Annotated in this window: 55 protein-coding genes, 2 tRNA genes, 1 other RNA gene and 1 pseudogene (2 of these 59 cut by a window edge); 31 read left to right on the top strand and 28 right to left on the bottom strand. The window is 71.9% G+C overall.

Annotation, left to right across the window (positions count from 1 at the left end; all coding sequences use genetic code 11):
• Positions 1-301, bottom strand: the start of a protein-coding gene (locus tag IE295_RS13610) for a helix-turn-helix domain-containing protein (RefSeq protein ID WP_190063853.1). Its footprint begins 521 nt before the window's first position; only the first 301 of its 822 coding nucleotides appear in the window; its start codon is at positions 299-301; its stop codon lies off the left edge, out of view.
• A 186-nt stretch (positions 302-487) separates the two neighbouring features.
• Here IE295_RS13610 and IE295_RS13605 point away from each other — a divergent pair, with 186 nt between their 5' ends.
• Entirely contained in the window at positions 488-676 is a 189-nt protein-coding gene (locus IE295_RS13605) for a hypothetical protein (protein WP_190063852.1), read from the top strand.
• 54 nt (positions 677-730) lie between these two features.
• Here IE295_RS13605 and IE295_RS13600 read toward each other — a convergent pair whose 3' ends face one another.
• The 5 genes from IE295_RS13600 to ffs form a co-directional block, all read right to left on the bottom strand.
• Entirely contained in the window at positions 731-1,399 is a 669-nt protein-coding gene (locus tag IE295_RS13600; protein ID WP_190063851.1) for a DUF5063 domain-containing protein, read from the bottom strand.
• Positions 1,392-1,991: a recombination mediator RecR gene (recR, locus tag IE295_RS13595; protein ID WP_190063850.1), complete on the bottom strand. Its 600-nt coding sequence runs from the start codon at positions 1,989-1,991 to the stop codon at positions 1,392-1,394. The genes IE295_RS13600 and recR overlap by 8 nt, the downstream gene beginning before the upstream one ends.
• A gap of 55 nt (positions 1,992-2,046) precedes the next feature.
• On the bottom strand, positions 2,047-2,391 hold the full coding sequence (locus IE295_RS13590; protein ID WP_190063849.1) for a YbaB/EbfC family nucleoid-associated protein: 345 nt from the start codon (positions 2,389-2,391) through the stop codon (positions 2,047-2,049).
• A 144-nt stretch (positions 2,392-2,535) separates the two neighbouring features.
• Entirely contained in the window at positions 2,536-4,773 is a 2,238-nt protein-coding gene (locus tag IE295_RS13585) for a DNA polymerase III subunit gamma and tau (protein ID WP_190063848.1), read from the bottom strand.
• An 85-nt stretch (positions 4,774-4,858) separates the two neighbouring features.
• Positions 4,859-4,953: signal recognition particle sRNA small type (gene ffs / locus IE295_RS13580), an RNA gene on the bottom strand.
• A gap of 110 nt (positions 4,954-5,063) precedes the next feature.
• On the opposite strand from ffs, the gene IE295_RS13575 reads away from it, so the two are divergent.
• The 5 genes from IE295_RS13575 (at position 5,064) to IE295_RS13555 (ending at position 9,176) form a co-directional block, all read left to right on the top strand.
• Positions 5,064-5,151: transfer RNA gene (locus IE295_RS13575), tRNA-Ser, on the top strand.
• A gap of 172 nt (positions 5,152-5,323) precedes the next feature.
• Positions 5,324-5,809: a MarR family winged helix-turn-helix transcriptional regulator gene (locus IE295_RS13570; RefSeq protein ID WP_190063847.1), complete on the top strand. Its 486-nt coding sequence runs from the start codon at positions 5,324-5,326 to the stop codon at positions 5,807-5,809.
• Between the two features lie 122 nt (positions 5,810-5,931).
• Positions 5,932-7,422: an MFS transporter gene (locus IE295_RS13565; RefSeq protein ID WP_224323008.1), complete on the top strand. Its 1,491-nt coding sequence runs from the start codon at positions 5,932-5,934 to the stop codon at positions 7,420-7,422.
• A gap of 152 nt (positions 7,423-7,574) precedes the next feature.
• Positions 7,575-8,384 (top strand): alpha/beta fold hydrolase, encoded by an 810-nt coding sequence (locus IE295_RS13560; RefSeq protein WP_224323007.1) that lies wholly within the window; start codon positions 7,575-7,577, stop codon positions 8,382-8,384.
• Positions 8,385-8,546: 162 nt separating this feature from the next.
• The gene (locus IE295_RS13555; RefSeq protein ID WP_190063844.1) at positions 8,547-9,176 is read left to right on the top strand and encodes a hypothetical protein; all 630 of its coding nucleotides are present in this window, start codon (positions 8,547-8,549) and stop codon (positions 9,174-9,176) included.
• A gap of 24 nt (positions 9,177-9,200) precedes the next feature.
• On the opposite strand, the gene IE295_RS13550 is transcribed toward IE295_RS13555, so the two are convergent.
• A complete protein-coding gene (locus tag IE295_RS13550) occupies positions 9,201-9,410 on the bottom strand; it encodes a hypothetical protein (protein WP_190063843.1) in 210 nt (69 codons plus the stop codon).
• A 170-nt stretch (positions 9,411-9,580) separates the two neighbouring features.
• Positions 9,581-10,234, bottom strand: a complete 654-nt coding sequence (locus tag IE295_RS13545) for a restriction endonuclease (protein WP_224323006.1) — start codon at positions 10,232-10,234, stop codon at positions 9,581-9,583.
• A gap of 896 nt (positions 10,235-11,130) precedes the next feature.
• Here IE295_RS13545 and IE295_RS13540 point away from each other — a divergent pair.
• Positions 11,131-11,424 (top strand): heavy-metal-associated domain-containing protein, encoded by a 294-nt coding sequence (locus tag IE295_RS13540; protein WP_190063842.1) that lies wholly within the window; start codon positions 11,131-11,133, stop codon positions 11,422-11,424.
• Between the two features lie 94 nt (positions 11,425-11,518).
• The gene (locus IE295_RS13535) at positions 11,519-13,798 is read left to right on the top strand and encodes a heavy metal translocating P-type ATPase (protein ID WP_190063841.1); all 2,280 of its coding nucleotides are present in this window, start codon (positions 11,519-11,521) and stop codon (positions 13,796-13,798) included.
• Between the two features lie 88 nt (positions 13,799-13,886).
• On the opposite strand, the gene IE295_RS13530 is transcribed toward IE295_RS13535, so the two are convergent.
• The 3 genes from IE295_RS13530 to IE295_RS13520 form a co-directional block, all read right to left on the bottom strand.
• A complete protein-coding gene (locus tag IE295_RS13530) occupies positions 13,887-14,558 on the bottom strand; it encodes a response regulator transcription factor (RefSeq protein WP_190063840.1) in 672 nt (223 codons plus the stop codon).
• Positions 14,555-15,799 (bottom strand): sensor histidine kinase, encoded by a 1,245-nt coding sequence (locus tag IE295_RS13525; RefSeq protein WP_224323005.1) that lies wholly within the window; start codon positions 15,797-15,799, stop codon positions 14,555-14,557. Before IE295_RS13525 ends, IE295_RS13530 begins: the two co-directional genes overlap by 4 nt.
• An 87-nt stretch (positions 15,800-15,886) precedes the next feature.
• The gene (locus tag IE295_RS13520; RefSeq protein ID WP_190063839.1) at positions 15,887-16,831 is read right to left on the bottom strand and encodes a beta-ketoacyl-ACP synthase III; all 945 of its coding nucleotides are present in this window, start codon (positions 16,829-16,831) and stop codon (positions 15,887-15,889) included.
• Between the two features lie 132 nt (positions 16,832-16,963).
• Between IE295_RS13520 and IE295_RS13515 the strand changes: the two genes are divergently transcribed.
• Entirely contained in the window at positions 16,964-17,572 is a 609-nt protein-coding gene (locus tag IE295_RS13515; protein WP_190063838.1) for a TetR/AcrR family transcriptional regulator, read from the top strand.
• A gap of 42 nt (positions 17,573-17,614) precedes the next feature.
• Here the strand turns inward: IE295_RS13515 and IE295_RS13510 are convergent, their stop codons facing one another.
• Positions 17,615-18,109: a DUF6083 domain-containing protein gene (locus IE295_RS13510; protein WP_224323004.1), complete on the bottom strand. Its 495-nt coding sequence runs from the start codon at positions 18,107-18,109 to the stop codon at positions 17,615-17,617.
• A gap of 129 nt (positions 18,110-18,238) precedes the next feature.
• A complete protein-coding gene (locus IE295_RS13505; protein WP_190063837.1) occupies positions 18,239-19,093 on the bottom strand; it encodes a helix-turn-helix transcriptional regulator in 855 nt (284 codons plus the stop codon).
• Positions 19,094-19,288: 195 nt separating this feature from the next.
• Here IE295_RS13505 and IE295_RS13500 point away from each other — a divergent pair, with 195 nt between their 5' ends.
• The gene (locus IE295_RS13500) at positions 19,289-20,149 is read left to right on the top strand and encodes an alpha/beta fold hydrolase (protein WP_190063836.1); all 861 of its coding nucleotides are present in this window, start codon (positions 19,289-19,291) and stop codon (positions 20,147-20,149) included.
• A gap of 16 nt (positions 20,150-20,165) precedes the next feature.
• Here the strand turns inward: IE295_RS13500 and IE295_RS13495 are convergent, their stop codons facing one another.
• The 9 genes from IE295_RS13495 to IE295_RS13455 are packed head-to-tail and all read right to left on the bottom strand — an operon-like array spanning position 20,166 to position 29,051.
• Positions 20,166-21,449: an MFS transporter gene (locus tag IE295_RS13495; protein ID WP_190063835.1), complete on the bottom strand. Its 1,284-nt coding sequence runs from the start codon at positions 21,447-21,449 to the stop codon at positions 20,166-20,168.
• A gap of 26 nt (positions 21,450-21,475) precedes the next feature.
• The gene (locus tag IE295_RS13490; protein ID WP_190063834.1) at positions 21,476-22,144 is read right to left on the bottom strand and encodes an SAM-dependent methyltransferase; all 669 of its coding nucleotides are present in this window, start codon (positions 22,142-22,144) and stop codon (positions 21,476-21,478) included.
• On the bottom strand, positions 22,141-22,764 hold the full coding sequence (epsC, locus tag IE295_RS13485) for a serine O-acetyltransferase EpsC (protein WP_224323003.1): 624 nt from the start codon (positions 22,762-22,764) through the stop codon (positions 22,141-22,143). The genes IE295_RS13490 and epsC overlap by 4 nt, the downstream gene beginning before the upstream one ends.
• Positions 22,761-23,342, bottom strand: a complete 582-nt coding sequence (locus IE295_RS13480; protein WP_190063833.1) for an NADPH-dependent FMN reductase — start codon at positions 23,340-23,342, stop codon at positions 22,761-22,763. Before IE295_RS13480 ends, epsC begins: the two co-directional genes overlap by 4 nt.
• Complete coding sequence (locus IE295_RS13475; protein ID WP_190063832.1) at positions 23,342-24,625, bottom strand: ATP-grasp domain-containing protein; 1,284 nt, start codon at positions 24,623-24,625, stop codon at positions 23,342-23,344. Before IE295_RS13475 ends, IE295_RS13480 begins: the two co-directional genes overlap by 1 nt.
• Position 24,626: 1 nt before the next feature.
• A complete protein-coding gene (locus tag IE295_RS13470; RefSeq protein WP_190063831.1) occupies positions 24,627-25,712 on the bottom strand; it encodes a pyridoxal-phosphate dependent enzyme in 1,086 nt (361 codons plus the stop codon).
• Positions 25,709-26,710, bottom strand: coding sequence for a formylglycine-generating enzyme family protein (locus IE295_RS13465; RefSeq protein ID WP_308013104.1), 1,002 nt, complete (start codon positions 26,708-26,710; stop codon positions 25,709-25,711). The genes IE295_RS13470 and IE295_RS13465 overlap by 4 nt, the downstream gene beginning before the upstream one ends.
• A complete protein-coding gene (locus IE295_RS13460) occupies positions 26,707-28,392 on the bottom strand; it encodes a WD40 repeat domain-containing protein (protein ID WP_190063830.1) in 1,686 nt (561 codons plus the stop codon). The genes IE295_RS13465 and IE295_RS13460 overlap by 4 nt, the downstream gene beginning before the upstream one ends.
• On the bottom strand, positions 28,389-29,051 hold the full coding sequence (locus tag IE295_RS13455) for a GTP cyclohydrolase II (RefSeq protein ID WP_372478806.1): 663 nt from the start codon (positions 29,049-29,051) through the stop codon (positions 28,389-28,391). Before IE295_RS13455 ends, IE295_RS13460 begins: the two co-directional genes overlap by 4 nt.
• Before the next feature lie 329 nt (positions 29,052-29,380).
• Here IE295_RS13455 and IE295_RS33415 point away from each other — a divergent pair.
• From IE295_RS33415 to IE295_RS13425, 5 genes and pseudogenes are all read left to right on the top strand, one after another.
• Positions 29,381-30,507, top strand: a pseudogene (locus tag IE295_RS33415) (dihydrofolate reductase family protein).
• A 104-nt stretch (positions 30,508-30,611) separates the two neighbouring features.
• Positions 30,612-31,217: an HhH-GPD-type base excision DNA repair protein gene (locus IE295_RS13440; RefSeq protein ID WP_190063826.1), complete on the top strand. Its 606-nt coding sequence runs from the start codon at positions 30,612-30,614 to the stop codon at positions 31,215-31,217.
• Positions 31,218-31,269: 52 nt separating this feature from the next.
• Positions 31,270-31,476, top strand: coding sequence for a DUF5988 family protein (locus IE295_RS13435; RefSeq protein ID WP_190063825.1), 207 nt, complete (start codon positions 31,270-31,272; stop codon positions 31,474-31,476).
• 361 nt (positions 31,477-31,837) lie between these two features.
• Complete coding sequence (locus IE295_RS13430) at positions 31,838-32,134, top strand: type II toxin-antitoxin system VapB family antitoxin (RefSeq protein ID WP_004943146.1); 297 nt, start codon at positions 31,838-31,840, stop codon at positions 32,132-32,134.
• A 210-nt stretch (positions 32,135-32,344) separates the two neighbouring features.
• The gene (locus IE295_RS13425; protein ID WP_190063824.1) at positions 32,345-33,004 is read left to right on the top strand and encodes a LytR C-terminal domain-containing protein; all 660 of its coding nucleotides are present in this window, start codon (positions 32,345-32,347) and stop codon (positions 33,002-33,004) included.
• Between the two features lie 39 nt (positions 33,005-33,043).
• Here IE295_RS13425 and upp read toward each other — a convergent pair whose 3' ends face one another.
• Positions 33,044-33,679 carry a uracil phosphoribosyltransferase gene (gene upp, locus IE295_RS13420; RefSeq protein ID WP_190063823.1) on the bottom strand — a complete coding sequence of 212 codons (636 nt, stop codon included), beginning with the start codon at positions 33,677-33,679 and terminating at the stop codon, positions 33,044-33,046.
• 169 nt (positions 33,680-33,848) lie between these two features.
• Here upp and IE295_RS13415 point away from each other — a divergent pair, with 169 nt between their 5' ends.
• The 10 genes from IE295_RS13415 to gap all read left to right on the top strand — a co-directional run bounded on the left by IE295_RS13415 (position 33,849) and on the right by gap (position 44,763).
• Complete coding sequence (locus IE295_RS13415) at positions 33,849-34,088, top strand: hypothetical protein (protein ID WP_190063822.1); 240 nt, start codon at positions 33,849-33,851, stop codon at positions 34,086-34,088.
• A gap of 199 nt (positions 34,089-34,287) precedes the next feature.
• The gene (locus tag IE295_RS13410; RefSeq protein WP_190063821.1) at positions 34,288-34,815 is read left to right on the top strand and encodes a tRNA adenosine deaminase-associated protein; all 528 of its coding nucleotides are present in this window, start codon (positions 34,288-34,290) and stop codon (positions 34,813-34,815) included.
• A gap of 34 nt (positions 34,816-34,849) precedes the next feature.
• Positions 34,850-35,338, top strand: a complete 489-nt coding sequence (gene tadA / locus IE295_RS13405) for a tRNA adenosine(34) deaminase TadA (protein ID WP_190063820.1) — start codon at positions 34,850-34,852, stop codon at positions 35,336-35,338.
• A gap of 91 nt (positions 35,339-35,429) precedes the next feature.
• Positions 35,430-35,516: transfer RNA gene (locus IE295_RS13400), tRNA-Ser, on the top strand.
• Positions 35,517-35,785: 269 nt separating this feature from the next.
• Positions 35,786-36,736 (top strand): adhesin, encoded by a 951-nt coding sequence (locus IE295_RS13395; protein WP_190063819.1) that lies wholly within the window; start codon positions 35,786-35,788, stop codon positions 36,734-36,736.
• A 4-nt stretch (positions 36,737-36,740) separates the two neighbouring features.
• Positions 36,741-39,560: an ATP-binding protein gene (locus IE295_RS13390; RefSeq protein WP_190063818.1), complete on the top strand. Its 2,820-nt coding sequence runs from the start codon at positions 36,741-36,743 to the stop codon at positions 39,558-39,560.
• Complete coding sequence (locus tag IE295_RS13385) at positions 39,557-41,677, top strand: midas domain-containing protein (protein WP_190063817.1); 2,121 nt, start codon at positions 39,557-39,559, stop codon at positions 41,675-41,677. Before IE295_RS13390 ends, IE295_RS13385 begins: the two co-directional genes overlap by 4 nt.
• Positions 41,670-42,542, top strand: coding sequence for a hypothetical protein (locus tag IE295_RS13380; RefSeq protein WP_190063816.1), 873 nt, complete (start codon positions 41,670-41,672; stop codon positions 42,540-42,542). The genes IE295_RS13385 and IE295_RS13380 overlap by 8 nt, the downstream gene beginning before the upstream one ends.
• A 204-nt stretch (positions 42,543-42,746) precedes the next feature.
• Complete coding sequence (locus IE295_RS13375; protein WP_190063815.1) at positions 42,747-43,538, top strand: AfsR/SARP family transcriptional regulator; 792 nt, start codon at positions 42,747-42,749, stop codon at positions 43,536-43,538.
• A gap of 211 nt (positions 43,539-43,749) precedes the next feature.
• A complete protein-coding gene (gap, locus tag IE295_RS13370; RefSeq protein ID WP_190063814.1) occupies positions 43,750-44,763 on the top strand; it encodes a type I glyceraldehyde-3-phosphate dehydrogenase in 1,014 nt (337 codons plus the stop codon).
• A gap of 55 nt (positions 44,764-44,818) precedes the next feature.
• Here gap and IE295_RS13365 read toward each other — a convergent pair whose 3' ends face one another.
• Complete coding sequence (locus tag IE295_RS13365; RefSeq protein WP_190063813.1) at positions 44,819-45,394, bottom strand: TetR/AcrR family transcriptional regulator; 576 nt, start codon at positions 45,392-45,394, stop codon at positions 44,819-44,821.
• Between the two features lie 275 nt (positions 45,395-45,669).
• Between IE295_RS13365 and IE295_RS13360 the strand changes: the two genes are divergently transcribed.
• The 3 genes from IE295_RS13360 (at position 45,670) to IE295_RS13350 (ending at position 48,615) form a co-directional block, all read left to right on the top strand.
• A complete protein-coding gene (locus tag IE295_RS13360; protein ID WP_190063812.1) occupies positions 45,670-46,680 on the top strand; it encodes a TauD/TfdA family dioxygenase in 1,011 nt (336 codons plus the stop codon).
• Positions 46,681-46,832: 152 nt separating this feature from the next.
• Positions 46,833-47,222, top strand: a complete 390-nt coding sequence (locus tag IE295_RS13355; RefSeq protein ID WP_190063811.1) for a cupin domain-containing protein — start codon at positions 46,833-46,835, stop codon at positions 47,220-47,222.
• Positions 47,223-47,349: 127 nt separating this feature from the next.
• The gene (locus IE295_RS13350; protein ID WP_190063810.1) at positions 47,350-48,615 is read left to right on the top strand and encodes an MFS transporter; all 1,266 of its coding nucleotides are present in this window, start codon (positions 47,350-47,352) and stop codon (positions 48,613-48,615) included.
• Between the two features lie 34 nt (positions 48,616-48,649).
• Here IE295_RS13350 and IE295_RS13345 read toward each other — a convergent pair whose 3' ends face one another.
• On the bottom strand, positions 48,650-49,369 hold the full coding sequence (locus IE295_RS13345) for a response regulator transcription factor (RefSeq protein WP_190063809.1): 720 nt from the start codon (positions 49,367-49,369) through the stop codon (positions 48,650-48,652).
• 335 nt (positions 49,370-49,704) lie between these two features.
• On the opposite strand from IE295_RS13345, the gene IE295_RS13340 reads away from it, so the two are divergent.
• Positions 49,705-50,385, top strand: coding sequence for an IclR family transcriptional regulator (locus IE295_RS13340; RefSeq protein ID WP_190063808.1), 681 nt, complete (start codon positions 49,705-49,707; stop codon positions 50,383-50,385).
• A gap of 87 nt (positions 50,386-50,472) precedes the next feature.
• On the opposite strand, the gene IE295_RS13335 is transcribed toward IE295_RS13340, so the two are convergent.
• The 3 genes from IE295_RS13335 to IE295_RS13325 form a co-directional block, all read right to left on the bottom strand.
• Positions 50,473-51,636, bottom strand: coding sequence for a LeuA family protein (locus IE295_RS13335; RefSeq protein ID WP_224323002.1), 1,164 nt, complete (start codon positions 51,634-51,636; stop codon positions 50,473-50,475).
• Positions 51,637-51,895: 259 nt separating this feature from the next.
• Positions 51,896-53,077, bottom strand: coding sequence for a pyridoxal phosphate-dependent aminotransferase (locus IE295_RS13330; protein WP_190063806.1), 1,182 nt, complete (start codon positions 53,075-53,077; stop codon positions 51,896-51,898).
• Entirely contained in the window at positions 53,074-53,664 is a 591-nt protein-coding gene (locus IE295_RS13325; RefSeq protein ID WP_190063805.1) for a cysteine hydrolase family protein, read from the bottom strand. Before IE295_RS13325 ends, IE295_RS13330 begins: the two co-directional genes overlap by 4 nt.
• Positions 53,665-54,064: 400 nt before the next feature.
• Here IE295_RS13325 and IE295_RS13320 point away from each other — a divergent pair, with 400 nt between their 5' ends.
• Complete coding sequence (locus IE295_RS13320; RefSeq protein WP_190063804.1) at positions 54,065-56,053, top strand: FAD/NAD(P)-binding protein; 1,989 nt, start codon at positions 54,065-54,067, stop codon at positions 56,051-56,053.
• 68 nt (positions 56,054-56,121) lie between these two features.
• Positions 56,122-56,641, top strand: partial view of a 3-isopropylmalate dehydratase large subunit gene (gene leuC, locus IE295_RS13315; RefSeq protein WP_190063803.1) — the start only. 881 nt of this gene lie beyond the right edge of the window; the window shows 520 of its 1,401 coding nt (coding positions 1-520); it begins with the start codon at positions 56,122-56,124; its stop codon lies beyond the right edge, outside the window.

The following is a 56,641-nucleotide window of genomic DNA, read 5'->3' as shown; positions in this document are numbered from 1 at the left end:
CGCATTCCCTCTCGTACCGCGCGTACTCCTCGAACCAGTCCGGGAACTTGCTCTGCACAATGTGCTCGGCCGCATCCCGCAACAGCCCACCCGCGTTGCACAACAACTCGGCAGCGTCGACAAGTTGGAACGACGGGCTCCGCCGCCCCTGTTCCACCGACTTCACCAGCTCCACCGAGTACCCGGCCTCCTGGGCCAGTTGCTCCCGGCTCACCCCCGCCCGCTTGCGCCAGCCCATCAGCTGGCTCCCGAACATCCGCATGGTTGCCGACCGGGTCTGCGCTTGCCTGTCGCCCGACATGTTTCTCCCCTCCCGGCCTTCCCCGCCGACCGCGTCTCACACGCAGGTTAGACACGATCACGCATCGTGTTCGCCGTAATCCGACGAATCACCCCGTGCTCCGGGCGTGTGCGTCCGCACGCCGTCGCGCGTTCCGCGCCGGACACTGACAGTAGGTAGAAGGAGGGGTGGCTCTGGGAGGCAGCGATGAAGTTCGACCACAAGGCCGAGGCAGACATGCGGCTGTATTCGGAGAAGAGGGCGGCGGAACTGGCGCAGAAGCGTCGCGAGGCGGCCGAAGAGGCCCGGTCCCGAGCCGACGGCGAGGCGGCTGCCGAAGCCCCGGAAGCGGAAGCGGACACGGACGCCGAGGTCGACAGCGGCGAAACGCGCTAATTCACCTGGCGGGCCGCAGGGGCTCGGGGCCCCTGCGGCCTCAAAACCTCCGGTTCAGGACTCCAGGGGAGCCCGGGACCGCAGTCCCAGCGGGCCGGCGATCTCCGCCTGCATGACGCGTCCGGCCTCCTCGGCCAGCTGCTCGTCGGCCACCGCGTCCGTGTCGAGGCCGTCGAGCTCGTCCAGCGGCTGGTCGAGCCGTACGTGCGCGACGAGCGACTGCAGGGCGCGCAGGCACGCCGAGGCGGTGGGGCCCCAGTTGGAGAGGTAGGAGAACTGCCACCACCACAGCGCCTCGCTGACGCGGCCGTCGCGGTAGTGGGCCATGCCGTGCCGCAGGTCGGTGATGATGTCGGCGAGGTCGTCGGAGATGCGCGACGCGACGGGCGCGCTGCGCGGTACGTAGGGGTCGAAGACCTCGGAGTAGACGTCCACCGGGTCGAGCATGGCCGCGAACCGCTCGCGCAGTTCGTCGACGTCCGGCTCGGGGCCGACGTCCGGCTCGTAGCGCTCGTCCGGGAAGAAGTCCTCGTGCGCGCCCAGCCTGCCGCCGGTGAGGAGGAGCTGCGAGACCTCCAGCAGCAGGAAGGGAACCGCGCTGTCGGGCTCGTCGCCGCGAGACACCTCGGCGACGGCCACGATGAAGCTCTCGATCGAGTCGGCGACCGAAACGACGAAGTCGTCGGGATCGCGCTTGGAGTCGTGCAGCGTTGCGTCAGACATCGAGCAGTCTTCTCCCTTCGAAGGCACGCCCGAGCGTGACCTCGTCGGCATATTCAAGATCCCCACCCACGGGTAGGCCACTGGCCAGCCGTGTGACCTTCATCCCCATGGGCTTCACCATGCGCGCGAGGTACGTGGCCGTGGCCTCGCCCTCGAGGTTGGGGTCGGTGGCCAGGATCAGCTCGGTGACCGTGCCGTCCGCGAGCCGCGCGAGCAGCTCACGGATGCGCAGGTCGTCCGGGCCGACGCCTTCGATGGGGCTGATCGCCCCGCCGAGTACGTGGTAGCGGCCGCGGAACTCTCGCGTCCGCTCGATCGCGACGACGTCCTTGGGCTCCTCCACGACGCAGATGACGGCGAGGTCGCGGCGCGGGTCCTGGCAGACCCGGCACCGCTCCTCCTGCGCCACGTTGCCGCACACCGCGCAGAAGCGGACCTTCGCCTTGACCTCGGTCAGCGCGTGCGCGAGCCGGCGGACGTCGGCCGGCTCCGCCTGGAGGATGTGGAAGGCGATCCGCTGGGCGCTCTTGGGACCGACACCGGGCAGCCTGCCCAGCTCGTCGATCAGGTCCTGGACCACGCCTTCATACACGGATCAGGTTCTCCTTCTGCGATTTTTCCGTACGAACGTCACGTACGGGTACGGGTCAGAACGGCAGGCCGGGGATGCCGCTGCCGCCGCCGAGGCCCTGGGCGAGCGGGCCGAGCTTCTGCTCCTGCAGCTGCTGGGCGCTCGCGTTGGCGTCGCGCACGGCGGCGAGGACCAGGTCCGCGAGGGTCTCGGTGTCCTCGGGATCCACGGCCTTGGGGTCGATGACCAGGCCCTGGAGCTCGCCGGCACCGGTGACGGTGGCCTTCACCAGGCCGCCGCCGGCCGATCCCTCGACGAGCGTGTGCGCCAGCTGCTCCTGGGCCGCGGCGAGATCCTGCTGCATCTTCTGGGCCTGCTTGAGCAGCTGCTGCATGTTGGGCTGGCCACCACCGGGGATCACGGATTCGCTCCTGGCTGTAGACGACTGAATGCTTCGGTAGCCCGAGCCTACGTGCTCACCGCGCCGCGCGCCCTACGCCGTGGGAAGGAGACGGGAGGGACGGGGGGAGCGCCCGGAAGCACGGGCTCCGGGCGCCCCCGCGCCTCACTCGTTGGCGATCTCCTCGATGACCGTCGCGCCCAGTTCGCGCACGATCAGGTCGTGGCCGCTCAGCGCGGTGTCGTCGAGGTCGGGGTCGTCCTCGGCGGGCACGTCGTCCTCGATCGCGACGGAGGGCGGCTCCGGCTCCCGGTACGGCGCGGCGGGCGCGCTGGGGGGCGCGGGCGGGCCGGACGGGGCCTGGCGGTACTCCTGCGCGGGGGCGGCCGGGGCGGCGACCGGCTGGGGGGCCGCGGCGGGCGCGGCGGCTGGGGCGTAGGCCTGGGGCCGGGCCTGCGTCTGGGGGCCGGCGTAGGAGGTCGCGCCTCCGCCGAAGCCGCCGCCGCCGGGCGCGGCGGCACCCGCGCCGCCGGAGGGGTCGACGAGCAGCTCGGTCTTCCACTGCAGGCCGAGGTCGCCGAGGGCCTGCCGGAGGACGTCCTCGCTGCCGCTGTTGGCAAAGCTGTCGCGCGCTCCGGCGTTGGAGAAGCCGACCTGGAGCGTGGTGCCGTCACAGCCGGCGACCTGGGCGTTCTGGCTCAGCAGGATCCACGTGAAACGTCGGCGGTTCTTGACCGCCTCCAGGATGTTCGGCCAGAGCTGGCGCGCCTGGGAGGCGTCGCCGTGGGGCTGGGCGGCGCCACCGCCGGCCGGGGCGGCGGCGGGCGCGGGGGCGGCGGGGGCCGCGACGCCCTGCGGGGGTGTGGCGGCGGTCGGCCAGGCACCGGCCTTCGGCGCCGCGGCCGGGGCGGCGGCGGGCGTGGGAGCCGTAGCGGCGGGCGCGGGCGGGGCGGCGGCGGTGGGCCAGGCCCCTACGCCCTGGGCCGGGGCGGCAGCGGGTGCGGCGGCGACCGGAGCGGGGGCCGGAGCCGGGGCCGGGGCCTGCTGAGGCTGCTGGGGCTGTACGGGCGCGGGGGCGGGGGCTGCCGGGGCGGGCGAGGCCACGGGGGCGGCGGGAGCAGCGGCGGGGCCGCTGACGGCGGCGCGGGCCGCGGCGGGCCCGGAGAGCCCGGCGCCGGCCGGAGCGTGCCCCTCCGGCCCCGGTACGTACCCGACGGGAGCGCCGCCGGGGGGCGCGGCCACGATGCCGCCCCGCTCGAGCCGGTCGAGGCGGGCCCGTACCGAACGCTCGTCGTCGAAGGCGGCCGGAAGCAGCACCCGGGCGCAGATCAGCTCCAGCTGCAGCCGCGGCGAGGTGGCGCCGCGCATCTCGGTCAGGCCCTCGTTGACGATGTCCGCGGCCCGGCTGAGCTCCCCGGCGCCGAAGACGGAGGCCTGGGCCTGCATGCGCTCCACGACGTCCACGGGGGCGTCGATGAGGCCCTTCTCGGCGGCGTCCGGCACCGCGGCGAGGATGACGAGGTCGCGCAGCCGCTCGAGCAGGTCGGCCACGAAGCGCCGGGGGTCGTTGCCGCCCTCGATGACGCGGTCGACGACCTCGAAGGCGGCGGCGCCGTCGGCCGCGGCGAAGGCGTCGACGACGGCGTCGAGCAGCGAACCGTCCGTGTACCCGAGGAGGGACGTCGCCATGGCGTATGTCACACCGTCCTCGGCGGCGCCGGCCAGCAGCTGGTCCATGACGGACATCGAGTCACGCACGGACCCGGCGCCGGCGCGCACGACGAGCGGCAGCACGCCGTCCGCGACGGGGATGGCCTCGCGCTCACACACCTCGCCCAGATACTCACGCAGGGTGCCCGGCGGGACGAGCCGGAAGGGGTAGTGGTGCGTACGGGAGCGGATCGTCCCGATGACCTTCTCGGGCTCCGTGGTGGCGAAGATGAACTTCAGGTGCTCCGGCGGCTCCTCGACCACCTTCAGCAGGGCGTTGAAGCCCGCCGAGGTGACCATGTGGGCCTCGTCGATGATGTAGATCTTGTACCGGCTGGAGGCGGGGCCGAAGAAGGCCTTCTCGCGCAGCTCACGGGCGTCGTCCACACCACCGTGGGAGGCGGCGTCGATCTCGATGACGTCGATCGAGCCGCGGCCGTTGCGCGCGAGGTCCTGGCAGGACTGGCACTCCCCGCAGGGAGTGGGCGTCGGGCCCTTCTCGCAGTTCAGGCAGCGCGCGAGGATGCGCGCGCTGGTCGTCTTGCCGCAGCCGCGCGGCCCGCTGAACAGGTACGCGTGATTGACCCTGTTGTTGCGCAGCGCCTGCTGCAACGGGGTGGTGACATGCTCCTGCCCGATGACCTCGGCGAAGGACTCGGGGCGGTAGCGGCGGTAAAGCGCGAGGGACGACACACCTACGACGATATCGGGCCCCACTGACAAGTGGCCTCGCTCACACTTTCCAAGGCCCCACGGCCCCCGGAGCGCCCCCGGAAACACAAGGGCCCCCCACGTACCCGCCAGAGCCCACTTACCCTTGCTGCCTTCCGGCCCTGGGGGAGTTGGGTGAGATAGCGCCACGTGAGGGGCTTACCCCCACCCTAGCCGATCCCGGGGGGTGCGCGGGCACGCTCACCCCCTCCGAGACCCCCGTCTTGGATCAGGTTCGCGAGCACTGCTCAGAGTCTTGTATTGTTTGCCCCGGAGGATTCGCCTAGAGGCCTAGGGCGCACGCTTGGAAAGCGTGTTGGGGGCAACCCCTCACGAGTTCGAATCTCGTATCCTCCGCCAGTGCCTCACCGGGCACGAACCGAAGGCCCCGACCGGGAAACCGGCCGGGGCCTTCGGCGTTCCGTGGGCGCGGTTGCCGGGCGAACGAACATCCAACCCTGGCCCACCCCCACCCCGGGTCGTCCGCTTGCCGATAATCCGTGACGGATCGATTCTCGTTACCCTGGCGGGCATGACCGCCATGGCACCCACCCGCACCGAACCGGACCTGTCCTTCCTCCTGGACCACACCAGTCATGTGCTGCGGACGCAGATGGCTGCGCGACTCGGCGAGATCGGGCTGACCCCGCGCATGCACTGCGTCCTCGTGCACGCCTTGGAGGAGGAGCGCACCCAGGCGCAGCTCGCCGAGATCGGGGACATGGACAAGACCACGATGGTGGTGACCGTCGACGCCCTGGAGAAGGCCGGCCTCGCCGAGCGGCGGCCGTCCAGCACGGACCGGAGGGCGCGGATCATCGCAGTGACGGAGGAGGGGGCGAAGGTCGCCCGGAAGAGCCAGAAGATCGTCGACGGCGTCCACGAGAGCGCCCTCGGCGCCCTGCCCGACGACGAGCGCGATGCGCTGCTCCGGGCGCTGAACCGCCTGGTCACGGGCCACCTGGAGACGCCCGTGGAGGGGTCTCGGCCGGCTCGGCGGGCGCGCCAGAAGGGCTGACCGGGAAGGCCCGCGAACGGCCGAATGCAGCCCTCACCAGACCCTGATCCGCAACAGATAGTCTGCAACGAAACTATCTGTTACGGTCTCTCCTGTTGCCTCCATCGACAGGAGAGACCGCTGTGCCCACTACCTCCGCACCCTCCCCCACCGCCGACCCGGCGCCGCCCCGCTCCCGTTGGCTCGCCCTCGGCGTCCTGGCCACCGGGATGCTGATGACGATCCTCGACGGCAGCATCGTGACCGTCGCCATGCCGGCCATCCATAGCGACCTCGGCTTCACCCCGGCCGGGCTGAGCTGGGTCGTCAACGCCTACCTCATCGCGTTCGGCTCGCTGCTCCTGCTCGCCGGCCGCCTCGGCGACATGATCGGCCGCAAGCGGATGTTCCTGGCGGGTACGGGGGTGTTCACCGCCGCCTCGCTGCTGGCCGGTGTCGCCGCCTCCCCCGGGGTCCTGATCGCCGCCCGCTTCCTCCAGGGCGTCGGCAGCGCGATGGCCTCCGCCGTCAGCCTCGGCATCCTCGTCACGCTCTTCACCGAACCGCGCGAACGGGCCAAGGCCATCGCCGTGTTCAGCTTCACCGGCGCGGCCGGCGCGTCGATCGGACAGGTGCTGGGCGGCATCCTCACCGACGCGCTCACCTGGAACTGGATCTTCTTCATCAACCTGCCCATCGGCATCGCGGCCCTTCTCGTCGCCCTCCCCGCCCTGCCTGGTGACCGCGGCCTCGGCCTGAAGGCAGGCGCGGACGCCCTCGGCGCGCTGCTCGTCACCTCCGGCCTGATGCTCGGGATCTACGCGGTGGTCAAGGTCGAGGAGTACGGGGCGGCTTCGGCCCACACGCTCGGTTTCGGCGCACTGGCGCTCGCCCTGCTCGCCGGATTCCTCGTCCGCCAGGCCACGGCGAAGAACCCGCTCATGCCGCTGCGGATCTTCCGGTCGCGCAGCGTCTCCGGCGCGAACCTGGTCCAGATGCTGATGGTCGCCGCGCTCTTCTCCTTCCAGATCCTCGTCGCGCTCTACATGCAGAACGTGCTCGGCTACGGCGCCGCCAAGACCGGTCTCGCGATGCTGCCGGCAGCCGCTGTCATCGGCGCGGTGTCCCTCGGCACCTCCGCCCGCCTCAACGCCCGCTTCGGCGAGCGCAACGTCCTCCTGGCCGGCCTGGTGCTCCTGGTCGGTGTGCTCGGCCTACTGACCCGGATACCCGGTCAGGCCGACCGGGCGAACTACCTCACCGACCTTCTTCCCGTGATGCTCCTCGCCGCCGGATTCGGCCTCGCGCTCCCCGCGCTGACCTCGCTGGCCATGTCCGGCGCGAAGGAGGAGGACGCAGGCCTCGCCTCCGGCCTCTTCAACACGACCCAGCAGATCGGCATGGCCCTCGGCATCGCCGTCCTCTCCACCTTGGCCGCCTCCCGCACCGAGTCCCTCACCAGGGCGGGCCGCCCCGCCACCGAGGCCCTGACCAGCGGCTACCACCTGGCCTTCGCGGTCGGCGCCGGCCTCCTCGTCACCGCCCTGGTCATCGCCTTCACCGTCCTCCGCTGCCCGAAGCAGACCCGGCAGAACACCCCGGCCGAGGGGGAAGCCCGCCTCGCCACCCTGTGACCAGCCGGGGCGGCTTGATCCGTTCCGGGGTACGGGGCGTCCGGAAGCGCGCATTCGGCCTACCTCAGTTGCACCGGCCGGGCGTACGGTGCCTCATTGGTTCCAGCGGCCGCCGCCAGCCGGTAAGGAGACCAGGTATGCCACGGGTCGGAGTGAACGGCGTCGAACTCTTCTTCGAGGTGGGCGGGGACGGCGATCCGCTGGTGCTGGTACACGGTTCCTGGAGCGACCACGACAGCTGGACCCCGGTGCTGCACGCCCTCGCGCTGAGGTTTCGGGTGCTCATCTACGACCGGCGGGGGCACAGTCAGAGCGAACGTCCGCCAGGGCAGGGATCCCGGTTCGAGGACGAGGAAGACCTGGCCGCGCTGATCGAGACCCTCGGGTTCGCGCCGGCGTACGTCGCGGGCAGCTCCTTCGGCGCTTCGACCGCACTCGGTCTGGCGGCCCGGCGGCCCGAGCTCTTCCGGGGCCTCGTCGCCCACGAGCCCCCACTCATGGGCATCGTGGCAGATGATCCCGAGCTGCTGCCGCTGATGACAGCCACCGGAGAGAAATTCGAATCCGTCCTCGCCCACCTGCGCGCGGACGAGACCCTCGCGGGAGCGCGCCAGTTCGCGGAGGAGATCGCCCTGGGGCCCGGGGCCTGGGACCAACTGCCGGAACAGCGCCGCGAAACGTTCATCACCAATGCCCCCACCTTCATGGATGAGCAGTCCGACCCGGGTTGGGCAGATCTCGATCTCGGCCGCCTCTCCGGCTACACCGGTCCGGCCCTGCTGACGAAGGGGACGGAGAGCCCGCCCTGGTTTTCCACGATCACCACCCGACTCTCTCGAGCTCTGCCCCAGGCAGAGACGCACACCTTCGAGGGAGCCGGGCACATCCCCCACATCAGCCACCCGGACGCTTACGCGGAGCGCGTGACCAGCTTCATCGAAGGGAACAACCGGCGTTCATAGTCCCTGCGGCACCTGCCACCCCAGCAGAGGGACACTCCGCAGGATGGTCTGCGGGCGGGGGCCCGTCGGGCGTGCCCAACGGCAAGGCCGACAGAGGCAGAGGAACACGCGCCGAGCAGCACCCGTGTCCTGCTGACGCTGCGGCGCTATATCGGCGTCCCGTTGCCCGGAACGGAACTGTACGTCCGAGGACTGCGCCCAGCCGGGAACAGCATCCGCCTCCGCCTGGGCGACTCGCAGTCCGGTTCGCTCCTCGTCGATCTGCCGACACGCCGCGCGGAGAGCGATGAGTGGATCGCCACCTGGTGGTACGTCGGCGCCTTGCGGGACATTACCCGGTGGGCCACCGACCCTCAGACCACCGCGGGCGCCTACGCCGAGCCCGAGGTGATCGACGCTGCCACGCCGGCCGAAGCAGGTGTCCTGCCCCATGACGCCGAAGTGACGGGCGCCGACTCCCTGGACTACGTGCTCGGGGACCTGGCCGACGACCCTCTGTGGCACGGCGCGGCAGGATCGGCGGCACCCGATCTCTACCGCATGGTCGGCTTCGACGCGCACAGCCCAGGCATCGTGCGCGTCTACCTGGTGGGCGACGGCCGTACGATCGGCGTGGACCTGGCGACGCGCGACACCAAAACCGCGGAACCACGCAGCGTCGGATGGTGGGCCTCAACGAAACTGATCGCCCTGCTCAACCCCGACGACGAACAGACACTCGCCGCCCACCACAGGGACGACACAGACGATCCGTGCTGCGAGGCGGTCTACGACCTGGCCGAATGGGCCTGAACATCACAAAGTTTCCGGCGCCTCTCAGAACCCGCTGTTCTGCGAGATGCTCCGTGCGAGCTGCCCCACAACGTTGAGTATCCCTTGCCCGAAGCTGGTCGGAGCGATCAGCACTCCGAACACCAGCACAATGACCACGGTGAGCTTTTCGTCGAACCGGCTCCGGGCTTCTGTGCGCCGGCGCAGTCGCACGACGATGATGATGGCCAGCAAGAGCGCCACGTTGATGGTCACCCGACGAGTCCCCTCCCCCAGCACTTGCCTTCCCCTCCTTCCTGCATAACCCGAAGTGGGCACCGCGGCGGCCCCATCAGCAGCGGATGGCGACAGAGCGCCGGTCCAGTGGCTGGATTTACGGCACGCCCGCGCTGCATCCCACCGCATCCGTCATCCCACCCCGCGAGTCAGGACAGGGCAGTCGGGCGACGTGCGGGCGGGATACGGTCCAGCAGATCCCACAGGGGACGGGAGCCTGCCGCCCACTCGCCAAGCAAGCGGCGATCAACGAGGTGGATCCGGTGTTCCTGCCCCCAGGGGACGGCCTTGGAGGTGAAGCGGCCGTTGGTGAGGACGACCGCGATGTCCGCCCCGTGGATTTGCCGAGCGGTGCCATTGACCTGCTGCAGCACCCCGACACCGACGGCAGAGCCGCGTTCCCCGTCCCGCCGGTGTTTGCACTGGATCGCCCAGACACGACCGGCCGGGTCGACAGCACGCACGTCGCAAGCGTTGTCTCCCGCACCGCCGAGCCGCTCTGCCCGGCATCCATCCCGCCGCATCAAGTCGCGTATGGCGAACTCGAAGGCGCGGTGATCCAGCGCGTCGAGCTCGGCGATGCGCAGCTGCAGAGCCTGCGTCCGGACACGTTCCCACTCGGCCCGCTGCCGCACCTGCCACAGCCAGAAGCCACTGGCGACGGCGGCGCCCACGGCCGCGAGAAAGAGGATCCACCAGTGCGCGAGCAGCCACTGCACAACTGCAGCCACCAGCCCGACCGCCACAACCACGGCCACCAGCAGGCCAACCTGCTCGTCCTTCTTCCTGGCCCGGCGAGACACACGCCGCCGGGTCGTACGCCGTACCGGTCGGCGGCTCACCGAACGCCGTCCGGGTGAAGGGGGGCACCGCCCCATCCGTGCGCCTTCACCTGTAACGCCATGAATAAACTCCCCCACCAGTTACGATCGTTGGCACGTCACCGCGCAGGTTGCATGAGAGCACACACCAGCGACAATCTGTCCGGACGCGATCACCGGCAGTAGTGGGTTTTCGGTCACTGAAACCCGTAGTCCCATATGGACGACCACCGGCTACCAGCGCATTCACTTGGCCGCCCCATCGGCTTCAGCCGTTTCCCGACGCGCGGCTGTAGCCACGCGACAGAGATTCGCGCAGCCCAAGGCGGCAACGTCGTGGTTGCAGTTTTGGTTGCATTCAGCTCTGTCCAGCACAGTCCATGAGCCGCAGGTGATGAGCAACGCCGCAGGTCAGGACGGCATCGCACCCACCCGAACACCCGGACGAACAGTTGGAAAGCGTGTTGGGGGCAACCCCTCACGAGTTTGAATCTCGAATCCTCCGCCAGTGCCTCACCGGGCACGAACCGAAGGCCCCGACCGGGAAACCGGCCGGGGCCTTCGGCGTTGTCCGGCGACAGTCACGGTCGCGGCCCCCACCGGCCCCCACCGGCCCCCACCGGCCCCCGCCGGCCCCTGCCGACCTCCAAAGCCTCCGCCTCGCCCTCCCCGCCCTCCCCGGTCGGCATGAACCACGACCATGGTTCGGCGCCCGGCGCGACTTACAGGCGCATCCCTCTCATCGACATGGCCGCACACCCACCCTTCTCATATACCCCCTGGGGGTATATGTTTCTGCTCGTGGGAAGGAGACGCCCGGCACCATCTCGGACTTCTCCCCCCGCAGGCACCGCACCAGCGTCCCGAAGGAAGCAGCCATGACCTCCCAGACGAACCCCACCTCCTGCTGCACCCCGGCCGGCACCTGCGGCACCGACGCCCGGGCCGACGTCCAGGGCGGCATCACCACGGTCTACAAGGTGACCGGCATGACCTGCGGCCACTGCGAGGGCGGGATCTCGCAGGAGGTCTCCGCGATACCCGGCGTGACGTCCGTGAAGGCCGTGGCCGCCACCGGCCTGCTGACCATCACGTCCACCGGCGCGCTGGACGACGAGGCCGTCCGCGCCGCCGTCGACGAGGCGGGCTACCAGCTCGCCGGCCGCGCCTGAGACACCCGATACCCCTCCCCCGTATTTCGATGCCGGGCCGCGCCGCTCCACTGATATGGACGCCGCGCGGTCCGGCCCTCCCCAGGAGTACGCGATGACCAGCATGGCCCCCGAGAAGACGGTGACGCCCGCCCTGCGCGCCGCCGAATTCGAGCTCTCCATAGGCGGCATGACGTGCGCCTCGTGCGCCGCCCGCATCGAGAAGAAGCTCAACCGGATGGACGGCGTCACGGCGACGGTCAACTTCGCGACCGAGAAGGCCAAGGTCGCCTACGGGCCGGGTGTGGAGGTCGCCGATCTGATCGCCACCGTCGAGAAGACCGGCTACACCGCTCAGGAACCGCCCAAGGCGACCGCCCGCGCGGAAGCGGAGACGCCGCAGGGACAGGAGCCCGGCCACGGTGGCGGAGAAATCGGCGCACTGCGGCAACGGCTACTGGTCTCGCTGGTGCTCGCGGTGCCGGTCGTGCTGATGGCGATGGTGCCGACGCTGCAGTTCGACAACTGGCAGTGGCTGTCCCTGACACTGGCCGCGCCGGTCGTGGTGTGGGGCGCGCTGCCGTTCCACCGGGCGGCGTGGACCAACGCCCGGCACGGGGCGGCGACGATGGACACGCTGGTGTCGATCGGTACGCTCGCGGCCCTCGGCTGGTCGCTGTGGGCCCTGTTCTTCGGCCACGCCGGCATGCCGGGCATGCGGCACGGCTTCGACTTCTCGGTCTCGCGGGCGGACGGCTCGTCCTCCATCTACCTGGAGGCCGCCGCCGGCGTCACCGCCTTCATCCTTGCCGGGCGTTACCTGGAGGCCAAGTCCAAGCGCAAGGCCGGCGCGGCCCTGCGGGCGCTGCTGGAGCTGGGCGCCAAGGACGTGGCCGTCCTGCGCGACGGGCGCGAGGTGCGCATCCCGACCGCCGAGCTGATGGCCGGCGACCGGTTCGTCGTACGGCCCGGCGAGAAGATCGCCACCGACGGCACGGTGGTCGAGGGCAGTTCGGCCGTCGACGCCTCAATGCTCACCGGCGAGTCCGTCCCCGTCGACGTGACCGTGGGCGACGCCGTCACCGGCGCCACCGTCAACGCCTCCGGCCGTCTGGTCGTCGAGGCCACCCGGGTCGGCTCGGACACCCAGCTGTCCCGCATGGCCAAGCTGGTCGAGGACGCCCAGAACGGCAAGGCCGCCGTCCAGCGCCTGGCCGACCGCATCTCCAGCGTCTTCGTCCCCGTCGTCCTTCTCATCGCCCTCGGCACCCTGCTCACCTGGCTCGCGGTCACCGGTGACGCCACCGCCGCCTTCACCGCCGCCGTCGCCGTACTGATCATCGCCTGCCCGTGCGCCCTGGGACTCGCCACCCCGACCGCCCTCATGGTCGGCACCGGCCGCGGCGCCCAGCTGGGCATCCTCATCAAGGGCCCCGAGGTCCTGGAGTCCACGCGCCGCGTCGACACCGTCGTCCTGGACAAGACCGGCACCGTCACCACCGGCAAGATGGCCCTGCACGAGGTCGTCACCGCCCCCGGCGTGACCGAGCAGGAGCTGCTGCGGCTGGCCGGCGCGCTGGAGCACGCCTCCGAGCACCCCATCGCCCGCGCCATCGCCGAGGGCGCCACCGCTCGCACCGGCGTCCTGCCCGTTCCCGAGAGCTTCGAGAACATCGCCGGCCTCGGCGTCCAGGGCGTCGTCGACGGACACGCCGTCCTCGTGGGCCGCGAGAAGCTGCTGGCCGACTGGGTCATCGAACTGCCGGTCGAACTCGCCGCGGCGAAGGCCGCCGCGGAGGCCGAGGGCCGCACCGCCGTGGCCGTGGCCTGGGACGGCGAGGCCCGGGGCGTCCTCACCGTCGCCGACGCCGTCAAGGACACCAGCGGCCGCGCCGTCGCCGAACTGCGCCGCCTCGGGCTGACCCCCGTCCTGCTGACCGGCGACAACAAGGCCGTCGCCGAGGCCGTCGCCCGCGAGGTGGGCATCGACGAGGTCATCGCCGAGGTCCTCCCCCAGGACAAGGTCGACGTCGTCAAGCGCCTCCAGGCCGAGGGCCGTACCGTCGCCATGGTCGGCGACGGCGTCAACGACGCGGCCGCCCTCGCCACCGCCGACCTCGGCCTGGCCATGGGTACCGGCACCGACGCGGCCATCGAGGCCGGCGACCTCACCCTCGTCCGCGGCGACCTGCTCGTGGCGGCGGACGCCATCCGGCTCTCCCGCCGCACCCTCGGCACCATCAAGGGCAACCTCTTCTGGGCCTTCGGCTACAACATCGCCGCCCTTCCCCTCGCGGCAGCCGGCCTGCTCAACCCGATGATCGCCGGTGCGGCCATGGCCTTCTCCTCCGTCTTCGTCGTCACCAACAGCCTCCGGCTCCGCCGCTTCCGGTAAGGAGTCCGTACCCGGCCGTCGGCCGCATCCGGGGATTCCCGGATGCGGCCGACGGCCTTTGTCCGGTGTCAGGCCCCCGGCGGGCGGCTCAGGCCGGCCGGGCCGGGACGTGGCCGCCGCCCGCGATGACGAAGCCGTATTCGTAGGCCAGGATCACGGCCTGGGTGCGGTTGCGGGCGGAGAGTTTGGCCAGGAGGTTGCTCACGTGGGTCTTGACCGTCTCCAGGCTGACGACCAGGGCGTGGGCGATGTCCGGGTTGGACAGGCCGCGGGCCATGAGGCGGAGGATCTCCAGTTCGCGGTGGGTGAGGGCGGGGGTGCCCGCGGGGGGTCCGGGGGCGGGGCGGGCGGCGGCGAGGTTGCGGACGGCGTCGGGGAAGAGGACGGAGTCGGTGGTGGCGACGAGGCGGATGGCGTGGGCGATCTGTTCCGAGGGGGAGCGCTTGAGGACGAAGCCGGCGGCGCCGGCGCGGAGGGCGTCGTAGACGTACTCGTCGTTCTCGAAGGTTGTGATCACCACCACTTTCGGCGGCCGGGGGGAGGCGGTCTGCAGGCGCCGGGTGGCCTCGATGCCGTCGATTCCGGGCATGCGCACGTCCATCAGCACGACGTCGGGGCGGAGTTCGGCGGCGCGGGTCAGGGCCTGGTGGCCGTCGGCGGCCTCGCCGACGACGGTGAGGCCCTCCCTGGCCGAGAGCAGGGTTCGCAGGCCGGTGCGGGTGAGTTCCTCGTCGTCGGCGATCAGCACGGTCACGGTCATGCCGCCGACCGTAGGGGGATGCGCGCGGTGAGCAGCCAGCCGGTGCCCTCGGGGTCCGGGCCCGCGAAGGCCTCGCCCCGCAGGAGCTGGACGCGCTCCACGACGCCGTCGACGCCCTGACCCCGGCGGGAACGCCGTGCGATCCGGGCGCGGGCGGTGACCGCGTTGGCGATCTCCAGCTCGAGGCGGGCCGCCGTGACCGTCACCCGCAGGCCGATCCGCGACCGGTCGCCGTGCCGCAGGACGTTGGTCAGGCCTTCCTGGACGATGCGGTACGCCTCGCGGGAGACGGTGGCCGGCACGGCGGCCAGGTCGCCGCTGATGTCGGCGCGTACGTCCGCACCGGCGTGCCGGACGCGGTCCACGAGCGCCGGGAGGTCGGTGAGGGCGTACGGCGGGGCGGTCGCGGCCCGCTCCTGGCGGAGGATGCCGAGGACGTGGTCGAGGTCGTCCATGGCGGCCCGGGAGGCCTCCTCGAGGCCGGTCAGGGCGCGGCGGGCGGCCGCCGGGTCGGTGTCCATCAGTTCTCGCGCCACCGCCGCCTGGATGGTGGAGGCCGTCAGCGTGTGACCGATGGAGTCGTGCAACTCCTGTGCCAGGCGGTTGCGTTGCGTCAGGTGGCGCATCTGCGTCTCGAGCGCGGCGAGGCGTTCGGCGGGGCGGTGGCCCAGCAGGGCGGGCGCGAGGCGCCTCAGGAGCGCCGTCGTGGCGGCGGCGGCGTAACAGGCCAGGGCGAGGAGCGCGGCGGCCACCGGCAGCGTCCACGCCCCTGCCGGCCCGCCGGGCACGTCGACGGGCACGAGCATCGTGATCCGCTCGCCGCCCTTCAGCCAGATGGCGACCAAGGGGACGGCTGCCACCAGGGCGAAGGCCGTCACGACCGCCGTCACCCATCCCGCCAGCGTGTGCAGCACCAGCCAGGCCGCCGTGCGCGCCCGGTGCGGCACGCGCGCGTGCTCCGCCGCCGGGGCCGGGGCCGGAAGGGCCGTGCCGAGCAGGCGGTTGGCCAGTCGTACGGAGGCGCGGCGGGCGGGGCGCGGGCAGCCGGCGGCGGCCGTGAGCGCGGCCCAGGCGGCCAGGAGGACCGTCGTGCGCACCGGCTGCGGCCAGTCCCGCGGGGTCGCGGCGGTGAGCAGCGTCGCCACGGGAAGGGTCAGGAGGCCGGTGGCCGCGCCGAGCAGTGCGTACAGCCAGCCTCGGTAGGTGTCCGCGCGCAAAAGCGGACGTATCAGCGTGAGCACGCCGGGAGTATCGCAGTCGCCTCGCGCCCGGCACCTCCCCCGCGCGAGCCAGATCACGGGCGGCGCCTGGAGATTGCTGCGGCCTCGTCAGGGGCAGGTGACGACCTGGCCCGCCCAGGACAGGCCGCCGCCGAAGGCCAGCAGCAGCACCGGGCCGCCCGGCGGGAGTTCGCCGCTCTCGGTCAGCCGGGACAGGGCGAGGGGCACGGACGCGGCGGAGGTGTTGCCGGAGTCGACGACGTCCTTGGCGATCACCACGTGCTCCGGCAGGCCGAGCCGGCGCGTCACGGCCTCGATGATGCGGAGGTTGGCCTGGTGGGTGACCACGCCGGCGAGGTCGGCCGGGGTGATGCCGGCGCGGCGGCAGGCCTCGCGGGCGATGCCGGGGAGTTCGCCGGTGGCCCAGCGGAAGACGGTCTGGCCTTCCTGGGCGAAGCGCGGGTGCCAGTCGTCGACGAGGCGTACGGCGTCGGCGCGCGTGGGGTCGGAGCCCCAGACGACGGGGCCTATGCCGTCCTGTTCGGCGGCGCTGAGGACGGCGGCGCCCGCGCCGTCGCCGAGCAGGACGCAGGTGCCGCGGTCGCTCCAGTCGGTGACGGCCGACATCTTTTCGGCACCGATGACCAGGGCGTGGCGGGCCGCGCCGGCGCGGAGGGAGTGGTCGGCGGCGGCGAGGGCGGTGCAGAAGCCGGCGCAGCCGTTGTTCAGGTCGTAGGCCACGGCCGCGGGGATGCCGAGGCGGCCGGCGACCTGGGCGGCGGTCGAGGGGCAGCGGTCGACCGCGGTGCAGGTCGCCACGGTGACCATGCCGATGTCGGACGGCCGCAGGCCGGACGCGGCCAGGGCCTCGGCCGCGGCGGCGGCCGCCATGTCGGTGACCGATTCGGTGTCGGCGGCGATGCGGCGGGTGGCGATGCCGGTCCGCCGGCGGATCCATTCGTCGCTGGTGTCGACCATGCCCGCCAGGTCGTCGTTGGTCAGGACGCGCGACGGCTGGTAGCGGCCCAGGGCGGTGATGCGGGATCCCGGCACGGCTGATCTCCTCGGCTCGGTGGCAGGGCGGTGTGCGGCGCGGGCGGTGTGCCCGGGCCGCAGGGGGTGCCGGGGAATATAGCAACCGATCGGTCGGAAGCTAAAAGGGAGTCAGGTGGCTAGGATGGCCGCATGAGCCCACGCAAGTCCGTTGCCGAAGCCCGCAGGACGCGGGAGCGGATCGTCGAACGCGGTGTCGCGATCGCCTCGGTCGAGGGGCTGGAGGGGCTGACGATCGGGCGCCTCGCGACGGACCTGGGCATGAGCAAGGCCGGCATCCTCGGCCACTTCGGCACCAAGGAGGCCCTCCAGCTCGCCGCGCTCGACGAGGCGTCGGCGGTCTTCCAGCGCGTGGTCTGGCAGCCCGCCGCCCACGAGACGCCGGGCCTGCCGCGGCTGCGGGCCGTCTGCGAGGCCTGGATCACCTACCTCGAGCGCGAACGCGAGATCTTCCCCGGCGGCTGCCTCTTCACCACCGCCTCCGTGGAGTTCGACGCACGCGGCGGCCGCGTACGGGACGCGGTGGCCCGCCTCTACCGGCTGTGGCGGCACCGGCTCGTGGGCGAGCTGCGGCTCGCCGTCACGGCGGGCGACCTTCCGCCCGGCACCGACCCCGAGCAGGTCGCGTACGAACTCGTCGGCCTCTACCTGGCCCTCAACCAGGCCATCCAGCTCTTCGCCGACCCGCTCGCCCCCGACCGCACCCGGCGCGCGCTCGACCGCCTGCTGACGCGGGCCTGATCCCCGGCCGGCCCGGCGGCCCCGGCAGCTGCCACCCCACCGTCATAACGCCGCCCGGCGGGCGTTGCGGTGCCACAGGGCGAGCAGCGACGGCGCGTCGTACGGGGCCGGGCGCGCCGGGCACACGTCGGCATGACCGACCCTGCACGTGTCGGACGGGGCGGCGGCCGCCCCGAGGCGGACGGCGGTGCCGTCGCCCGCGATCCGCCAGCGTCTGCCGGCGGGAACGGCCGCCACGGGCCATTCGCCGGCCTGGATCAGGACCCAGCGGCCGCGCACGGTGCGATGCCACACGGCGCGTCCGCCGCAGGCCCGGCACACCGCCCCGCCACCGCCGGCGCCCCATGGGTCCGGAACGCCGGCGCCCGTACGGCTCGAGAGCCTCAGCACGTCGGCCGTGGCCCCCAGCACCTCGCCCACGAGCACCGGCTCGCGGCTGCGCCGCCCGGCGCCGACCCGCTCGCACGGGACACAGAGAGCCGTGCCGCGACCGACGACCCACCTGGCGTACGGACTGTCGCACGCTTCGCAGACCATGTCCTGCCCCCTCCCTCGCGATCCCCGCCGGAATCCCAAGTTCCGTCATCGGCGGGCGACTTCACGGAAATCGTCGCACCCACCACTGACAATCGGGCGGGAGTACGAGGTCGCGGCAGGGCCTGCGCGTCACTCCGTCGCGGGCGCGAACTGGTCCGTACCCACGACGCGCAGGAGTGCCAGCCGGTCCGCGGTGTCGGTGCCCGGGGGCGGGGTGTAGAGGACCAGACGCTGGTCGCCCTCCGGGGCCAGGAGGATCTGGCAGTCGAGGTCGACCGGGCCGACCACGGGGTGCAGGACGCGCATGCGGGTGTGGCGGCGGACGGCCACCTCGTGGAGGTCCCACAGGGCGCGGAATTCGGGGCTCGCCTCCCGGAGACGGTCCACCAGGCGGGCGGCCGCCGGGTCGTTCGCGCGGCGGGTGACGGCCGCGCGCAGGTCGGCGGTGTGCAGGCGGTTGTAGTGGTCGTGCTCCTCGGGCGGGTACGCGGCACGGACGGCGGGGTCGGTGAACCAGCGCCAGACGACGTTGCGGCCGTGTTCGGAGACCGTGCACACGCCCCCGAGCAGGGACTGGGCCATGGCGTTCTGGGCGAGGACGTCACCGAGGGCGCCGAGGATCTGCGCGGGGGTGGTGGGGAGCTGGTCGAGGAGGTGGAGCAGGCCGGGCGCGACGTGGTCGCCGGAGGCACGCGCCACGGGCGGGCGGTGGCCGGCCAGCAGGTGGAGGTGGTCCCGCTCGTCGGCGCTCAAGCGCAGGGCGCGGGCGAGCGCCGCGAGCATCTGGGGCGAGGGCTGCGGTCCGCGGGCCTGCTCGAGCCGGGTGTAGTAGTCGGCCGACATCCCGGCGAGCTGGGCGACCTCCTCGCGGCGCAGGCCGGGCGTACGGCGGCGCGGCCCGGCGGGCAGGCCCGCGTCCTGGGGGCGTACGCGTTCGCGCGCGCGGCGGAGGAAGTCGGCGAGGCCGGGGCGGTCGATCGTCATACGGATGATCTTCGCCGACGCCTCGTCCCGTGAGCCAGGGACCGGCGATCCCAGGGTCGGCGGGGCTCTCCCGGCCGCGCGTCCCCCGCGCCACTGTTGGTCACGTCACCGGGTGCGAAGCCCGGCGGCCGCCTCTCAGACCCACACCCCCTGGGGCCTTGCCCCCGCCGGGCCCTCACCACTCGGGAGTTCCGCATGCCCACCGTCACCGTCGCCGACGCCCAGGTCCACTACGAGCGCACCGGCACCGACAACCCCACGCGCCCCGCCCTCGTCCTCGTCCACGGCACCGGATCCACCGGCGCCGGCCTCACCTGGGGACAGATCGCCCCGCGCTTCGCCCACGACCGCACCGTCATCACCCCCGACCTCTCCGGCACCGACAACACCGTCGACGACGGCGGCCCGCTGACCGTCGAGGGGCTGGCCGCCCAGGTCATCGCCGTCATCGAGGACGCCGGCACCGGGCCCGTGGACCTGCTGGGCTTCTCCATGGGCTCCCCCGTGGTCACGGCGGTCGCCGCCCTGCGCCCCGACCTGGTCCGCCGCCTCGTCCTCGTCGCCGGCTGGGCGCACACCGAGGGCGACGAGTTCCTCCGCAACACCTTCGCCCTGTGGAAGCGGCTGGGCGAGACGGACGCCGGGGCCTTCGGCAGGTTCGTCACCATGACCGGCTTCAGCCGCGGCTTCCTCAACGCCATCGGCCGCGACCAGGTCGAGGCCATGACGCAGAACATGCCCGCCACCGCCGGCACCCTGCGCCACGTCGACCTCGACGCACGCGTCGACATCCGCCCGCTGCTGCCCCTGGTGCGGGCGAAGGCCCTGGTCATCGGCTGCGCCCAGGACGCCACCGTCCCCGTGGAGCACAGCCGGGCGCTGCACGCCGCGCTGCCCGGCAGCTCCTACGCCGAGGTCGACACGGGGCACGTCGCCTTCTTCGAGCAGCCGGACGCGTTCGTCGAGCTCGTCGACGGCTTCACCCACGCGCCCGACTCCGCCGACGGCTTCACGCTCGCGCCGGACGCCGCCGATGCCTTCGCCCTCGCGCGGTGACGGGCGCACATCCTCCTCACGCGCTGACGGGACGCACCCTGCGCCGCGTCAGCACCAGGCCGAACACCCCGGCGGCCAGGGCCGCCACGGCGCCGCAGGCGAGGATGCCGGCCCTGGCTCCGTAGTGTTCGACCACCCAGCCGACCACCGGGCCGCCGACCGGGGTGCCGCCCGTGTAGACGAGCATGTACAGGCCCATGACCCGCCCGCGCATCGCGGGATCGGTCGCCAATTGCACCAGCGAATTGGCCATGGTGCTGAAGACGACGCTCAGCAGGCCGACCAGCACCAGCACCAGTCCGAAGACCCACAGCCGGGGCGCCAGCGAACTCACCATCTCCAGGGCGCCGAAACCGGCCGCGGTGGCGACGAGGAGCCAGGGCCGGCCGCTGCGCCGGCGGGCCGACAGCAGTGCGCCGCCCAGGGCGCCGACGCCGACCGCGGTGGTCAGCCAGCCGTATTCCTTGGCGCCGCCGTGGAAGACGTTGTAGGTGAAGCCCGACAGCAGGGTCGGGAAATTGAAGCCGAAGGTGCAGACGAATCCGACGAGCACGATGGGCCACAGCAGCTTCGGGTGCTCGCGGACGTGGCGCAGGCCCGCCCGGATCTGCCCCTTCTCGCGCGGCTGCGGGCGGGAGGGAAGCAGTTCGGCGGCGCGGACGGCCAGCAGGGAGACGATCACGGCGACGTACGACAGGGCGTTGACCGCGAAGGCCCAGCCGCTGCCGATCACCGCGATCAGCGGGCCGGCCACGGCGGGGCCGAGCAGCCGGGCGCTCTGGAAATTCACCGCGCCCAGGCTGACGGCGTTGCCCACCCGCTCCGGGCCGACCATTTCCACGACGAACGTCTGGATCGCGGGATTGGTGAAGGTGTTCATCAGGCCCAGCAGGAACGCGAAGCCGTAGACGTGGCCGACGGTGACGGCGTCGGTCAGCGTCAGCACCGCCAGCAGCGCGGCGAACAGGCCCATCGCGCTCTGGGTGGTGAGCAGGATCCGCCGCTTGGGGTAGCGGTCGGCTACCACCCCGCCGAAGAGGCCGAAGAGCAGCACCGGAAGGAATTGCAGGGCCGTGGTGACGCCGACCGCGAACGTGCTGCCGGTCAGGTCGAAGACCAGCCAGTCCTGCGCGACGAACTGCATCCACGTGCCGGAGTTGGAGAGGAACTGCCCGATGAAGAAATAGCGGTAGTTCCGCACCCGCAGCGAGGCGAACATCCCGTCGCCCCCGGCCTTGCCGCCGGGCGCGGGCGGGGATTCGGCCGTGGTGGTCCGGTTTCCCTTCGGTGCATCATTCATGCGCTGTGCCAACCCTCAGACATCGATCAGACATCGATACGCCGGGCCAGCACCAACAGATAGGCCAGTCCCGGAAGTTCCCTGCGCACCAGGCGCGTCGCCGTCACCTCGAAGCCGGCGCCGGACAGCAGCTCGGCCGCCTCCCGCTCGTTGAACCAGCGCGACAGACGGCCGTCGTCGGCGCGGTTCAGCACGCCTTCGGTGAGTTCCTCGGCGGTGGTGAACAGGCTGATGGCCAGCGTTCCGCCGGGGCGCAGGCGGCGGCGTACGCCCGCGAGGTACGCGGAATAGTCGGCCGGGTCCTGGTGGTGCAGGACGCCGTTGTCCACCGCGGCGTCGAATCCGGTGTGACCGTCGAGCTCGGTGAAGTTCCCGACCGCGAATTCGACCTGGTCGCCCCAGCGTTCGGCGAGATCGTCCCAGTCGGGGAGGCGCACCAGGTCGACGACGGTGACCCGGTGTCCCGCGGCGAGCAGCGCCTCGGCGTCCCGGCCGCGGCCGGCGCCGATGTCGATCACGCGGCTGCCCGGCGCGAGCCCGTCGGTGAGCATCGGCACCAGCAGCCGCATGGCGGGTTCCTCGCTCCACGAGTCGGCGCCGTCCTCGTAGCGCCGGCTGAAGGAGTCCCGCAGGACCCGGCGGTAGCCGGGGGCCACGGCCGCGTCGCCGCCGGCGTCTGTGCTGCTGCTCGTCACGCGCTTCTCTTCTCCGTTGTCGCTTCGGCTCCCGTCGGCACGACGACGGGTCTCTCCTTCTGCTGGATCCGGCTCTTGGGGGCCCAGACCCGGCCCCCGTCCGGCACGTCGCTGGTGACCAGGGAGTGGGCGCCGACCAGACTGTCGTCGCCGACGCGCACGGGCCCCAGGACGGAGGCGTTGGCGCCGACCACGACGCGGTCGCCGATCGTCGGGTGCCGCCGCTCCCCCGGCCGCCTGCGCCGGTCCCGCCACCAGCCCAGGGCACCGATGGTGACCTGGTGGTACAGCGTCACGTCGTCGCCGATGACGGCGTCCTCGCCGATCACGACGGCCGCGCCGTGGTCGATGAACAGCCGCCGCCCGACCCGGGCGCCGGGGTGGATGTCGACGCCGCCGGAGAGGAACCTGCCGACCAGCGACAGCACCCTGGCCGTCACCCGGTGGCCGCGCCGGTAGAGGCCGGAGGCGATCCGGTGCAGCCACAGCGCCGGCAGGTGCGGGGCGAGCAGGGCCTCGCCCCGGCTGCGTACGGCCGGATCGCGCTCGATGACGACGCGCAGGTCTTCCCTCATGCGGGCGGCCGTGGCACCCGGCCCGCGGCGCGGGGAGGCGCTCACGCGACCGCCCCCTCGGTCCCCTTGCGCATGGCCCGGGTGAAGGTGGCCAGCTGGTCCGCCATGCCGGCGCACCGGTCGTGCAGGGGGCCGCTCACGTCCAGCGCGGGCCGTGCGTCGGCGCCCGGGGCGAAGTCGGAGGCGACCGTGCTGACCTGCGCCGGTACGGGCCAGCCGCCCAGCGCCTTGACCACCTGCCGCAGTTGCTCGCACGCGCCGGCGCTGCCGCGCGGCCCGCCGGCGTTGGCGGCCAGGCCGACGGCCTTGCCGTCGAAGGCGTCGTACGGCAGCAGGTCCAGGGCGTTCTTCAGCAGCCCCGAGTAGCCCGCGTGGTACACGGGCGTGCCGAGCACCACCGCGTCGCAGTCGCGCGCGGCCGCCACGAAGTCGCGGGCCTGGGGCACGGGATGCGGCAGGCCGCTCCAGTAGTGCTCGGGGTGGCTGAGCGGGAGGTCCAGCTCGGCCAGGTCGGCCAGCGTGATCGTGAAGCCGCGCCGCTCCAGCAGGGCGGCGATGTGCTGCACCAGGGCCCTGGTGTGGGAGTCCGGGCTGGGGCTGCCGACGACACACAGTGCGCGCATCACGCCACCACCCCTTCCGGCGCCTCCGACTCCTGCCCCTCGCCCTCCCGCGTCACGCGCACCTCCACCCGGTCGTGCGCCGCCTCGGCGGCCGCGCGGGCGCCCGGCGCGTCGGCGCCCGTGGTGATGAGGAAGCCGAGCCGGTCGAAGTTGTCCCGGGCGGGCCGCACCCGCCGGCCGGGGCGGGCGTGCAGCATGACCTCGGCGACGCCGGGGGCGCGCCGGGCGGCGTCGGCGTCGATGCCGGCGAGCACGCCGGTCACCGGGGCGGTGAGGGCGCGGATGCAGCCCACGCCGTTCGTCGCCGAGGGGCGGGGGCTGCCGCCCAGGGCGAGGTCGATGACGTCGTGGTAGACGTTCCGGCCGAGGACGTGATTCATCATCGTGGGCACGTAGCCGCCGATGAGCCGGCCGTTGATCTCGATGATCTGCGGCCCGTCGGGGCCCAGCACCACTTCGGTGTGGGTGTGCCCCCGCCGCACGCCGACGGCGTCCAGCGCCCGGACGCAGACGTCCACGACCGCGTCCCGTACGTCGTCGGGGAGTTCGGCGGGGAAGCAGCCGCCCAGCTCCACGGGGTACGGCGGCGGGCTGAGCATCTTGTCCACACAGCCGTACGGGTGGTGGGCGCCGTCGGCGGTGAGCACCTCGCAGCTGACCACGGGCCCGGGCACGTAGGCCTCGAGCAGCACCACGCCGATGCCGGTGATGCCGCGGCCGTAGACGCGGGTGCCGAGGACGGCCTCGGCGAGCTCGGCCACCTCGCCGGGGCCCTCGGCCACGCCGACCCGGACGGAGCCGAAGCCGTCGGCCGGCTTGACCACCACCGGGTAGCCCAGCTCCTCGGCGGCCGTCACGGCCTCCTCGGCGGTCAGCGCCTGCCGGAACGCGGGCTGGGGAACGCCGGCCCGGTCGAGGAGGAGCCGCACCTCGTGCTTGTTGCGCAGCCGCTTGGTCGTCGCCGGCGTCTCGAAGGGCAGGCCGAGGGCGTGGGCGGCCTCCGCGATCGCGGGGAGGTGGCCCTCGCTGAGGGCGAGCAGTCCGTGCACGGGGTGCTCGCGGTGGAGACGCCCGAGCGCGTCGAGGAGCGCGCCTGCGTCGGCGGTGGCGATCCCGGTGAGGACCCGGGTGGGCGTCCTCACCGCCTCCTCGCCTCCCTCGGCCGCGAGGTAGGGCTCGAGGGACTCGGCCACGAAGGTCACCTCGTGGCCGAGCGCGACGGCCTCCTGGACGATCCTGAAGCCGGCGGTGGGGGTGGTCTCGACGAGAACCAGATGCGCCATGTCACTCACCCCTGCCTATCCGCTCCCACTCCTCGGGCGTCCCGGCGTCGGGGAGGACGGTGACGACCGTGGCGGACGGCGGCAGCGTCGCCGCCACGGCCCTGGCCGTCAGCCAGTTGGCGGCCGCCGAGCTGCCGATGCGGACGCCGGTGAGGCCGTGGAACTCCGCCATGCCCTCGAGGGCGCGGGGGTAGGAGACGGTCCGGTGCTCGATCTCGTCGTCGTGCAGCGTGACGAAGGGCTGCCGGATGCCGTGCCCCATGCCGCCGGAACCGCCGTACTTCGGCAGCCCGTTGGGCGGCTGCGCGCTGCCGTAGGGCAGCTCTTCCGGGGTGACGCCGACGGCCCGCACCCCGGGGAAGGCGCCGCGCAGCGCGCGCAGGACGCCCACGAGCGTCCCGCCGGTGCCGATGGAGGCGACCCAGGCGTCCGGCCGGGGCGCGCCGGGGCGCTCGCCGAGCTGCCGGACGATCTCCGCGCCGGTGGTCTGCTCCTGCAGCAGGAGGTTGGCCACGTTGCGGTGCTGGTAGAGCAGGGTCCAGCCGCTGTCCTGGGCGGCGATGTCCAGTGCCGTGCGGACGACGTCGAGGAAGCCGCGCTCCTTGTCGACGAGGTCGACCTGGGCGCCGCGCTCGGCGAGGGTGTCCAGGAGGCTGCGCGGGCTGGCCGAGGACAGCACGAAGCGCGCGGTGATGCCCAGTTCCGCGCAGAGGTGGGACAGGGCCTTGGCGAGGTTGCCGCCGGAGTACTCGAGGACGCGCAGCTCCTCGAGCGGACGGTCGCCGTGCCGGTGCAGGGCGCTGCCCAGCAGGGCGTAGGCGACCCGGTCCTTGATCGAGCCGACGGGGTTCTCCCACTCGCACTTGGCGAGTACGGTCGCGCCGCCGTCCGGGCCGGGCACCGGGATCAGCGGGGTGCCGCCCAGGCGGGCGGCGAACCGCCCGTACGCCGGGTGGCGCCGCTCCAGGGCCGCGTAGTCCACGGCGTCCGCGGGGTGCGCGCCGTCCCCGGTCCGGCCGTCGAGGGAGAAGGGTGCCTCGAGGGCCTCCGGACCGGGGGTGACGGTGGGACCGGGGGTGGGGGTCATGGTGTCTCCGCGAGTCGGAAGCCCATGGCGTAGATGGGCTTGCGGTACCAGCCGTGGCGGCGCCGGCAGCGGGCCAGGTCCCCGAAGCGGGTGAAGCTGCCGCCGCGGGCGACCCGGTAGGGGCCCTCGGCCACCAGCAGGTCGTCGTCGATGCTCTCGCCGCCGGGGTAGGGCCCGTAGGCGTCGGCGACGTACTCCTCGACGTTGCCCGCCATGTCGTCGTTGCCGAAGGGGGCCCGGCCGCCGGGGTAGACGCCGACCGGGGTGGTGGTCAGCGGTCCCTGTTCGACGGTGTTGGACAGCTCGGGGCGGAACTCCTCGCCCCAGGGGTAGGCGCGGCCGTCGCCGCCGGAGGCCGCGTACTCCCACTCGGCCTCGGTGGGCAGCCGGAAGGCGCGGCCGGTGCGCTCGGAGAGCCACTGGGCGTAGGCGTCCGCGGCCTCGGGGGGCACGGTCCACACCGGGTGGTTGGCGAGGTGGCCGGGGTAGGCGCCGAACTGCCAGGAGGTGGGCAGCCAGTGGGTGCCGGTCTCCTCCGCGAAGACGCGGTACTCCGCGTTGGTCACGGGGTAGCGGGCGATGCGGAAGGCCGCGATCTCCGCCTCGTAGCGCGGGGTCTCCTTGGCGATCCACTCGGGCAGGACGCCGACGTGGCGCCAGGCCGCGGTCACGGCCTCGACGTGCTCCTCGGCGAGGCCGAGCAGGATCCGGCCCGCCGGGACGTCGGTCATGGCCGGGTCGAGGGGGCGGATGCGGGGGTCGCCGAGCAGGGCCAGCAGGCTGCCGGCGGCGTAGCGCTCGGCGAACGGCCGCTCCGGGGACTCGGCGGCGGCCGCCAGCTCGTCGGGGCCGCGCCCGGCCAGCGCCCGGTGGGCGTCGGCGAGCGCGGACCGGTCGAGCCGGGAGACGAAGGAACGGGGAAGTCCCATCGCCTCCCGGTCGTCCAGGGTGTTGGGGTTGGCCGTCAGCGCGACCGGGGGCGTCTCCTGGGTGGTCACGCCTGCCCCGGGGTGATGCGGTGGACGTCGCCGTCGTAGGAGCTGGCGAGGAAGACCCGCCCGGCGGCGTCGTAGTGCAGGGAGGAGATGCCGGCCGTGGTGGGGCGCAGCACGGTGGTCCAGGCCGCGGCCTCGCGGTCGTAGACGGCGACGAGGCCGTTGTACGCGCCGGTGGCGATGAAGCGGCCGTCCGTGGAGGCGCTCACGCTCTTGATCGAGTGGTCGTGCGGGGTGTCCAGCACCTGGGCCTCGGTACCGGTCCAGATGCGCAGCTTCAGGTCGCGGCTGATGCTCGCGAACTCGCCGTCGGCGAAGCCGACGCAGCCGTTGGCGATGCGGTCGTGCGCCTCGGCGACGCGCGCGACCTCGGTGAGGGTGGTGGTGGAGAACCAGGCGGCCTCGGCGTCGGCGCACACGGAGAAGATGAGGTCGCCGGAGACGGCGACGCCCTTGACCGCGTTGGAGTGCAGCGGCAGCGTCGCCTCGTGGCGGAACTCGCCCGCCTCGGTCAGGGAGAAGACCAGGCCCTCGCCGGTGTAGGTGCCGACGACCACGTGCGGGCGGCCGTCGCGGACGAAGGCGGCGCCGCAGTTGAGCGGGGAGCGGTGCTGGTGCAGGACGTCACCGGTGAAGGCGTCGAAGACGGTGCCCATCTGGCCGCCGGTGACGACGCGGTCGCCCACGGGGGTCAGGAAGTTGCACAGGCTGCCGGTGCGGGCGCGCTCGGCGCCGTCCTGCCACAGGATGCCGGCGTCGCCGATGGTCAGGGTGGTGTCCTGGTGCGTGATCACGGCGTTGGCGCCCTGGGTCGGCTCCACGCCCTGCAGGTCCCACTTCTCGTCCTCGATGCGGTACGTGGCGTAGGACGAGCCGAAGGTGGCGAAGACGAGCGTGGTGTCGTCGAGGAAGGCGCAGGAGCGCGGCCAGACGTCGCTGGGCAGCGAGGAGGAGGCCACGGGGGCGAGCCCGGCGGCGGTGTCCCACACGCGCAGGGTGCGGTCGTAGCTGAGGCTCACCAGCAGTTCGCGGGCGCCGTTGTAGACCAGGCGCTTGATGCCGGCGTCGTGGGCGGGGCGGGTGCCGGTGCCGTCGGCGGTGACGATGACGATCTCGCCGTCGTCGTTGCCCGCGTAGACGGTGCCGTTCGAGGCCAGGGCCACGGTGTCGGTCTCCACGCCGCCCAGGTCGATGTCGGCGACCATGGAACCGGAGGCCAGGGACCAGCGCTTGATGGTGCCGTCGTCGCTGGAGGAGACGATCTCGTCGTCGCCGGCCCACACGACGGAGATGACGTCGGCGGTGTGGCCCTCGAACGTGGTGCGCAGGGCGCCGTCGAAGCCGTAGACCCGCACCTTGTGGTCGCGCGAGGCGGTGGCGATCAGGGGCTGGGTGGGGTGGAAGACCGACATCTCCACGTCGTCCTCGTGGTCCGCGAGGACGGCGAGGAGCTTGAGGTCGGGCAGCGACCACAGCCGGGCGGTGTAGTCGCTGGAGGAGGTGACCAGGAACTTGCCGTCGGGGCTGAAGGTCACCTGGTTGGCGAGGTGGTCGTGCTGGCTGCGGGCGAGGGGGCGCTTGTCCGCGGCGTTCCACAGGATGACCTGGTTGTCGTAGCCGGCCGTGGCCACATAGGTGTGGGGCAGGGCGGCGATGCCGCTGATGGGCCCGCGATGGCGGATCACAGGGTCACCCTTCCAAGATCAATGGCGTGGTTCGTCTCGGAGACCTTGGCCTCCAGATACCGGTAATTGCTGGGATTCACATGCGCGCCCGTGGAAATGCTGTCCCGCACCCGGATGCCGAGCGCGGTGAGCTGCGCGGCCTTGTCCGGGTTGTTGGAGAGCAGATCGATTTCCTCGGCGTTCACACAACGCAGCATCTGGGCGGCCGAGAGGTAATTCCGCTCATCGGCACCGCGGCCCAGCCGGATATTCGCCTGGTAAGTATCGTAGCCCTCGTCCTGCAAACGATAAGCGTCGAGCTTGTTGTACAGGCCGATTCCGCGCCCTTCTTGACGCAAATACAGCAGGTAGCCGCCGCGCTCGTGGATGCGTGCGAGGGCCTCGCGGAGCTGCGGGCCGCAGTCGCACCGGAGCGAACCCAGGGCATCGCCGGTCAGGCACTCGGAGTGCAGCCGCACCAGCGGCACGCCGGAGTCCGCTTCGCCCAGCCGGATCGCGAGGTGCTCGCGCCCGTCGGCCAGGCCGTCGAAGGTGATGATTTCCGATTCCACCGGCGCCTCGAGCCCGATATCCAGCGGAACCCGGGTACTGCTGCGAACGGTGACCAGAGCGGAGGCCGGATACTCCTGCTCTCTTTCGCTGACCTTATTCACTGTCAGTCTCCCACTAATTGCACAGGTCCGACCAACCCAAACCCCGGTGTACACGGCGGGGTTATGTAGGCATGATCACCATAGGTGGCTTCACCAATTGACAATGCAATTTGTGACCTGCATCACAGCACCGGAGCAACTATGGCTGATTCCCATTGCATTTCCGGCCGACCGCGGCGGCCGGAAGCCGCCCGGCGCCGGGCCCGAACGACCGATTCGCCAGCTGACCGGAGGTCGGACACATGAACATTCAGTCGCAGTCCGATGAGTTCAAGCCAGCTCCGGCTACGCGCCCGTACGGCCGTCCGCACGTGCTACTGAGCGTCGCGGTCTCCATGGACGGCTACATCGACGACGCCTCGCCGGAGCGGCTGATGCTGTCCGGGCCCGAGGACCTGGACCGGGTGGACGGGGTGCGCGCCGCGTCGGACGCCGTCCTCGTCGGCGGCGGAACGCTGCGCGCCGACAACCCCCGGCTGCTCGTCAACAGCCCCCGGCGGCGCGCGGACCGCGTCGCCGCGGGCCGGCCCGAGTACCCCCTGAAGGTCGCCGTCACCGCCGGCGGCGACCTGGACCCCGCGCTGAGGTTCTGGCACTGCGGGGGAGCCAAGGTCGTCTACAGCACGGACGCGGGCGCCGTGCGGGCCCGCGAGCGGCTCGGCGGCCTCGCCGACGTGGTGGGCCTCGGCCCCGGGCTGGACTTCGGCGCCCTGCTCGACGACCTCGCGGCGCGCGGCGTCCGGCGGCTGATGGTCGAGGGCGGCGGCGGCATCCACACCCGCTTCCTCGCCCAGGACCTGGCCGACGAGCTCCACCTCGCCCTCGCCCCCCAGCTCGTCGGCCAGCCGGCCGCCCCCCGCTTCCTGGGCCCCGCCGACTACCCCGGCGGCCCCGCCCGGCGCCTGACCCTGCTGGGTGCCGAAACAGTCGGCGACATCGTGCTTCTGCGCTACGCGACCAAGGAGACCCCCGCATGACCACCGCACCGCACGGCCACGACACCCCCGGCGCCCGCCGCGAGGGCGACCGCGCCTGGCTCGAGCTCGCCATCGAGGTGGCCCGCGACTGCCCGCCGTCCTCCACCGCCTACTCCGTCGGCGCCGTGATCGTCGCGGCCGACGGCACGGAGCTCGCCCGCGGCCACAGCCGCGAGGACCACCCCCTCTCGCACGCCGAGGAGGCCGCCCTCGCCAAGCTCTCCCCCGACGACCCCCGGCTGGCCGGCGCCACCCTCTACAGCTCCCTCGAGCCGTGCTCCGTGCGCAGCTCGCGCCCCCGCGCGTGCGCCCACCTCGTGCTCGGCACCGGCATCCCCCGCGTCGTGCTCGCCTGGCGCGAGCCCTCGCTGTTCGTCGCCGACTGCACGGGCGTCGAACTGCTCGAACAGGCCGGCGTCGAGGTCGTCGAGATCCCCGAACTCGCCGACGCCGCCCGGGCGGTCAACGCCCACCTGGGCGTCTGACGGCCCGCGACGGGAACGGACGACCGCCGTCCCGCGCCGCGCGCCGACACGCCCGGCCGGGGCGGCGGCGTGCGGCACGGGCGGCCCGGAGGGACCATCGGCACATGGACCACCCTCTTCGGCTCGCCCAGCAGCCCGAGGCCGACGCGCTGCTCTCGCGCAGCCCGCTGGCCGCCCTGACCGGAATGCTGCTGGACCAGCAGATCCCCATGGAGTGGGCGTTCACCGGCCCGTACACCATCGCCGAGCGCCTGGGCGGGGACGACCTGGACGCCCACGAGATCGCGGCGTACGACCCCGAGGCGTTCGTGGAACTGTGCGCGCGCAAGCCGGCGGTGCACCGCTACCCCGGTTCCATGGCCAAGCGGGTGCAGCAGCTGTGCCAGTACCTCGTGGAGCACTACGACGGCGACGCGAGCGCGGTCTGGCGCGACGCGGCCAGTGGCGGTGAACTGCTCGGCCGCCTCACCGCGTTGCCCGGCTTCGGCAAGCAGAAGGCGCAGATCTTCCTGGCGCTGCTGGGCAAGCGGCTGGAGGTGCGGCCCGAGGGCTGGCGCGAGGCGGCGGGCGCGTACGGGGAGGAGGGTTCGTACCGCTCGGTGGCCGACATCACCGGCCCCGAGACGCTGGAGAAGGTGCGCGCGCACAAGCAGGAGGCGAAGCGCGCGGCCAAGGCCGCCAAAGCGGCCAAAACCTCCGAGAAGCGCTGAAGTCGGCGCGTCGTGGGGCCACCGGCGGGCGGGCGCCGCGAAACTGTCCCCCATGAGCAGCAGCGCCAAAGCTTTCCTCCGAGGTGGCCCCGACGACATGCCCGAGCGGATCGTGCCGATCACTCCGCCCGGCAATGAACTGAAGATCAAGTTCCGGGGCGGGTACGAGCACTTCAAGGCCACGGCACGGCACGAGGACACGGTCGAGGGCCGGCTGCCCGTCTACGAGTGGTGGGAGCGCACCGAGATCGCCGAATAGGCGCCCCCGTCCGAATAGGCACCCCCGTCACGTCAGCGCCGCCGCCGCGCCCCAGGTCCGGGCCCGGTCGTTTGCGGCGCCGTCAATTTCTCGTACACCGATTCGCGGTCCACAGGCTGTGCATAACGTTCGTACGGTCCGGACACCCGTACGGCCGCGCCGGCGCCGTCGCGTCGGACGCCGCGCGCGGAGAGCTGTTCGGCCATCCGGGCGCGGGGGCGGGAGGGTGGTTTCCGGTCCCGGGGGAGAAGAATTGTCGCTCGTCGGCCCCATGCATCACTCCCGGTATGCGGCTGATTGTCACCTTCGCACTCCCGCGCCATGGCTGCGCTCGGAGCCACCGGCCCGGTAGGCTTTCCGTGTGATCTTCAAGCGCATCGGAAACGGGCGGCCGTACCCCGACCACGGCCGGGAGAGCACCCGGCAGTGGGCGGACGTCGCCCCCCGCCCGGTGCGTCTGGACCAGCTGGTGACCACGAAGCAGCAGCTCGACCTCGAGACGCTGCTCGCGGAGGACTCGACGTTCTACGGCGACCTGTTCGCCCACGTCGTGAAGTGGCAGGGCGACCTGTACCTGGAGGACGGGCTGCACCGCGCCGTGCGCGCCGCCCTGCAGCAGCGCCAGGTCCTGCACGCCCGCGTGCTCGAGCTGGACTGAGCCCCGCCCCCGCCGGAGCTCCGGACACCGCTCCCGCCCGGACTCGGGCACCGCTCCCGCCCGGAGCCGGACACCACTCCCGCGCCGCACCCCCGTCCGGGGCCCCGGCAGGCGCTCGTACGCGCGGCTATTGACCCTTTTGGGTTGGCGTCCGCGCAACCCATTGATCATCTAGTAGGCAGCGGCTCCCCCCAGCACTACGCTGCGCCCATGAGCATGCTCACCCCTCCCGGCATGGGTGGTAAGTACCGCATCACGGGCAATCGGTACCCGCACATGCGCCGCCCCCGCAACCGCCGCAGGATCGTGCTCGCCGTGGTCGCCACGGCCGCCGTACTCGGGCTGGCCGGGTGGGGGACGCTCCAGCTCGTCGACGTCTTCTCCGGCGACCGGCACAAGCAGACCCAGGCGGCCGCGCAGCAGAAGAAGGGCGCCGGGGACTGCAAGGGCGGCGCCGGGGCCCACACGACCGGACGAGCGGCCCCCAGGGAGCTGCCCAAGCCCGGCGACATCACCGTCAACGTCTACAACGCCACCCCGCGCGGCGGCCTCGCCAAGGTGACGGCCGACGAGCTGGAACGGCGCGGCTTCCGGATCGGCAAGGTGGGCAACGCCGAGGCGGAGTACGACAAGAAGGTGCCCGGCACCGCACTGCTGGTGGGCCCTCAGGCGTCCGTCGAGGGAGCGCTGAAGGTGCTGGCCACCCAGGTGGCCGGCGCGGAGGCCAAGGGCGACCAGCGGGAGGGACAGGACGTCGACCTCGTCCTGGGCGACGCGTACAAGGAGCTGAAGCCCAAGGAGGAGGCCGACAAGGCGCTGGCCGGGCTGGCGCAACAGCCCAAGCCGCAGCCTTCCGCCGCGAAGTGTTAGCCCGCCGGTGACACCTGGCCCCCGGCGGGCCGGACGGGCTCAGCCCGCGGTGCCGTACATCCGGTCGCCGGCGTCGCCCAGGCCCGGGACGATGTAGCCGTTCTCGTTGAGGCGCTCGTCCACCGAGGCGGTCACGACGGTCACCGGCGCGCCCTCGAGCTCGCGCTCCATGACCTCGACGCCCTCCGGCGCGGCCAGCAGGCACAGCGCGGTCACGTCGTCGGCGCCACGGGCGATCAGCTCGTTGATCGCGGCGACGAGCGTGCCGCCGGTGGCGAGCATCGGGTCCAGGACGTAGACCTGGCGGCCCGAGAGGTCGTCCGGCATGCGGGTCGCGTAGGTCTCCGCCTTGAGGGTCTCCTCGTTGCGGATCATGCCCAGGAAGCCGACCTCGGCCGTGGGCAGCAGCCGGACCATGCCGTCGAGCATGCCCAGGCCGGCGCGCAGGATCGGCACCACCAGCGGGCGCGGGTGCGAGAGCCGGACGCCCGTGGTCGCGGTGACCGGGGACTCGATGCTGACCTGCTCGGTGCGCACGTCGCGCGTGGCCTCGTAGGCGAGCAGGGTCACCAGCTCGTCGGCGAGGCGCCGGAAGGTGGGGGAATCGGTGCGCTTGTCGCGCAGCGTGGTGAGCTTGTGAGCCACCAGGGGGTGGTCGACGACGTGGATCCGCATGACATCGACATTAACCGAGCTTTAACGGCCGAGCGCCCGCCCGGGGTCCGCCGGGCCTCCTTCGACGGTCTGTCGCCGCCCTGGCATCAAACCACCACCAAGGGGGAAAGTGGGCACGTACGCCCGGTCTGTCGCCGGGCGAGGACCTCGGCACGAGGTGGTGCTGCCCATGGCCGGCCATGACAAACGCGGATCCAGCAGGCCCGACGAGCTCCGGGAGCGTCGCGAGCCGCGGGAGCGGACGAGACCGGACGACGCCGGCGAGAGCACCGAGGACCGCCGCCGCAGACGCGCCCAGTTCCTCCGCGAGCTGAACGAGGCCAAGGAGCTGCGCGACCGCGTCCAGCCCCGCCGCGCCCGGGCCGCCCGGATGCGCCAGCAGATGCGCATGCGGACCTTCCGCTGGTAGCGCGCACGGCCCTCCGCCCGGGCCCGCACGGACGCCCTCCGGGTCCCCCGCACCCCGCACGTGAGGGACATCTCTTCGGACTGCTGCACGACGCAGCGCGGAAGACCTCTCGCAACGCCCAGGTTTCTGCCACGATTCCGAGTGGGCGGGGTGGTCCCCGTCCGACCCGGCACCGCCTATGACCAGTGGGAGAGTCACGGTGTACTTCGCCGCATTGCTCGCGCGCACCGACGACGGGTGGGAAGCGAGCGACACAGAACTCGACAACGTGGAGACCCTGACCGACCTCGCCGACCTGGCCCGGGAGAGTTCGGTGAGCGAGGACACGGTCCTGGCCCTCATCGAGCAGGAGGACTCCTGGTTCGCCGTCGTCCGGGTGGACGGCGAGGACGACCCCCGCGTCTACGTCTCGGACGCCGTCGCCGCGCGCCGCAGCTCCTACGGCGCGATGCTCGTCGACGAGCTGACCGGCCGCGACGAGGACCCCGGGGACGAGCTCGACAGCCTCGACCTCGACGGCACCGAGGACGGCGAGCCCGAGGGCTCCGCCGAGGAGGTGGACGACGCCGAGGCCTCCGGGCCGGCCCCGCACGGGCCGCTGGGGGACGACGCCCTCCTCGACGACCTGGGGGTGAGTGTGAAGGAGCTGCGGGCCCTCGACGGGGACGCGCTCAGCAACATCGCCGACGCCCTGGGCTGCACGGAGGTCCTCGAGGCCGTCCGCTGACGGACCCAGGGCCGGTTTCGCCCACACTGGTGCCATGAACGAAGCCGTCCCCGCCAGCACCCACGACCCCGTACGCGACCCCTGGCGCGCCCCCATGCGGGCCGCGCTGGAGGAGGCCGTACGGGCGCCCGCCACCGGCGACGTGCCGGTGGGCGCCGTGGTGCTGGCGCCGGACGGCTCCGTCATCGGCCGCGGCCGCAACGAGCGCGAGGCCACCGGCGACCCCACCGGCCACGCGGAGGTCCTCGCGATCCGCGAGGCCGCCCGGGCCGTCGGCGAGTGGCGCCTGTCGGGCTGCACGCTGGTCGTCACGCTGGAGCCGTGCACGATGTGCGCGGGAGCGATCGTCCTCTCCCGCCTGGACCGGGTCGTCTACGGCGCCGTCGACGAGAAGGCCGGCGCGGCGGGCTCCCTGTGGGACGTCGTCCGCGACCGCCGCCTCAACCACCGCCCCGAGGTGATCCCCGGCGTCCTCGCCGACGAGTGCGCCGAGCTGCTCACCCGCTTCTTCCGCGCCCGCTGAGCCCCCGGCGCGCGCCGCATGACCAGCGTCACACCCCTCACCCCCGGACCGGATTTCAGACCACGGCCACCCGTCCGCTAAGCTCTCTCTCGGTAGCGTGTCCGAGCGGCCTAAGGAGCACGCCTCGAAAGCGTGTGTGGGGGCAACTCCACCGTGGGTTCAAATCCCACCGCTACCGCTTCAAGGGAACCGCCCCTGACCTGTGAAAGCAGGCCAGGGGCGGTTTTTCGTTGCCGCCGGCCTCGGGTCGGGTCCGGCCGCTCGGAGCACCAGCGATTTCCCCACCCGGAGGGCGAGTTCGATTCTCGTCGCCCACCCTCCCGAAGCCCTCCAGGTCACGTCTCGGGGCCTTTTCGATCTGGCCCGTCATCGACGTGATGTTCGGATATCTTGCCGTGTTGCAGTGATCAAAAGATCTTCATCAGCCCTCCGATGCGGAGTATGCACATGAGCATTTATCCGGGCAGCGCCCCCGGGCCTGCCGGTTGGGCGGCCTCGGGTGCGACCGGTCCCAACGGCTCCTATCGGAACCAGACGCTGAAGTACCAACCCGTCGAACTGAGCTTCGACGAGTCGGTCACGCTCCGGACGGTCATCGGCCACTGGTGCAGCGCGAGCTTCGCCGCGATCCTCGTCTGGCTGCTGTGCGCAGTGTTCGGGCTCGTGGTCAGCGGTTTCGACGACATCGGCACCGTCTTCAGCGTGGGCGGCGTCCTGAGCTTCATCGTCTTCTGGACCATCCTGCTGATGACGTCCTTCACCGAGCCCGTCTCGGAGTGGCGGACGCTGCTGGAGGACAAGGCCCCGGCCTCCCCGTCCGCCTACGCCGCGATCTACGGCGCGCTGGCCCGCCGCCGCATTCCGGTGGCCGCCGTGGCGTCCCGGATACGCAGCGACATCCTGCAGCCCGAGGCGGTCAGCAACCGTCTGGTCGTCAGCAGCGGACGGTACGTCGCCTACATCTCCGTCTTCGAGTACGGCACCAGCCTCTACCTGGGCTGGACGATGTGGCGCATCCGCCCGGGGGCCGTGATCATCGGTACGTACCTCAAGGACCTCCTCGGCGGGCTGCTCGGCCGCACCGGCGACGTCAACCAGATGCTGCGCACGGAGCGGCCGCGCGCCATGCGCGAGGCCGTGCACTCGGCGGTCCGGGAAGGCGTGGAGATCGCCGTGCAGGGCGTCGAGGTGCCCATCGCCTCGACGTTCGGGCAGGACCTGCCCATCACGACCACGTTCGGCCAGGGGCCGGCCCCGGCCGCTCCGCCGAGCCCGGCCGCGCCGCCGGCCATGCCCGCCGTACCGCCGGGACAACCGGGCCAGCCGGGACAAGCCCCGCAGGCTGGGCAGCCCGCGGCGACCGGCGGCCACGGCCCTGCCTCTTCCTGGCCCAGCTGACGGCATGGAGCAGCAGAACGACGGGACGACCCCGCCGGGCGTCCTGACCGCCGGTGACGGCACGGCCGTGTGGGCCTGGACGGCCGTGCGCATCGAGGCCGCCGCCGACCTCACCGAGACCCGGGAGTACGCGGACCTTCCCGAGGACGAGCGCCGGATCAAGGCGGTCGCGGCGGAGACCGCCTGGCTGGCGGGCCAGTGGGACACCGGCCACGACGCCCGCATCGAGCTGCGCTACCTGACGGACCCGGCCGAGCGGCGGATCTCGTGTGCGCTGCTCGCCCGGGTTCGCGCCGGCAGCCAGGGCTCCGCCGTGACGGCCGCACTCGCTCTCCGCGACCGGCTGGGGCAGCTGCCGCACCATGTGCACAGCGCCCCGGTCGAGGACGACGCCGAAGTGGCGCGATGGCTCACGCCGTTCGCTCCCGACCCGGCGGGGCTCGCCGAGATCCGCAAGCGCTACCGGACAGGCCGGCCCAACCGGCCGGACGCGGGCGTGCACTACTACCTCGCCCCGCAGCCGTTCACCGCGGCAGCGCCTCCGTGGGACGCCCTGTGGCAGGCGTTCGCCGCCCATCCGCACCCGCTCATGCTGACGGTCGGCCTCGAACCGTACCGGCTGCCGGACGACCTCGGACCGCTGCTGCACCGCATCGCCACCCACTACGGGCGGCTGGCAGCTCCGGGCCAGATGCCTGAGGGGCTGTGGAGCCCCGGTGTCCAACTCGCCCCGGACGCCTTCGCCGTGGACGCCGCCAAGGTGTACACGGACGCCACGCGCCGCTACACCGACCGTGCCTTCCGCATACGCATAGCCCTCGCGTCCCCGCATCCGCTTCCCGAGTCCCTCGCCGAGCTGGCCGGCACCACCATCTCCCCGCAGGAACGCCCCGCCCAGGGCACCGCGCTGACCGGAACCTTCACCGGCCCCGCCTACGTCACCGTACGACCGGCGCCACCGGAGCTGGCCGCGGCATGGACGGGCATCACGACGCTGGAACACACGCGCTGGGGCGGCGACCAGCGCTGGCAGCTGCCCGAACCGCTGTCCCCGCCGCTGCGCCTGCTGTCCGAACTGGTCGACGCCCGTGAAGCCGGCGCCGCGATGCGGCTGCCGCTCGCCGTCCACGGCCACATGCCGGGCTTCCCCGTACGCAGGCCCGACATGGCGCTGGAGACCGACTACCGGCCCGACGGGCCGGCCGTAGAACTCGGCCGGCAGCTGGTGCACGGCACTCCGGCCGGTCCCCTGGGCATCGGCCTCGGCTCTCTCACCCGGCACGCCCTGTTCGTCGGCACGACCGGCTCGGGCAAGACGAACACCACCCTGGCCTTCTGCCAGCAGCTCTGGCGGGACCACAAGGTGCCGTTCCTGGTGTTGGAGCCGGTCAACTCCGAGCTCGACGACTACCGCTGGCTGGCCACCCGTCCAGGCTTCGAGGACCTGCTCGTCCTCACCGTCGGCGACGAGAACACGGCACCGTTCCGGCTCAATCCGTTCGAGGTGCCGCCCGGGGTCCGGATCAGCACCCACACGGCGGGACTGCTGGCCTGTTTCGATGCCGCGTTCGGTCTCTGGGACCCGCTCCCGGCCATCTACAACCGGGCGCTGCGCAACACGTACGCGCGGAAGGGCATCGTCCCCACCGACATCTCCACCACCGCGCACGCCGGCTCCTGGCCCACGCTCCGCGACTTCATCACCGAGATGCGCAAGGAGTGCGAGCAGCTCGGCTATTCCGGGGAGGTCCGGGACAACATCATCGCCGCCTCCCGGCTGCGGGCCGAATCACTCGCGGAGGGCGCCTGCGGCAGCACGCTGGACTGCGCACGCTCGTATCCCGTGGAGGAGCTGCTCAACCGCCCGGTCGTCATCGAACTGGCGGCCGTCGGCGACAACGAGAAGGAGCAGTCCCTCGTCACCGCTCTGATCCTGCAGACGATGACGGAGCACTACAAGGCGACCCGGCGGGGCGACGGCCTCTCCCACGTCACCGTCATCGAGGAGGCCCACAGGTTGCTGGGACGCCCCGTGGCCTCCGGCGGGGAAGGCAAAGAGGGCAACGCGCAGGCCCGCGCGGCACAGGCGTTCGCCAACACGCTGGCGGAGAACCGCAAGTACGGGGAAGGCCTGGTGATCGTCGAGCAGGTGCCGGAGAAGCTCGTCGAGGACGCGTACAAGAACACCAACCTCAAGGTCATGCACCGGCTTCCGTCCGCGGCCGACCGCGAGCTCATCGGCGGGACGATGCGCTTCGCCCCCGACCAGGAGCGGTACGCGTCGTCCCTGGAGCCGTTCCAGGCCTTCGCCCACCACGACGGGATCGACCGGCCGGCGCTGATCCGGGTGCCGAACGTACGGGCCGAGGCGGCGGCGGAGAGCGGGGTGGCCCGGGCACCGCTCGCCGGCAACACGGAGCTGGCCGACCGCTTCCGCGCCTTCGCCGAGGCGACACCGGGCGTGGACGCGGCTCTTGCCCCCTTCCCGGACTGCGAGGGCTGCCGCCACCGCTGCGCGTTCCGCTCGCGGGCGGCGACCGCGGTGTGGCCCGAGCACGGGACCGCGCTGAAGAAGAAGGTCGCCGACTACCCCAGAACGTCGGAGGCCCAGGCGCAGTGGTGGTCCCGCACCTCGGAATGGGTGGCGGGGATCGCCGACACCGTCGCCCCAATGGGCGCCGACCCGGACGCGGTCGAGGACTACCGCGCCTGCGTCTTCATCCACGTGGCCCAGGCGGCGTGGAAACGGAAGACGCTGCCTTGGGTGCGCCTGTACCGCAGCCATGCCCTTCGGAGCCGAAGCCGAACGACCAGTGATTCATGAGCGATCGCCCTACTGAGACCGAACAGCCGCCCGAGCAACCGTCGGCGTCCGACGCGTCGGACGAGGCGCCCGAGCCTGCGGGCGCCCAGGACGCCTCCGCGACGGACGGCGCCTCGCCTCCGGAACAACCGGGGCACACCGCTGAGACGGGTGACAGCGCCGCCGCTACGGACGACTCCGGCGACGACGACGCGCCCGAACCGGACCGGGCGGACGAGGCCCCCGGCTCCGCCGATGCCGGAGCGGAAGCGAACGCGAACGACGCGGAGGCAACCGAGGACTCCGGGGACTCCGGGGACTCCGAGGACTCCGAGGACTCCGACGACGCACCGGAGCCGGCGGCTGCGGGAGAGGCGGAGGAGGCACCCGAGCCCTCCGACACCGCGCCGGAGGCCCAGAACGCGGCCGAAGCCCAGGACGCGCCCGAAGCCCCGGACGCGCCCGAGTCGGCCGCCTCCGAGCAGCCGGACCCACCGGCCGACTCGTCCGCAGCCGACGACGGCGCCACTGAACACGCCGATGGCCAGGCGGGGGACGCGAACGCATCCGACGACGAGTCCCCCGAACCGGCGAGCTCCACGGCCGTCGAAGAGGCGGCGGAGACGCCGGACGCCGCCGCCCAGGAGTCCGGCGAGGACCAGGACCAGCCGTCCTGGTCCGGCGAACCCGAGAACCCGGCGGAGTCCGGGAACCCGGAGGGGCAGGACGAGCCCGACGATGCTCCTGAGGTGGCTGAGGCTGAGGATGCTTCTGAGGTAGCTGAATCCGAGGAAGCCGTCGATTCCGTCGACGACGCTCCTGAGCCGACGGAGGCCGACGAATCCCCTGAGCCAGGCGAGTCCGAGGACGCTCCTGAGCCGGCCGAGGCCGAGGAAGCCTTCGAATCCGTCGACGACGCTCCTGAGCCGACGGAGGCCGAGAGTGCCGCCGAATCGGCCGACGACGCTCCCGAGCCGGCCGAGTCCGAGGCGCACGAGGTCGCGGAATCAGCACCACACGGAGAGGACACGGACGATCCCGACGAGGCCCCGGAGCCGCCGACTGATTCTTCGGATCCGGCCGACGATGCTCCGGAGCGGGCTCTGGACGGTCCGGACCTGGCTGACGAGGCGCGGGAGTCGCCTGCGGACGCCTTGGGCTCGGCTGATGAGGCCCCGGAGCCGGCGGCGCCGATCGACGCTCCGGTGCAATCAGCCCCGGTCGACGAGGCCGCGGATTTCACCGACGAGGCTTCGGAGCGGGCTGACGATGCTCCAGAGCCGCCCGCTCCGGTCGACGTTTCGGAGCCGCCGACCGATGTTTCGGATACGGCCGACGATGCTCCGGATACAGCCGTGGACGGTCGGGGCCAGGCTGATGAGTCGGAGGATTCGGCTACGGATGCCGTGGACCCGTTTGATGAGGCTTCGGGACGGTACGGCAACGATGCGTTGCGCGACGGCCGCTACTACCAGAAGGAACTCGACGACCAGTTGGCGAAGCGCGGCCTGGACCCCTCCGAGCATGACAAGCTCCGGCTCTCCCGCACCAACGACCTGAGCGACGCGCAGGCTCGCGAGGTCGTCGGGGTTCGTGACACGATCAAGATCGACAAGGGTCAAATGGTGACCAAGGTCATCCCGCACGAAACCATGCAGGCATACCTGGACAACGACACGGAGTTCGGCGATCATCCCCCCTTCGACCCCGGCGCGTTCGGCGGCTCCATCGCGCGCGGCTGCGACACCGCCGACCTACGTACCATGGACCAACTGCGCGACGGGCTCGCTCTCGACGATGGCGGTGCCGGCTGGACCCCCGTCCCTCCGGGTGCGTCCGAGGCTTACCAGTTGCGCTTCCCGGCACCGCACGACATCCACGCCGAACCGTCCCTCGGCTCTGTCGGCGACAAGGAACTGGCCGACCGCGTCGCCGGCATGACCGGCCAGAGCGAGGGACGGGCCTGGCGTGATCCGTTCCTCGGCACCGGCTACACCGCCGGGGGTGTCCCGGAGTGGAGCGCCGAGCTGACCAGCTTCCCCGACCATGCTGAGATCTGGCGTATGCACGCCGATGGCACCGAAAAGGCCGTCGGTTTCTTCGACAAGAATGAAGGGCTGTGGAAAAAGTATGACTGACACTGCGGGTTTCCCGTTCCTCGTCAAGGGCAAGATCGCCGCCTTCCACGGAGACCTCTACCGGGCCCGTGGCGCCGCGGGTCTGTGGCCGTGCGTCGAGCTGCTACCCGAGCCAGGCCGCCCCGCACCCGAAGGGCTCGCGCCGCGCGAGGCCGCCGACGGTTCGGTGGGATACCCGGTTCCGCCGGAGCGCCTGGACGCCTGGTACGCCGTGACGTGGACGTTCCGCTGGCGCGGCGAGCTCTTCAAGTGCATCGCCGCCACGCCCACGACGCTCAAGGGCGAATACCTCGGCTCCGACGAACACTTCGCCACGGAGCACCTCAAGCGCGAGGGCATCCGCTACCGCAGAGTCTTCCCCCGCGACGAGGTCACGGAGCTGGAGGAGCACCGTGAGGACCTACTCCAGCCCCTGCACGCCCTGGTGCGGCGTCTGGCCGAGGTTGACCACTTTCACCTCAAGGCCTATGCGGTCTACCGCGGCCGGACGTATCCGGCTGCTGCCGAGGCAGACGCCTCCGGCCTCATCGCTCTGACCACCGGGGATGACCGGCCTGAGGGCCTTGTGGCCGATCCCCGGGACCCGGGCGCCGGGCACTTCCTGGCCGCCCCGGAGCAGTTGGACGCCTGGTACCGGATCCACTGGACCTTCCGCTGGCGGGGCGGCCCCTTCGACGCCGTCGGGACGGTGGACGGCAGGATCAAGGGCGTCTACACAGGCGGCAGCTGGGGCTTCGCGGACAACATGATGCTGACCAAGGAGACGGGTCCCGACGGGGTGCACTCCCAGTACACGGCCGCGCTGAACCTCGACAGCGTTACCGATCTCGAACAGCACCGCACCGACCTGCTGGCCAACCAGTAGCGGAGGCTCCTGGGGGTCCGCGCGCCTGCCCGTCGCCGACCTACGTCGCGGCCGCACGCGACACCGCAGGCAAAGAGATGGCAAAGACGAGAGGCCGACGAGAGACGGGATCCGGCCAAGATCGTCGTTCGGGTACCGTCGACCCGACGGCTCGAGGTCCCTGGCCGGGGGCCGCCGGCCGGGACCCGACGGACAAGGACTCTCGTGCAGTTCCGGATACTTGGACACTTCGAAGTCGCGGGCGACGAGGGAACGGTGTGCACGCCCCGGGCGCCCAAGCAGCGGTCGCTGCTGGCCTACCTCTGCCTGAACAACGGCCGGTGCCTGTCCGTCGACGACCTCGTCGAGTTCCTGTGGCGGGATTCCGCTCCCCCCACGGCACGAGCCGCCCTCCAGGTCTACATGTCCCAGATCCGCCGCCGGCTCAGGCCCCTCGGGTTCGACCCCGCCGACCTCACCCATGTGCATCCGGGCTATGTGCTCCGGCTCGACCGGCACGGCTTCGACCTCACCGAGTTCACCCGGCTCTCCTCGCGCCGCTACGGGCCGCGGAGCACCGCCGAGCTGGAGAGGGAGGCCGAGGACCTGCGGCAGGCGCTGGCCCTGTGGAGGGGCCCGGCGCTGGCCGATCTGCGGACCGTCCCGGCCCTGGAACTGCTCGGCCGTTCGCTCGACGAGTCGTGGATGGCCTCCTACGAACGCAAGCTCGAGATCCAGCTGCTGCTCGGCCAGGAGCGGAGCGCGCTGAGCGAGCTCTTCCAGCTCGCCTTCGAATACCCCGAGCGCGAGACCGTCCACGGCTATCTGATGCTGGCGCTCTACCGCAGCGGCCGCCCGGCCGAGGCGCTCGCGAAGTACGGCGAGCTCCGCGAGCGCCTCGCCAGGACACTGGGGCTGGAGCCCGGCGACCGGCTGCGCCGGCTGCACCGGGCGATGCTCGACCGCGAGGCCTGGCTCGAGCGGCCGGTCGACGGAATCCTCCCGGTGTCCGCCTGACGCACCGGCTTTGGTGGCTGCCATTCCACTGATAGATGCAGAACACACCCACCGGGTAAGGAGCGTTGTCGGCGAACCGCCTAGACTCTCCGTAGCGGGCACTGAATTGCAACGGCGCTTTCTCTCACGCCCCGCCAGTTCTTCTTCTGGCGCGCCGTTCGCGACGGCGCGTCTCGTATCCGTTTGAACCTCGAGAAGGGACTCGGATCACATGACTCTGCGTCTTGCCATCAACGGCTTCGGCCGCATCGGCCGCACCGTCGCCCGCGCAGCACTGCGCCGGAGCGACGTGGAAATCGTCGCCGTGAACGACCTCAGCGAGCCCGCCCTGCTGGCCCACCTGCTGAAGTACGACTCCGTGCACGGCCGCCTCGACGGCCGCGTGGAGGTCGACGGGGACCACCTCGTGGTGGACGGTCGCCGCATACGCGTCCTGAGCGAGAAGGACCCGGCGGACCTGCCGTGGGGCGAGCTGGACGTCGACGTCGTGGTCGAGTCCACCGGCGTATTCACGAACGCGAAGGACGCTCAGCGTCACCTCGACGCCGGTGCGCGCCGCGTGCTGATCTCGGCGCCGGCGACCGGCGAGGACCTCACCGTCGTGATGGGCGTCAACTCCGACGCGTACGACGGCAGCCAGCGGATCATCTCCAACGCCTCGTGCACCACGAACTGCGCCGCGATGATGGCCAAGGTCCTCAACGACAGCTTCGGCATCCAGCGCGGCCTGATGAACACGGTCCACGCCTACACCAGCGACCAGCGCATCCAGGACGTCCCGCACAAGGACTACCGTCGCGCGCGGGCCGCGGCCGCCAACATCGTCCCCACGAGCACCGGTGCCGCCCGCGCCATCGGGCTGGTCCTGCCCGAGCTGGCCGGCCGCCTGGACGGCCTGTCGATGCGGGTGCCCGTCATCGACGGCTCCGTGGTCGACCTGACCGTCGAGCTGGACCGCGTGGTCACCGCCGAGGAGGTCAACGAGGCGTTCCGCAAGGCGGCCGAGGGCGACCTCGCGGACTACCTGGTCTACACCGAGGACCCCATCGTCTCCTCGGACATCGTCAGCACCCCGGCCTCGTGCACCTTCGACGCCCAGCTGACCATGGTCAGCGACCGCCCCGGCGGCGGCTCCGTGGTCAAGGCCATCGGCTGGTACGACAACGAGTACGGCTTCTCGCACCGCACCCTCGACCTGGCCCTCATGGTCGGCGGCCGGGACTGAGACCGTCCGGCGCGGCCGCCCTCACCGCAGCGGCGGGGGGGGGCCGCGCCGGCCCTCACGCCGCCACGGCGGCCGGCGCCGCCCCCAGCAGGCCCAGCACTCCGCCGACGGCCCGCTCGAAGGGCTCGGCGCTCCCGGCGGCGCGCGCCAGGACGTACCCGCCCTGCACGACCGCCACGATCACGGCCGCCGTGCCGGCCGCGTCGAAGCCGGCGGGGAACTCGCCGCCGCGCCGGCCCTCCTCCAGGATTTCCTCCAGGCGGCCGCGCAGCCACCGGAAGGCGCCGTCCACCGTCTCGGACATCACCGGGTCGCCGACGACCTCCACGTCCTGCGCCATGCGCCCCACCGGGCAGCCGCGCAGTACTTCTCTTTCCGAAAGCAAATATGCGGTGATCCGCTCGACGGAGCCGCCCGGTCCCCCGAGCCAGACCTCCGCATCGGCCTTCAGCCGCTCGGCGCTGCGCCGCAGGGCCGCCAGTGCCAGCTCCGGCTTACCGGAGAAGTGGTGGTACATGCTCCCCTGGCCCGCCCCCGCCCGCTGCTGGATGGCCCGCGGGCTGGTGCCCGTGTACCCCCGCTCCCACAGCAGTTCCCTCGTGCTCTCGATAAGGCGTTCCGCAGTCGACATACGGCGACTATGCGCAACCTCCCGAATCGCGTGCAAGCCGCGCCCGAACCGCCGGTCCCGCCGCAAGTGACCGGGCCCGTCTCCTCCTTTGGTGGTGGTCCGGCGGGCCGTCTCCACTTTTTATGCGGTCGATCCACTCCCGCGGTGGGAGGCGAATACCTGCCTTTCAACCGTAGGGCGATGTACGAACCGGCCGCGGAACCGACACTTCTCTTGACCACAAGTCTTGGGCACCGGCCACAAGTCATTGCCCTTGGGGAAAGATTGGTGAGGTTATGGAGCCGTCCTACGTCCTGTCCGACGCCGAACGCGGTGAGCTGTACGAGGTCCTGAGCGCAGTCGCCAAGAGCCCGTACGAGGACTACTCGGCGTTCTCCCGTGCGGTGGGGGACCTGGTGGACCGGGGCGAGGTTCCCGCCTTCTTCACCGAGGTGTGCGGCCGCATCCGCCACGACCGTGAGTCCGGCGCCTCCCAGGCCCACCTGCTGCGCAACTGCCCGCTCGACGCGGAGATCCCGGTCCTGGACCTGGACGACCCGGTGGCGGACAAGCACGCCAAGAAGAAGACGTTCGTCGGCGAGACCTTCCTCGAGCTGTTCGCCCAGCTCGTGGGCACCCCGCTGCTGTCCTACGGCACCCGCTTCAACGGCGACTTCTTCATCGACGTCGTCGCCATCAACCGCTACAGCGGCATGCAGACCGGCTTCAGCGACAGCGAGCTCGTCTACCACAACGACCGCACCGCGCACCCGGTCCGCGCCGACTTCATCTCGCTGCTGGGCATGCGCAGCCCCGACGGCGACTACATCTACACCGGCTTCGTCGACGGCCGCGACCTGCTCAAGCACCTCTCCGAGGAGCACCAGGAAGTGCTGCGCAAGCCGTACTTCTTCACGCCGTACGACGTCTTCTCGCGGGACAACAACGGCGACCTGACGGTCTCCGAGAACCACGCCATCCTCGAGAACAACCACAGCTTCCGCTACCTGGACACGAGCACCACCGTGGCCGAGGGCGCTCCGGAGATCGCCAAGGACGCCCTGCTCGAGCTCAAGAACGCCCTGGTCCGCGCGGACAAGACGCGCCACCGCATCCTGACCGGCGACCTCTTCACCTTCGCCAACCAGGACGGTCTCCACAGCCGCGACAAGATGGAGATCAACGACCCGGAGCGCGCCCGCCAGCGCTGGCTGCTGAAGACGTACGCCTTCCGCGACCAGGCCGCGGCCGACCGCCACGCCGACCGCTGGATCGACGGCGTCCAGGGCCGCGTCGGCGACAAGTAAGGCCGCACCCGCACCACCGCGGCCCCTATGTCCCACCCCCTACCAGGCGTACGGGCCGCCCCACTCACGCGGAAGCCGGGCGCATCGCGGAGCACCGCGACATCAGCACCGCGACACCGGCACCGCGACATCGGCACCAGGAGAAGATCTACATGTCCCCCCAGACCCTGACCGAACGGCTTCCCGCGCTCTTCGCGGCGCTGCCCGACGGCCGGTTCGCCCTGCAGGACCTCGAGTTCGAGCCGCTCGTCAGCGACGGCCGCATCGGCGCGGAGGTCCACCGCCTCTACAGCACCGTGGAGACCGGCGAGAACGGCCCCGCCGCCGCGATCGTGCGCTACCTGCCGGGCGCCCAGGCGCAGCAGCACCGCCACCCCGGCTACGAGCTGATCTACGTCCTCAGCGGTGAGCTGCGGACCGAGGACGGCGTCTACCCCGAGAACAGCCTCCTGCTGATGAAGCCGGACAGCGTCCACGCGCCGGCCAGCCCCGAGGGCTGCATCGCCCTCGTCGTCTGGGAGCAGCCGGTCAAACCCCTCTGACCTCGCTCCCAGCAGGCGGGCGGCGGGTCGTGCCGCCGCCCGCCACCCCCCGGGTCTTCCCGTCCCGGCCCCCGGCCCCCGGCACGCCCGGCCGGTCCCCCACATCGCCAGCCTTGAAGGAGTGAGTGTGACACTCTCCCCGACAGCCGCCCCGCCACAACCCGGCCCCGCCACCGCCCGGCGGTACGGTCCCAACCACCGTTGGACCGTCCTCGGCATCGGCGTGGCCGCCCAGGCCAGCTTCTCCGCCACCTTCGCCGGCATCCCCGTCACCGGCACCACGATGCGCGGCGAATACCACCTGTCGAACGGGCAGCTCGGCGTCGTCCTCGGCGGCATCCTGCTGGGCGTCGCGGTGTCCGAGATCCTGTGGGGCCTGCTGACGGACCGGTTCGGCGACCGCAAGGTGCTGCTGACCGGCCTGCTCTCCACCGGTGCGGTGCTCGCGCTGATGGCGCTGTTCACCGTGCCCTCCGGCGACTCGGTCCCCTCCGTCGCCCTGCTCGCCGCCGCCATGCTGCTCGTCGGCATCCTCGGCGGAAGCGTCAACGGCTCCTCCGGGCGCGCGGTGATGATCTGGTTCCGCGAGGGAGAGCGCGGATTCGCCATGAGCATCCGCCAGACCGCCATCCCCGCGGGCGGTGCCATCGGCGCCGCCCTGCTGCCCTGGCTCGCCTCGAGCTACGGCTTCCGCCCGGTCTTCGGCGTGCTGGCGGCGTTCTGCTTCATCACGGCGGGGGCCACCTGGCTCTGGCTGCACGAGCCGGACGACGCTCCCGCCGCGGCCAAGGCGGCCGCCGCCGCGGCGGACGACCGCTCGCCGCTGCGCCGGTGGGACTGCTGGCGGCTCGCCCTGGCGAGCGCGCTGCTCACCATGCCGCAGATCGCCGTGCTGTCCTTCGCGGGCATCTTCCTCCACGACGCCAAGGACGCGGGTCTGGTCGTGGGCAGCGTGACCATCCTCGCGGTCCAGATCGGCGGCGCCGCCATCCGGGTGTGGAGCGGCCGCTACACGGACCGCACGGGCAACCGGCGCGGCTACGTCCGGGCGGTCGGAGTGATCACGGGCGTGGCCATGGCCGCCGCGGCCGTCCTCACCCACGCGCCGACCGTGCTGGTCGCGATATCGCTCGCGGTGGGCGGCATGCTGGCCAACGCCTGGCACGGCGTCGCCTACACCGAGATCGCCGCCATGGCCGGGGCCCAGCGGGCCGGCACCGCACTCGGCCTGGAGAACACCACGGCCTTCGCCGGTGCCACGCTCACCCCGCTGCTCATCCCCCTCCTGCTGGGCTGGTCCTCCTGGACCGTGGTGTGGGCAGCCGTCGCCGCCGCCTCGCTGATCGCCGTGCCGCTGGCGCCCGGCAGGCCCAAGCCGGTCACCGCCGGCTGACCCCGCCGGTGTACGCCATGTCTCCCACGACCCCTCACCGCATGCTGCGCACCCGCTGCATCAGCAGCACCGCTTCCAGCCGGTTGCGGGCGCCCAGCTTGCTCAGGGAGTGGGAGACATGGCTCTTGACCGTGGCGGGCGACAGGGTGAGGGCGCCCGCGACCTCCGCGGTCGACAGCCCGTCCGCCAGCAGGTCCAGGACCTCGCGTTCGCGCTCGGTGAGCGTGCGCAGCAGCCGTTCGGGGCTGCGGGACTCGCTGCGGTGCGCGGAGACCACGGCACGCGGCCCGGGGACGCGCGGCGCGGCCGTGAACATGCTGAACAGCTGGGGCGACATCACCACGTGGCCGGAGGCCACGGCGCGGGTCGCGGTGGCCAGCCGCCCGATCTCCGTGTCCTTGACCAGGCAGCCGGTGGCACCGGCGGAGAACGCGGCGTCGACCCGGTACCTGCTCCACCCGGTGCCGATGAGCAGGACCCGGATGCGCCGCGAGGTCAACTGCCGCACGATCGGCTCGGGGTCGTCCTGCGGGCCCACCACGAGGACGACGACATCGGCCTGGGACAGCGGCCACTCCTCCAGCGGACGGTGGCTGTCCACGCAGCAGATGTACTGCAGTTGAGCGGCGTCCCTGAGCACCGTGCCCAGGACGCGGCGCGATATGGGATCGGCGTCGGCGAGCACGACACTGGCTCTGGGCTCGCTCTGGTCCCCCCCGACCAGCCAGTCGTCCTCAAAAGTGCGGATCGTCACCGCTTTTCCTCCCGCTCATCTCATCGTCACGGAGTCGTCGAGGCCGGGAAGGCGGCGGTCCCGATGCCGGCGTACGCTCCCGGCGACCCCGCTTCCCCTTGATCACGACGCCCCTCCCCGGGGACATCATGACAGCGTCCGGCGACAGGAACGCCGCGGTCCGCCGGCGGCGGATATCGGGCCGGAGAGTTCATCGGCCCCGGCAATGCGCGTCACTTTTTCCCCTCCGGCGTCCCGCACCTGACGAAAAATGATTGCTCGAGCCACACATTACTATTGGCGCGACTACTGAAACATATTCAGCGGTCCCGCAACCGGAGGGGAGTCGGGGCGAAGTGGCCAACGTCGTACGCATATTGGCGGTCATGGACGCGGTGTCGCAGGGGGCCCGGTCGCCGAGCGAAATCCGCAGGGTCACCGGAATTCCCCATTCCACACTCCACCGCATCATGCGGGAACTGACAGAACAACACATTCTGCGGCGCGACGAGGACGGCGGAATCAGCGTCGGACCGCGCATCAGGGCATGGGCGGACGACACCGGAGCGAAACCGGAGGCATCCACCGACTACGCCGTACTGGAACGACTTCTCACGCAATGCGGCGAGAGCGTCCAGCACTTCCGGCGAATGGGCGAGAGCTATGCCTGCGTGGCCTCGGTGGAACCCGCCGACGGACTGCGGGACACCGTCCCCGTCGGCAGCGCCTTCCCCCTGCGCGACGGACCCGCCGGACGCGTCCTCCTCGCGTACTCCACCGACCCCGCGGGCCTCGGCGAACGGGAACGCAGAAAGCTCTCCGCCATCCGCGACCAGGGATACGCCATGGGGTCGCGGGAGGCGGAGAAGGACGTCCTGGGCATCGCCGTCCCCGTCCACGAAGGGCACGTCCGGGTCAACTCCGCCCTGTGCGTGAGCGGGCCGGCCTGGCGCATGGGACCGCGGGCCGAGGAGATCCGCACCCTCCTCGCGTCCGCCGCCCAGGACCTGCGCCGCACGCTGCGCGGCGCCGCCTGACCCGCCCGCCGCCCGGGCGGGCCGTGGCCCGCCGGAAGCCGGCGGGCCACGACCCTCGCTGTCCTCCCGGGGCCGCGGAGGCCGTGCCTAGGCGGCGGCCACCAGCTCCGTGCCGAGCTCGCGCGCGAGCCGCTCCTTGAGCACCTCGAGGTCCTCGCAGTCGCCGCCCGTGCGCTCGGCGATGTGGACGCGGTACAGCTCGTCCAGCTCGGCGTCCGAGACCTCGAGGCCCAGCTGGTCCAGGAGGTGGCGCAGGACCGAACGCCCGGAGTGGCGGCCGATCAGGATCGAGCGCCGGCGACCGAACCGGTCCGGCTCGACGTACTCGTACGTCGCCGGGTTGCGGAGCACGCCCTGCTGGTGGATGCCGGCGGCGGTGCCGAACGCGTAGGCGCCGAAGATCGCCTTGTTGCGCGGCTCCTCGAGCCGGATCACGCGGCGCAGCACGTTGTACGCCTCGTACATCGCCGCGAGGTCGATGTCGGTGCGCAGGCCGTTGTGGTCCTCCTTGTAGGCCAGCAGCGCCGCGATCTCCTCGAGCGCGGTGTTGCCCGCGCGCTCGCCGATGCCGCCGAGGGTCGCCTGGACCTCGTCCGCGCCGGCCTCCAGGCCCGCGAGGGCGTTGGCGGTCGACAGGCCGAAGTCGTCGTGGCAGTGGGTGGCGATGCGCACCGGGGCCGGGGCCCAGGAACGGAACTTGCGGATGAGGTCGGCGTACTGGTCCGGGGTCATGGCGCCGGAGGTGTCGGCGACCACGAAGCAGGTGGCGCCGGCCTCGATGGCCTTCTCGGTCATCGGGCGCAGCAGGTCGTCCTCGCCGCGGCTGGCGTCCTCCAGGCCCACGGAGACGTGCTCGACGCCCATGGAGCGGGCGAGGGCGACCGTCTCGGCCACCTCGTCGATGCCCTGCTGACGGGTGATGCGCCGCTTGTGGCGCAGGTGCATGTCACTGGCGGTCGCCGCGACCTGGATCTGGTGGTTGGCGGTGCCGCCGGCCTCCACCGCGGTCTCGATGTCCTTGGCGACGGCCCGGCAGAACGTGGTGAAGCGGGCCTTCGTCAGGTGCTGCGAGATGAGGCGGGTGGCCTCGAAGTCGCTCGGCGACGACGCGGGGAAGCCGGTCTCGATGTAGTCCACGCCCAGGGCTTCGATGCGCAGCGCGAGGTCCAGCTTGTCCTCGGGGCCCATCGCGTTACCAGGCGCCTGCTCTCCGTCACGGAGAGTAGTGTCGAAGAAAGAAATCCGACGCATAAGAGGTCGTTCTCCCATTTCATCCTCTGCTCGCGGGCCCCTGCGGGAAAATGGGCAGCAGGCCGCCAGAGGCGCTGAACAGAAAGGTCTGGAGTGAGCTCGACGGCACAGACAGAAATTCCGCCGGTCGAGTGCAGGCCGGAATACGGAAAGCAATTCCAGCCGCAATAATTGATTCCAAGCTACAGCAATTCATTTTCCCCGGGCAAGGGAATTGCCCGGGGAAAAGCCCGGCGGAAAACCGCCGCCGGCTCGTGAGCTACGAGCGCCTCGCCAAGGCACGGGCCATGCGCCCGACGGCCTCCTCGATGACGTCCCGCGAGGTGGCGAAGGAAAGGCGGATGTGCCCCTCGCCGCCGGGCCCGAAGGCGGTGCCCGGCATGACCGCGACGCCGGCCTCGTTCAGCAGCCACTCCGCGAATTCGGCGGAGCTCGAGAACCCCGTGCCGCGAATGTCGGGGAAGACGTAGAAGCCTCCCCCAGGAATGTCGCAGGTGACTCCCGGCAGGGCGTTGAGCCCCTTGACGATCAGCGCCATGCGGGCGGCGTACTCGTCCGCCATCTCCGCGATGACGTCCTGGTCCCCGGTCAGCGCCGCCAGCCCGCCGCGCTGGACGAACGAGCCCGCGCAGCCGACCGAGTGCTGCTGGACCTTGAGCACTTCCGAGATGACCGGGGCGGGGCCGGCGACGTAGCCGAGGCGCCAGCCGGTCATGGCGTAGCCCTTGGAGAAGCCGTTCACGGTCAGCGTGCGCTCGGCCATGCCCGGCAGGGACGCGATGCTGATGTGCTCGGCGCGGTTGTAACGGATCTTCTCGTAGATCTCGTCGGATATGACGAAGAGGTCGTGGTCCCGCGCGAAGGAGGCGATGTCCTCGGCCTCTTCGGGGGTGAGGGTGCGTCCCGTCGGGTTGTTCGGCGTATTGACGAGGATCGCCTTCGTACGGTCCGTCACATACCGCTCGAGGAGCTCCCGCGTGATGCGGAAGCCGTCCTCGGACGACAGCTCGGCGGAGACCGGGACGGCCCCGATGAGGTGCGCCATGGACTTGTAGCTGACCCAGCTGGGCGTCGGTATGACGATCTCGTCGCCCGGGTCGAGCAGGGTCATGAGCGAGATGAACAGGGCGTGCTTCGCCGACGGCGTGACGATGATGTCGGTCGCCGGGTCGGCCACGACGCCGCTGTCCTCGCGCAGCTTGTGCGAGATCGCGGTCAGCAGCTCGGGCAGGCCGCGGCTGGGCGAGTAGTGGGTGAAGCCGTCGCGCAGCGCGTCCACGGCCTCGGCGACCACGTGCCCGGGCGAGTCGAAGTCGGGCTCCCCGCCGCCGAGGTCGAGGACGGAGACCCCCTTGGCGCGCAGCTCGTGGACCAGTTCGAGGACGGCGTAGGTGGCGGACTTCTCGATGCCGGAGAAGCGCGCCGCGACGTGGTTCCTCACCGGTCCGCCTTCAGCGCCTCGTCGACCGTGGTGATCGTCGCGCAGCGGCCGATCACCTTGAGCGCGGCCTGGTGCATCTCCGGGCCGTCGGCGGCGGTGGCGTCCTCCAGGACCTCGACCGCGTAGTCGCGGTCGTGGGCGTCGCGCGCCGTGGCCAGGATGACCATGTCGGTGGAGACGCCGGTCAGCAGGAGGGTGTCGATGCCCTGGTTGCGCAGCAGCAGGTCCAGGCCGGTGCCGTAGAACGGGCTGATGCGGTGCTTGGCGATGACCACCTCGCCGGCGGCGGGCCGGACCGACTCGTGCACCTCGGTGGCCCAGGTGCCCAGCTGGATGCGCCCGTCCTCCTTGGCCACCTTGAAGATGGGCGAACCCGCGGGCCACTCCGGGTACCCCTCGGAGAACCCGACCACGACGTAGATCACGGGGATGCCGGCGGCACGCGCCCGCTCGATCGCCCGTGCCGCGTTCCCGAGCACCCCCCGCTCGTTCACCTGCCGCTCGTAGCCGTCCGCCCCGTACTTACCGTCCGGGTGCACGATCTCGTTGATCAAATCAAGCACCAGCAATGCCGGGCGCTTCCCCATTTTCCCTCCCAGTACGCCGCACGCTGGCCTGAGCCAGCCGGTGTTCGGCGATTACACCTAACCGATCGTTGGCCAGTCAAATGACCCATGCACGAATAGCGGTCAAGAAAGCGTAAGGAGCGGCACCGCCGAACCGGCCAACCATCCGATCAGGCCTCTGACCTGCAGTTTTACCTCTCAGGTCACCCCCGGAAAGTCCATGAGGAGAGTTCATGTAAAGCATGAACGGCCCGGCATTGATCACCGCAGAAGATTGCGGTTAGAGTGACCGTCGGCAAGGTTATCGGTGAATTGAATTTGAGCGGGAATAAAACTCCGCCCGAATGACCCGGAGCCTCCTCGCCCACAGGACAGGTTCTGGCGGGGCCCCGCGCCGATCGTTTTCGAGAGAGGTTGACAAGTGAAGGACCGCGCTGACGCCAGTTCCTCCGTGCTCACGAAGCCGTCGGAGGCCGGCCCGCTCGACACCGGCCCCGGGGCGGGCGGTGCGCACCGGATCGCGGTGGTGGGCAGCGGCCCGCGCGGGCTGAGCGTGGTCGAGCGGCTGGCGGCCCGGCTGGCGGGGGAGCCGGCCCGGGGACCGGTGGAGATCTTCCTGATCGACCCCGTGCAGGTCGGCAGCGGCCGGGTGTGGCGGACGGACCAGCCGGAATGGTTCCTGATGAACACCGTGGCGGGCGAGGTCTCCTCCTTCTCCGGCACGCCCGACGGAGGACCCGCCCGGCCCGGAGCCGGCCCCTCGCTCGCGCAGTGGTGGCAGACGGCCGAGCCCGACACCTTCGCCGGCCCCAACGGCTACGCGCCGCGCGCCCTGCACGGCAGGTACATGCAGTTCGTCCTGGAGACCGTCGAGGCCGGCCTGCCCCCGCACGCGGCCCTGCACCGGGTGCACGGCGAGGTGACCGACCTCGAGCGCACCGTGGACGGCTACCGCCTCTCGCTGGCCGACGGCACGTGGCTGGACGCCGACCGCGTCGTCATCACCACCGGCCACGCCAAGCCCGAGCTGTCCGGCACCCAGAAGAGGCTCGCCGAGTTCGCCGCCGCCCACCCGGGCGTGCGCTACATCCGCGGCGACTCCGCCGCCGACATGCCGCTCGACGAGATCCCCGCCGGCTCGAACGTCGGCGTGCTGGGCCTGGGCCTCTCCTTCTACGACGTCATGGCCGCCCTCACCCTGGGCCGCGGCGGCCGCTTCACCGAGGGCGCGGACGGCCGGCTGACCTACGAGCCCAGCGGCGACGAGCCGGTGCTCGTGGCCGGCTCGCGCAGCGGCATGCCGCTGCCGGCCCGCGGCCGCAACCAGAAGCACCACGACTTCCGTTACCGCACCGTCCTGTTCTCCGCCGCACGGGTCCGCGCCGAAAGCCCCGACGGCGTCTGCGACTTCACCCGCGACGCCATGCCCTGGCTGCTCGCCGAGGTCGAACTCGTCTACTTCCGCACGCAGATCCGGCTGTCCTCCGGCGAGGAGCGGGCCGCCGCCTTCGCCGCCGACGTGCTGAGCGCCGCCGAGCGGGGCGTGCCGGACGTACGGGCCCTCGCGGCCCCCTACGGCGTCGACGGCCTGCCGCCCGTGGACCTGGAGTCGCTGGCGCGTCCCTTCACCGGCCGCGCCTACGCCGGCCCCGAGGAGTTCGCCGAGGACCTGGCCGAGGCGCTCCGCCGCGACCTGGCCCACGCCGAGCTGGGCAACGTGGACTCGCCGCTGAAGGCGGCGCTCGACGTCCTGCGCGACACCCGGGGCATCATCCGCGAACTGGTGGACTTCGCCGGGCTGTCGCCGCGGTCGCACCGCACCGACTTCCTCGGCTGGTTCGTCCCGCGCAGCTCCTTCCTGGCCGCCGGACCGCCCATGATCCGCCTGCGGCAGGTCGCCGCCCTCATCGACAGCGGCCACCTGCGCGTCGTCGGCCCCGATACCTCCTTCGAGGGCGAGGAGGACAGCGGCCGCTTCGCCGTGGCCTCACCGGCCGTCCCCGGCTCCCGTACGCTCGTCGACACCGTGATCGACGCCCGCGTCCCGACCCCCGACCTGCACCGCGACCCCGCGCCGCTCACCCGGCGCCTGGTCGAGCGGGGCATCTGGACCTCGTACGTCAACGGCCGGGGCGACGAGGCCTTCGACACCGGCGGCGTCTTCGTCACCCGCGCGCCCTTCCACCCGGTGGGCCGGGACGGACAGCCCGACGAGGGCCTGTACGTCCTGGGCATCCCGACCGAGCACACCCGCTGGTTCATGCAGGGCGGCAGCAGCCGGCCCGGGTTCTGGACCGACTTCGTCCAGGACGCCGACGCCATCGCCGCCCACGCGCTGACCGTCCCCGAGCGCGAGCCCGTCGCCGTGGGCACCGGCGTGGCCGCCGGCCGGGCCGACGCCGACCAGTGACCGCACGGGCGACCGTACGCCCGACACGCACACCGACACCACGAATCGCAGGGAGCAGAGAGAGTCACATGGGCTCGACATTGGCGCAGAAGACCTGGGACGCACACGTCGTACGACACAACAGCGCCGGAGACGACCTCCTCTACATCGACCTGCAGCTGCTGCACGAGGTGAACACCCCGCAGGCGTTCGACCGCCTGCGGGCCGCCGGCCGCACGGTCCGCAGGCCCGACCTCACCGTCGGCACCGAGGACCACAACACCCCCACGATCGCCATCGACCGGATCATCAAGGACCCCTCCGGCCGCCGCCAGGCCGAGCTGATGCGCTCCAACTGCGCCCAGTTCGGCATCCCGCTGCACCGCCTGGGCGACCCGGGTCAGGGCATCGTGCACGTCATCGCCCCCGAGCTGGGCCTCACCCGCCCCGGCATGACCATCGTCTGCTGCGACTCGCACACCACGACCCTCGGCGCCTTCGGAGCACTCGCCTTCGGCATCGGCGCCAGCCAGGTCGAGCACGTGCTCGCCACCCAGACGCTGTCGATGCGCCGCATGAAGGACCTCGCCGTCAACGTCACCGGCGAAC

The sequence above is a fragment of the Streptomyces griseocarneus genome (assembly GCF_014655595.1).
GTDB lineage: Bacteria > Actinomycetota > Actinomycetes > Streptomycetales > Streptomycetaceae > Streptomyces > Streptomyces griseocarneus.
The sequence above is the reverse complement of the archived record's forward strand: the minus strand, read 5'-3'. Positions and strand labels throughout refer to the sequence as shown.

Bases quoted from the DNA above. Each gene is read 5' to 3' on its own strand.
- IE295_RS13605 (WP_190063852.1), top strand. From the start codon at position 488: ATGAAGTTCGACCACAAGGCCGAGGCAGACATGCGGCTGTATTCGGAG.
- IE295_RS13600 (WP_190063851.1), bottom strand. From the start codon at position 1,399: ATGTCTGACGCAACGCTGCACGACTCCAAGCGCGATCCCGACGACTTC.
- IE295_RS13570 (WP_190063847.1), top strand. From the start codon at position 5,324: ATGACCGCCATGGCACCCACCCGCACCGAACCGGACCTGTCCTTCCTC.
- IE295_RS13540 (WP_190063842.1), top strand. From the start codon at position 11,131: ATGACCTCCCAGACGAACCCCACCTCCTGCTGCACCCCGGCCGGCACC.
- IE295_RS13535 (WP_190063841.1), top strand. From the start codon at position 11,519: ATGACCAGCATGGCCCCCGAGAAGACGGTGACGCCCGCCCTGCGCGCC.
- IE295_RS13530 (WP_190063840.1), bottom strand. From the start codon at position 14,558: ATGACCGTGACCGTGCTGATCGCCGACGACGAGGAACTCACCCGCACC.
- IE295_RS13515 (WP_190063838.1), top strand. From the start codon at position 16,964: ATGAGCCCACGCAAGTCCGTTGCCGAAGCCCGCAGGACGCGGGAGCGG.
- IE295_RS13510 (WP_224323004.1), bottom strand. From the start codon at position 18,109: ATGGTCTGCGAAGCGTGCGACAGTCCGTACGCCAGGTGGGTCGTCGGT.
- IE295_RS13505 (WP_190063837.1), bottom strand. From the start codon at position 19,093: ATGACGATCGACCGCCCCGGCCTCGCCGACTTCCTCCGCCGCGCGCGC.
- IE295_RS13500 (WP_190063836.1), top strand. From the start codon at position 19,289: ATGCCCACCGTCACCGTCGCCGACGCCCAGGTCCACTACGAGCGCACC.
- IE295_RS13495 (WP_190063835.1), bottom strand. From the start codon at position 21,449: ATGAATGATGCACCGAAGGGAAACCGGACCACCACGGCCGAATCCCCG.
- IE295_RS13480 (WP_190063833.1), bottom strand. From the start codon at position 23,342: ATGCGCGCACTGTGTGTCGTCGGCAGCCCCAGCCCGGACTCCCACACC.
- IE295_RS13475 (WP_190063832.1), bottom strand. From the start codon at position 24,625: ATGGCGCATCTGGTTCTCGTCGAGACCACCCCCACCGCCGGCTTCAGG.
- IE295_RS13470 (WP_190063831.1), bottom strand. From the start codon at position 25,712: ATGACCCCCACCCCCGGTCCCACCGTCACCCCCGGTCCGGAGGCCCTC.
- IE295_RS13440 (WP_190063826.1), top strand. From the start codon at position 30,612: ATGGACCACCCTCTTCGGCTCGCCCAGCAGCCCGAGGCCGACGCGCTG.
- IE295_RS13435 (WP_190063825.1), top strand. From the start codon at position 31,270: ATGAGCAGCAGCGCCAAAGCTTTCCTCCGAGGTGGCCCCGACGACATG.
- IE295_RS13425 (WP_190063824.1), top strand. From the start codon at position 32,345: ATGAGCATGCTCACCCCTCCCGGCATGGGTGGTAAGTACCGCATCACG.
- upp (WP_190063823.1), bottom strand. From the start codon at position 33,679: ATGCGGATCCACGTCGTCGACCACCCCCTGGTGGCTCACAAGCTCACC.
- IE295_RS13415 (WP_190063822.1), top strand. From the start codon at position 33,849: ATGGCCGGCCATGACAAACGCGGATCCAGCAGGCCCGACGAGCTCCGG.
- tadA (WP_190063820.1), top strand. From the start codon at position 34,850: ATGAACGAAGCCGTCCCCGCCAGCACCCACGACCCCGTACGCGACCCC.
- IE295_RS13395 (WP_190063819.1), top strand. From the start codon at position 35,786: ATGAGCATTTATCCGGGCAGCGCCCCCGGGCCTGCCGGTTGGGCGGCC.
- IE295_RS13390 (WP_190063818.1), top strand. From the start codon at position 36,741: ATGGAGCAGCAGAACGACGGGACGACCCCGCCGGGCGTCCTGACCGCC.
- IE295_RS13385 (WP_190063817.1), top strand. From the start codon at position 39,557: ATGAGCGATCGCCCTACTGAGACCGAACAGCCGCCCGAGCAACCGTCG.
- IE295_RS13380 (WP_190063816.1), top strand. From the start codon at position 41,670: ATGACTGACACTGCGGGTTTCCCGTTCCTCGTCAAGGGCAAGATCGCC.
- gap (WP_190063814.1), top strand. From the start codon at position 43,750: ATGACTCTGCGTCTTGCCATCAACGGCTTCGGCCGCATCGGCCGCACC.
- IE295_RS13365 (WP_190063813.1), bottom strand. From the start codon at position 45,394: ATGTCGACTGCGGAACGCCTTATCGAGAGCACGAGGGAACTGCTGTGG.
- IE295_RS13360 (WP_190063812.1), top strand. From the start codon at position 45,670: ATGGAGCCGTCCTACGTCCTGTCCGACGCCGAACGCGGTGAGCTGTAC.
- IE295_RS13355 (WP_190063811.1), top strand. From the start codon at position 46,833: ATGTCCCCCCAGACCCTGACCGAACGGCTTCCCGCGCTCTTCGCGGCG.
- IE295_RS13335 (WP_224323002.1), bottom strand. From the start codon at position 51,636: ATGCGTCGGATTTCTTTCTTCGACACTACTCTCCGTGACGGAGAGCAG.
- IE295_RS13325 (WP_190063805.1), bottom strand. From the start codon at position 53,664: ATGGGGAAGCGCCCGGCATTGCTGGTGCTTGATTTGATCAACGAGATC.